Below are 57,671 nucleotides of genomic sequence, written 5' to 3' on the forward strand. Positions count from 1 at the left end.
TAGCCCTGCAGGTAATCCACCCCACCCAGCGTCCACAGGGTCTGCATCTGCGCGGCGGATTCCACGAAACCGACCAGGGTGCGCCGCCCGCTGCCCTGCACTTGCTGAATCAGTTCCGCGAAACGCTCGCGGCTTTCCGCCTTGCCCAACTCCTGGGTGAACGAGCCTTCGAACTTCACCATGGTGGCGGGGATGTGCTCGAACAGTTTGAACGGGTCGAGGCCACCGCCGAAGCGGCTGATGGACAGCCCGCAGCCCTGTTTGCGCATGGTCTCGGCGAAGGCGCCGGCCTGCTTGAGGTAGTTGACCGCGTCGCCCTCGGAAAACTGAAAGATCACCTGCTCACCGGACAGACGCGCCGCGCGCATGGCCTTGGTGAGCCATTCCGCCAGCCCCGCCTCGCCCAGGGAGTAACCGCTCAGATTGACCAGCAGGGTAACCTTCTCGTCCAGGGCGGCGGCGGCGCGCATGGCGTTGAGTACCACCCAGCGATCCACCTTGCCAGCCATGCCGAGCTCCGCCGCCACCGGCATGAAGTCCGCGGCGGCCAGGTCGTCGCCCTGTTTCTGGGGCATGTGCACGAACACCTCGAAAATCTGCTCGCCTTCGTCGCGCAGGCTCATCAGCGGCTGATACCTGAGACGGAAGCTGCTTTTTTCCAGGGCCTGGCGGATGCTCAGGGCAACCGCCTCGTTGGAACCGGCGGCCACATCGTCCATGGGATCGTGGATCTTGATGGCATTGCCCTGTTCGTCGTTCTGCCGCTGGGCCTGGTTGCAGCACTTGAGCGCCTTGGTGAGGATGTCCTGGCTGCTGCGCGCGTCCTCGCGGGCGAAAGCCACGCCCAGGCTGGCGGTGATGTGCACGGTGCGCGCCGCCACCTCGGGCATCAGCGTCTCGATGCCGGCGCGCAGCTCCTCGGCCAGGGCAGCCGCTTCGTCGATGTCGGCCACCGGCTTGAGCACCGCGAAATCCTCGCCGTCCACCCGCGCCAGCTTGGCGCCGACGCAGTGGCCGCGCAGCCAGTCCGCCACCACGCGCAGGGCGTCGTCGGCGCCTTCCATGCCGAGGCGCGATTGATGATGCTCGAAATCGTCCAGGCGCAGATACAGCACCGCCGCCAGTTCGCCCTGCCGGGCCGCGTCGCTGACCGCCTGATCCAGTTGTTCCATGAACCAGGTGCGGCTGTAGAGGCCGGTGACCTGGTCGGTCTGACTGATCTCGTGAAGCCGCTCCTGCAGGGCGTTTTCATCCAGGCCGGTGGCGCGAATCACGATCTGGGTGCAGGCCTCGCCATCGAAGGTGCTCGGCGAGAAAATGAAGTTGGCGCCGAACTCGTTACCGTCGGTGTGCACGCCCCGGCATTCCAGTTCGTTGGTCTGGCTCTGATCCTGGGCGCGGCTGCGCAGCAACTGCTTGAGGCGATCGTGGTCATCGGCGGACACCATGTCCATGATCGGCACGCCGGCCAGCTCATCGGCGTCGTCATAGCCGAACATACGGGCATAGTTTTCGTTGGCGTGGATATGCATGCCGTCCAGCACATAGGCGATGGCGTCACGGCTCTGGTCCATCAGTAATCGAAGACGCTTCTCCGCCTCGTGGCGGGTGATCTCCGAGTGCTGCAGCTCCTTGCGCAGGCGCAGAAACTCCATGAGCCGGTCGACACACTGCATCAGCAGCTCACGGTCGTCCTTGGGGGCCACCGCGCGGGCACCGGCATTGTAGGCGTCACGGACGATTTCCGCGTTGTAGTCGTCGCTGAGCAAAACCACCGGCAGCGCCTTGCCGAGCCGGTTGATGTGGGCCATGGCACTCTCGAAGGTACCGTTGCCGAAGCTCGGCCGGCACAGCATCAGTTCCCAGGCCCCGCCCTTGAGCGCCCGCACCAGGTCGTCCTCATTCAACGCCAGTTGCGCCCGGGTCGCCCGGCCAGCATTGCGCAGAGCGTTCATCAGTTGCTCGGCTTCATCCTGGGAGTCATGGGCGATCAGCAAGCGGAGGGTATCGAGAGCGTATGTCATCGGCGCCAGTGCTCATCCGTTATTCGTAGGGCATACATTGTGCCTGACGCCGCTCCGTTCGCCAAAGACCTGGATCAACGCAATCGCCTCGGCGGAGGTCAATCCGGGCGCAAGATGAAGCGAGTGACATCCGGGGAGGCGGCCACCCGGGTGGCCAGGCGGGCCAGTCGGGGCGGCCCCTCCCAAAGGGTGATCCGCGCCCCTGGGCGAAATTCGGCGGTGGGAACCAGCAGGGATTCCTCCGCCCGATCGACACCACCGGGGATCAACAGGGCCGGGGACGGCAGGGTGTCGCCGTAACCATGACTGAGCCGTACCGGACGGGTACCGGCGGGCAACAGGGCCACGCCCAGCTGTGCGCCGTCGCCTTGGCGGGCTACCCAGCGTACCTCCCCAACCCGCCAAACACCGGCCTCCGGGTCACGCACCGCCACCGGCGCGCCGGTGCGCAGGCCCCGAGGCGTGGCGCCTTCCCAGGCCAGCCGGCAGCCGCCTTCGGCACGGTCCAGCCAATGCACCGGATGCGGGTCCAGCTCACCACCGCCCGGTTCCAGGCTGTCGTGGGCGGCTTTCAGGCCAAGCAGCAGGCCGGCCTCGCCGGTGACCGCATGCCGTGGCCGGGCACGATCCGGCACACTCAGCCAGACCGCTCGCAACTGACTCAACAGAATGTCGCCCTGCGGGCTGACACCGGGGCCTCCGTCCCCATCCACCAGGGCCTGGGCCAGGGGCCGGGGGTCAAAATAGAGGTGCCCGGGCGGGGCCGTCCGGCCCACCGGCCATGGCCCCTGGTCGCTTTCCGGGTCCACCCGGAAACGGGCCTGACGGCGATCCCCGTGCAGCGACAGCCAATGCGCCCAGTGGCCCGCCCCCCGGTACAGGGCGAGCAAGGCGGCGGGGCGCAACCGGTTGGGCTGGGCACTGGCCACCAGCAGCAAGCGGGCGTAGGCGCTGTGCACCGAGCCCTCGCGTCCGGGCAGCAGCGAATCGGCCACCGTGACGGTTTGCAGAGCATGGTGTTCAGCGGTGGCATAAAGACGGTGCAGGCGCCTCCACAAACCTTCCGGCACCGGGGTATACAGCAACCAGGCCAGGCACAATCGCTGGGCCAGTGCCTCGGCGGCCCGCTGCAAGGCAGTGGCGGCGGCCTGGCGGGCGGACGGGCCCAAACGCCCCTTGAGCAGCGCCACGGCCACCGCCTGGTAGCCCCGCGCCAGTTGCTCGAACAGAGCCTGGGCGTGGTCGGCGGCGGCCCGGCTGCGCGCCGGTGGCACCAGGGGCTGGTTCAGGAAATCCGCCTCCAGGACCTGGGCAAGCTGGTGCACACAGGAACGCACCTCCTCAAGAAGCGCCAGACGGCGGCGCGCATCCACCCGCAGGCGAGCGAGCTCCTCGACAAGCCGCAGCAGAGGCAGCACGCCACGCCGTGGGTCCCTCATCGGTTCATCGATGGGCAGTGTCGCCAGCCAGGCGCGCAGGCGTCGCGGCCAGTCGCTGCCCAGGGACAGTGTTTCGATGGGTTGATCGGCATCGGGCGGCAGCGCCCATGCCAAATCCGTTGGCCAAGCCTCGTGCATCGGTGTCTCCCTCACCGACGGGCCCCGTCGCCCGCTATTTTGTGAACTGAATCACAAAACCGTACGGGAAAAACACCTGCTTGTAAATTAACCAGCCAGCACTGTCTTGGCCGCCTCGCCGGGCTCTTCCCGGGCCAGCCGGGGCACCAGAAAACCGGGCAGGCGGGCGCGTAAAGCGGCGTGCAGGGCCCGGGCGCGGTGATCGGGCACGGCGAAATGAGCGGCGCCGGCCACCGCGTCCAACTGATGCAGGTAGTAAGGCAGCACGCCGGCGTCGTGGAGCGCATCGGACAGCGCCGCCAGGGTGTCGGCGTCGTCGTTGACCCCGGCCAGCAGCACCGCCTGGTTGAGCAGGGTCACGCCGGCCCGCGTCAGGGTCCGGCAGCGGTCCACCAGCCCGGCGTCGATCTCCCGGGGATGGTTGGCGTGCAACACCAGGGTGGTGCGCCAGCGCGGCGTGTCCAGCAGGCTCAACAGGCCATCGTCGAGACGTTCGGGGATCACTACCGGGGTGCGGCTGTGCAGGCGCAGCCGGTCGAGATGGGGAATCGCCGCCAGTTCCTCGAGCAGGGAGGCCAGCCGTTCATTGCCCAGGGTCAGGGGGTCGCCGCCGCTGAGGATCACCTCGCGAATGTCATCACGGCCGCGCAGCCACTCCAGGGCCCGCTTCCAGCGCCCCCCGGACAGATGGGTCTGGTACGGGAAGTGGCGGCGGAAACAGTAGCGGCAATGCACCGCGCAGGCCCCGGTAACCACCAGCAGGGCGCGGCCATGGTACTTGTGCAGCAGGCCGGGCACCGGGGTGTGGGTGGCCTCGTCAAGGGGGTCGGCGCCATAACCGGGCACGCTTTCCCGCTCCCGGCCGCTGGCCAGCACCTGGCGCAGCAGGGGGTCGTCCGGGTTGCCGGGCTCAATGCGCTCCAGGTAACGGCGCGGCACGCGCAGCGGGAAATCGCTGGTGGTGTCGACGCCGCCGGGCAGCCGCGCCGGGTCCAGTCCCAGGCTCTCACACAGGACCGCCACGTCGGTGACCAGGTCCGCCTGCAGGCGGCGCCAATCGGGCACCTGCCAACCGTCGGCCTCCTGAGTTATCATGGCCAACCTTTTCAAAGCCATCCGGAAATTCCCGCAACAGTGGATCAGAGTCTATGGCCAGCTATTCTACCAGCGAATTCAAATCCGGCTTGAAGCTCATGCTCGACGGCGACCCGTGTTCGATCATCGAAAACGAGTTCGTCAAACCGGGCAAGGGCCAGGCCTTCAATCGCGTGAAACTGCGTAACCTGAAGACCGGCAAGGTGATCGAGCGCACCTTCAAGTCCGGCGACAGCCTGGAAGGCGCCGACGTTCTCGACGTCACCATGCAGTACATCTACAGCGATGGCGAATTCTGGCACTTCATGGACCCCAACACCTTCGACCAGAAGCCGGCCGGCGCCGACGCCGTGGGCGACGCCAAGCAGTGGCTGAAGGAAGAGGACATGTGCGAGGTCACCCTGTACAACGGTGAGCCGCTGAGCGTGTCGCCGCCCAACTTCGTGGAGCTGGAGATCGTGCAGACCGACCCGGGCCTGAAGGGCGACACCGCCGGCACCGGCGGCAAGCCGGCCACCCTGAGCACCGGCGCGGTGGTTCGCGTGCCGCTGTTCGTGCAGGAAGGCGAGGTGATCAAGGTGGACACCCGCACCGGCGAATACGTGGGCCGCATCAAGAACTGAGCACGCTGATGAGCGATGCATCCTGGCGCCCCACCACCGCCCACGATGCCCTGAAGGCGCGCGCCGACCTGCTACGGTCGGTGCGCGCCTTTTTTGATGCGCGCGGCGTGCTCGAGGTGAGCACACCGCTGCTGGCCGCCCACGCCGTCAGTGACGAGCACATCGACGCCATCGAAGTCCCCGGCCACGGCTGGCTGCAAACCTCGCCTGAATACCATATGAAACGGCTGCTGGCCGCCGGTAGCGGGCCGATCTACCAGATCGCCCGGGCGTTCCGTGATGGCGAGGCCGGCGCCCGCCATAACCCGGAATTCACCCTGCTGGAATGGTACCGGCCCGGTTTCGACCTGGATGCCCTGGTGGACGAATGTCTGGCGCTGCTGGGCCCGCTGTGCGGCGCCGGCGCCGAGCGCCGCCGCTTCCGCGAGCTGTTCGCTTCGGTGACCGGGCTGGACCCGCTCACCAGCGCGGCGGCGGAGCTGGCCGCCCGGGCGGAACAGGCCGGCGCCCCGGCGGGTCTGAGCGGCCCCCAGGCGGTGGACTACCTGATGGCCCTGGAGGTGGAGCCGGCCCTGGACCCGGCGCTGCTCACCGTGGTCACGGATTTCCCCGGCTGGGCGGCGGCCCTGGCGCAAACCTCCGAGGACAGGGACGGCGCCCGGGTGGCGCGCCGCTTCGAGATCTACCACCGGGGCCTGGAGCTGGCCAACGGTTACCAGGAGCTGCTGGACGCCGACGAACAGGCGCGCCGCTTCGAACGGGACAATGAAAAACGCCGCGCCGCCGGTAAACGGCCGATGACCGCCGACCTCTATCTGCTGGCCGCGATGCGGGCGGGCCTGCCGCCGTGCAGCGGCGTGGCCCTGGGCCTGGAGCGGCTACAGATGGTGCTCAGCGGCGCCGGGCGTATTGAGCGGGTGTGGCCGTTTCCCTTCGGGCGAGCATGAGCTTTAGGTGCCTGACGCTGGACGCTGGACGCTAAAACCCTGCGCTGGAAGGAATGGTGTGTTTCCTGCCCGGCCTCACCTTCCTGGCCGTAGCGCACCATGGGTTTCAGGCCCGGGTTGAGCGTCTGGCGTCTGGCGTCTGGCGTCTGGCGTCTGGCGTCTGGCGTCCAGCGTCCGGCGTCCAGCCCCTCCCTCAAACCCCCACCGCCACCGCTTTCTCTTCCGCCACCCGCTGACAGTTGGCGTCGATCAGTTCGACGATGCGCGGCTGCGCCGAGGGCGGCAGGTCGTGGCCCATGCCGTCGATGATGGTCAGCCGAGCGCCGGGGATGGCCCGCGCCGAGGCCTTGCCACCGGCAGGGCGGATCAGCGGGTCGGCGCCGCCGTGGATCACCTGCACCGGGCAGCGCACCCGCTTGAGCCTTTTAGTGAGGTTGCCGGTGGCCAGAATGGCCAGGAACTGGTTGCGGATGCCACGCGGGTTGAGGCCGCGCTCCCAACTGCGCCGGAACATGTTCTCCAGCTCGTCGCGGCCAGGGTCCAGGGTGCCGCCCAGCTTCGCCATCATGTCCAGGCCGAACGCCACGTATTGATCCACGTTTTCGATTTCCACCCGGGGCGCCACCAGGGTTTTCAGCGCCGCCGGCTTGGGCGGTGGCAACAGCGGGCTGTTGGTGCTGGACATGATGGAGGTGGCGCTGAGCACCCGGTCCGACCGGGTGGCCGCCGCCAGCTGCACCACCATGCCCCCCATGGAAGCGCCCACCAGGTGGGCCTTCTGGATATCCAGGGCATCCAACAAGCCCATGGTGTCGTCGACCAGATCGCTCAGGGTGTAGGGGGCGTGCACCTTGAGGCCCACCATGTGGCGCAGCATCGCCTGCACAGGGCCGTATTTGAAAGGCTTGCGGATGCGCGTGGACTTGCCGGCATCCCGGTTGTCGAAGGCGATCACCCGGTAACCGCGATTGGCCAGGGCGTCGAGCAACCCCTCGGGCCAGAACACCAGCTGCGCCGACAGGCCCATTATGAACACCAGCGGAACGCCATCCTGCGGACCGCGGGTTTCGTAGAACAGTTCGATACCGTTGCTGTGCACCGTGCCGGTGGCCATGGGCGCCTCTCTCTCGATGGGGACAGGCGCACAACATAAAAAAGCCCGGCCGCGCCCACAAGCGCCGCCGGGCATTCTGGCCCGTCGGGCCGGCGAACGGCCCCGGATGATCGGGGCCGCCCGGGTCGGTTACTCGCTGATCTCGGTAATGGAGATGCGCGCGTTCTCGATCTGCTCGCGGGTGAAGGGCACCCGGTGCCATTGCTTGCGCGAGTAGGCCTCGGTGTAATCCGCGTAGTGCGGACTGGTGGGATCGGTGGACACGCCGTGGGACAGCAGCGTGTAGGCACGCACCGGCTCACCCTCCGGGAAATCCACCACGTGCAGGTAGGTGTTACGCAGCACGGTGAAGTAGCCCTCGCTGCCCTCGCCGCCATATTGCGGGATGTCGGTGTCGGCCTTGGCGTAGGTCTGCACCTCGCTCAGCGGAGCATCCAGCGCGTCGCCATTGTCCACCACCTCCGCCACGCCGTCGCTGAAAGCCTGCCGCACGGCGGTGAGCACGTCGCTGTTGCCGGTGTTCAGGCCGCGCGGCGTGTGCACCGGGTCCTGGGCGTCGAAAGGCACCGCCCACAGATCCTCAATAGCGGCAAGACGTTCATGGATGGCGGTCCAGACATGGGCGCCCACGGCATTCAGGTTGCCGGTGTTATCCCAGTTCTGAAGAACCTGGCAGGCTTGTTGCTCATCCGCGCTCAGGGTGCCGCCGCAGACCGCCGTAAGCACCGGCTCCTTGAGCAGCTCGGCGCTGAGCACCCGGCTGTTGAGAACGATGTCGCGCAGTCGCGTGCTGTTGATCTGCGAGCCGGCGAAGCCGTCACGGCTGTTGAAGCGGTCTTCCACCAGGGTGTGGCCCATGCGGCTGCGCAGGCTCTGCTGATAGTCTTGCTGGCCGATAATGCCGGCATAGCCGGTGAGCGGCGCATTGGCGTTGGTGAGCCAGTAGCTGTCGTTCATGTTGGCCACGTAATCACGGCGGAACAGGTGAGGCAGGTTGGCCGGGCCAAAGGCGCCGGGCAATACCGCGTCCGGGTCCTGACGCCAGTCACAGTCGGACGTGGTGCCGTTAAGCAGTGGCAGGCCGCTGGCCAGCATGCCCATGGCGCAGTTAGCCACCAGGCTGTCCGGCACGTTGGGCACGGCGGTGATGTCGGAGTACAGGGCGCGCTCATCACCCCGACCGATGGCGGTGGTGTTCACCCAGGGGATGCCCACGTGCTCCTCGATGGCGGCATAGAAATCGTCCAGGGAGTCCGCCTGATCGAAGGCCAGGAAGTTCTGGAAGGACTGGGTGTTCTCCAGGTTGATATCACGCAGGGTAAGCGCGGTGGTGTTGGTCCAGCCCGGCAGTTGCGGGTTGTGGTAATCCACCATGGGACCGTATTCGGAACGGTACAGGGTACGGGTTTCCGGCACCAGGGAGCCGTCCGGTTGTTTCTTTTGGATGGTGATTTCCACTGCTTCCAGCGCCCTTTCCTGGCCGTCCTTCATGTAGTGCGTGGCATCGGACATCTGCAGAAAGTACGGGGTGAAGCGGCGCGCCGTGGACACCGTGTGGGCCCAGGCGATGTTGTTGTTGAAACCCAGCAGCACCATGGGCGCGCCCATGATGGAGACCCCGGAAACATTCAATTCGCCGGGAATGGTCATCTGCAACTGATAGAAGCGATCCACGCCTTCCAGGTACCAGTGCGGGTTGGCGAACAACAGCCCGCCGCCGGATTCGGTGGCGTCGGCGCCGAACGCCAGGGTGTTGCTGCCGATGCCTTCCTCGCCGCCCACCCAGAAGCGGTGTTCGTCCAGGGGCACCTCGGCGGCGGCGCGCACCAGGCCGGTGGGGCTGGGCGATGAGGGCGGCTGGGCGTTGACGATGGCCGCCAGTTGGTTGGAACTGCTGGCGGCCAGGTTCAAGGCCACCAGACGCCGGAACACGTCCTGCTCGGTGATGGTCGCCAGCCAGGGCTCGTCCCGGCAGGTGAGATGACGGCCGCCGTGCTCGCCACCTTTTACCTCACGCACGTAGCGGCTGAACCCGGCGGCGAAGCCCTGGGCCAGCTCGCGCACATCCGCCGGCTGCGCGTCGCGGAACATGGCCACCTGGTCATCGTTGACCACGAAACGGAAGAAGAAATCGGCGTCCTTGTTGGTCGGGCTGCCGAAGGTGCCCATGGGCGCCGCCGGGGCGTCCGGACCAAAGTAGCGGGAGCCCTCGCCTCGGAAAGTGACATAGGCGGAGGCAAGCACGCACAGATTGTCCTCGGCGATGGCGTAACCGTGGCCGTAACCGGCGCCGCCGTAGGTTTCGGCGGTGATGTGCGGAATACCGTAGGTGGTGCGTTCGATGGTGGCCTGGTAGCCGTCACTGTCGGTCGACGGCGAAGAGGAGGAGCTGTCACCGCCACAGGCGGCCAGGATCACGGCGGCGCCGATCACGGCGCCCCGCGACCACATGGAGGGTCGGAACAGGGTTTTCATTGAAGTCTCCCGATTCTTGTTATTTCGGACACCGGGCGGTATCCAGTCGGGAAAGCCTAGGGCAAAGCGGGCGCCGGCACTTGAACGCAGCGGCTATTACAGCATGCGCACGTCCATGCCCCGGGCCACGAAGGAAGGGGTCAGCCCGAAAAACTGCTTGAGGGTACGGGTCAGGTGGGCGGCGTCGGAGAATCCTACATCGTGGGCCACCACGGACAGCGCTTCTCCGTGGGCGATCAGCTCCACCGCCCGGCGCATGCGCGCCCACAGGGTATAGCTCTTGATCGAGATACCCAGCTTGTCGGAGAACAAATGACGCAGACGGTGGGCGGACACCCCCACTTCGGCGGCCAGTTCCTCCAGGGTACTGGTGAGCGGCAGCTCTTTTTTGATCTTCTGGGCGATATGGATCACCCGCATGTCCATCGGCATGCGGATCGGGCGATAACCGCTCAAGGCCCGCGGCAAGGCGGTGCTCAGCCGGAACAGGCCGGCGGCATCCAGGGTTCCCTCCCGGGCGGTGCGCAGAACGGCCGGGTCGATCCACCCGGGGGTGACGATCACCGGGCGTACCGGGTGACGGCCGAGCATGGCGGCCAGGCAATGGTATTCGTAGCTTTGCGGGTCGAAGTTCATGGACAGCAACGGCGCGCGGCTGGCGTCCAGGGAGCGGGCGGTCTGATTGCCCACCAGCGCCGCCGGATACTCACCGACCCGCCCCTGCTCATCGCCGAGGCGGAAGCCTTCGTCGCCCAGCGACACCAGCAGCGTCAGCGTATGCCGCTGGGTCAGGCCGGACACGATGGCGTCGGTCAGATACAGAAACCGGTCGTCCCATACGTACAAACGGTTTGGATGCGCCATGGTTCGCTTCCCGAGAAGTTGTTATTGGTTTTTTCGGTGACGAACAGGCCCTAGCGCAGACGAATGCCGGCCGGCTCGATGATGATCGAACCCTCCTTGTAGAGCTTGCCGATGGCCTGTTTGAACGCGTTCTTGCTACAGCCAAAGGTGGCACGGATGTCGTCCGGCGGGCTCTTGTCGCCCAGCGGCAGAAAACCGTTCGCCTGTTGCAACCGCCGCAGGACCTGCTCCGCCACCCCTTCGCGCTTGGCGGCGCCGGGCGGGTTCAGAGACAGGCTCAGGCGCCGGTCCGCGCGCAGCCGCTGCACATAGCCGGTGAGCCGCTGGCCCGGTTTCAGGTCACGTTGGCCTTCCTCCGCCAGCAGGCCCCAGTAGCGACCCTCCACCGCCACCTTGTAGCCCAGCTCGGTACGCTGTACCACCACCAGGGACACCGCATCCCCCTGGGCGAAGTCGTCACAGGTATCCGCCAGCCACCGGTCGAGGCGCGCGCTGGCGAACAGGCGCCCCTCGTGATCGCGCACCACACGCACGGTCTGCCAGCGGCCCGGCTCCGGCCGGTTACCCTGCTCGGCGAACGGCAGCAACAGATCCTTGGGCAGCCCCCAGTCCAGGAAGGCACCCACCCGGCTCACCGACACCACCTTCAAGCGGCCCACCTGGCCGGGCAGCAGCCGGGGCAAGCGGGCGCTGGCCCGGGCCTGCCCGTCGCCATCCTGGTAGATAAACACACGCAGCGCCGCCGGCGGCTCGCCGTCGCCCAGCTCCCGGGCCGGCAGCAACAGCTCGCCGAGGGCTCCGCCATCCAGCAGCAGCCCGGCGCGTACTCGGCGTGCCACCGGCAAGACCGCGACGGCACCGATGGAGGGGCAATCGCCCGTATGGTCGGTGCTCACCACATCAAGTCGTCGGGAATCGGGTAATCGGCATAGGGGTCGTCCCCTTCGTCGGCGGCGCCTTTTTCATTGAGCAGCACCACCACCCGCTGATCGCGCTGGCGGATTTTCTCGGCGATCGGCGCCGGCACCAGTTCATGGCCTTCGCCGAGCATGACGATGGCGATCAGCCCCCGGGCAAGCTGATCCTGTTGCTTGCCGGTGACATTGAGCTTCTTGATCTTCTTGTCCTGCACGAACTGGTAGCTGTGCTCGCCGTTACCGCGATCAATCCGGTGGGTCTCGATCAATTGACGGATCTGGGCGGCGATTTCCCGCTCGCGCTGACGTTCGTGGCGCTCCTTTTCGAGCGCGCGGTCGCGCTCCGCCTGTTCGGCGCGCTGGCGCCGGGCGCGCTCCGCCGGGTCCTCGAACTCGATCTCGCCTCGCTTGGCGCGATTGGCATCCTCGCGCTTCGCCTGTTTGGCGCGGCGCGCCTTCTTTTTGTCCGCCAGCCCCGCTTTCATGAGCTGGTCTTGCAATGAATTGGCCATGGTGAATCCGTGCACAGGTTTGCTGACGGCATGAGCATAAAGGAAAGCGCCGCCTTGACGCCATCCTGCGACCGACAAAGGTAAAACACTGATTAACCGCCTTTGTGGCTGTTTATGGCAATGCAATACTGCCCCCGATACCTATCAAAAGAAGGACCAGGAACCATGAAGCGTCTGACTCTGCTCGCCGCGCTGGCGGCCACCGCCCCCGTCACCCAGGCCGCGCCCCTGGTGGATGTCTACGCCGGCGGCTACAGCTGGGACACGGAAACCTCCGGCACCATCGCCTCCGGCGGTAACGACATCGACATGGAAGATGACCTGGGCTTCGACGACAGCGACCAGACCGTGCTGTTCGTGGGCGTTGAACACGCCGTGCCCATCCTGCCCAATGTGCGCCTGCGGCACATGGACCTGTCCGACGACGGACGCAACACCCTGATCGACCCGGTGACCTTCGACGACCAGACCTTCACCGGCGAGGTGTCCTCCGAATACGATCTGGAGATGCTCGACGGCACCTTCTACTGGACCCCGCTGGACAACGTGGTGAAGCTGGATCTGGGGATTACCGTGCGGCGCCTGGAGGCGGACATCACCATCCGCTCCGACACCCTCGGCAACGCCGCCAACGAGAAGGCCGATGAGACGTTCCCGATGGGCCATCTGGCGGTGCATGCCAACCTGCCGCTGACCGGCGTGTACGTGGGCGGCGAGGTCAACGCGGTGGAGTACGACGGCAGCGGCATGCGGGATTACACCGCCCGTGTCGGCTGGCGCTCGGACTTCCTGCTGGGCGTGGAAGCAGGCTATTCGCGCATGGAAATCGACCTGGATGACGTGGGCGACCTGGATTCCGATCTGGAAATCGGCGGGCCCTATCTCGCCGCCACCCTGGCGTTCTGACGCCATCGCGACTGAAGCGGTACGCCGCCCGGTCGCTCCTACAACGGAGGCACGTAGGTAGGAGCGACCGGGCGGCACACGACCCGGCTATTCCTTCATCAGTGCTTCGATGCGGGCGTCCTTCTCGGCCCACAGGCCACTCACCCACTTCTGTACCCGCGCGCGAAACGCCCGATCCTCCTGGTAGTCACCCTGCCACAACCAGGGCTCCAGCTTGAGCGTGCGCACGTCCACGATCACCCGTGGCACCCGACCACTGAGCAGCGCCCAGAAGCCCGGCGGCTTGCCGCCCGGGTACACCACGGTCACATCCAGCAAGGCATCCAGGTTCTCGCCCAGGGCCGCCAGCACGAAGGCCACGCCACCGGCCTTGGGCCGCAGCAGATGGGTGTACGGCGAATTCTGCCGGGCCTGTTTTTCCGGCGTGCAGCGGGTGCCTTCCAGAAAATTCACCACCGTCACCGGCATGTCCACGAACTTTTCGCAGGCTGCCCGGGTGATTTCCAGATCCTTGCCCTTCAGGTGCGGCCGCTTTTCCAACTGGCTCTTGGTGTGGCGCTTCATGAAGGGGTAATCCAGGGCCCAGAACGCCAGCCCCAGGAACGGCACCCAGATCAGTTCCTTCTTGAGAAAAAATTTGAAGTACGGCGTCTTGCGGTTGAAGGTCTGCACCAGGGCGGCGATGTCCACCCAGGACTGGTGGTTGCTCACCACCAGGTAGGAGGTATCGCCGCGCAGGTCTTCATCGCCACGAATATCCCAGCGGGTGGGTGTCATTAACGCGAAGATCGCCTTGCAGATTTCCGCCCAGGTCTCGGCGATCCACATTACCCAGGCGGACAGGCGGGCCTTGTTGGCCCGCCCCGGCACCACCAGTTTGAGCAACGCCACCAGCATCATCGGCCCGATCAAAACCAGGGTGTTCAACAACAACAGCAAAAACGTAACGATACCGGTCAACTGGGCCCGCATCCGCCCGCTCCTCTTCCTCGGATCAAAGCGGATGATACCGAAAAAGCTTAATCACCGCGCCGCTCCACCTCGAGCACATCCACGTTCTGGAAGCCGCGGGGCAGCTTGGCGCCGCGCCGGCCACGTTCGCCCATGTAGTGCTCCAGATCGCCGGGTTTGAGACTCAGGTGGCGCTTGCCGGCGCGGATCACCAGCAGGTCCTCCGGCCCCAGCACCTGGACGTCCTGGACGAACTCGGAGCGGTCCGCCACCCGCGCCGACGGGATCGACATCATCTTGTTGCCCTTGCCCCGGGCCATCTCCGGCAGATCCCGCACCGGGAACACCAGCAACCGGCCTTCGTTGGAAACCAACGCGATCACATCCTGGCGCGGGTCACCCACCGGGCGCGGCGCCAGTACCCTGGCGCCCTTGGGCACATTGAGCACGTTCTTGCCGGCCTTCTTGTTGGCCAGCAGGTCGCCGTAGCGGACGATAAAACCGTAACCGGCGTCCGTGCTCATCAGGTAGGCGTCCTGTTCCTTGCCGATCACCGCCGCCACGAAGCTGGCGCCGGACGGCGGACTGACGCGGCCGGACAGGGGCTCGCCCTGCCCCCGCGCGCTGGGCAGGGTATGGGTGGGCAGCGAATAACTGCGCCCGGTGGAATCCAGGAAGCACACCGGCTGGTTGGATTTGCCCTGGGCGGCGGCCAGGAATTTATCCCCGGCTTTGTAGCTGAGGCCGGCGGCGTCCACGTCGTGGCCCTTGGCGGCACGAATCCAGCCCTTCTCGGACAACACCACGGTGACCGGATCGGCGCTGACCAGATCGGTCTCGTCCAGGGCCCGGGCCTCGGCGCGCTCGACCAGCGGAGAACGGCGCTCGTCGCCGTATTTCTCCATGTCCTCTTCCAGCTCGGAGGCGATCAGCTTCTTCATTTTGGCCGGCGAATCCAGGGTCGCCTGCAGATGCGCGCGCTCCTCGGCGAGCTCGTCCTGCTCACCGCGAATCTTCATTTCCTCCAGCTTCGCCAGGTGGCGCAGTTTCAGTTCCAGGATCGCTTCCGCCTGACGGTCACTGAGCCCGAAGCGCTCCATCAGCACCGGCTTGGGCGCGTCCTCCCGACGGATGATCTCGATCACCTCGTCGATGTTCAGGTACGCCGCCAGCAAGCCTTCCAGGATGTGCAGACGGTCCAGTACCTTGTCCAGACGATGCTGCAGGCGCCGGCGCACGGTGACCAGCCGGAACTGCAGCCACTCGTTGAGAATGGTGTCCAGGCTTTTCACCTGGGGCCGCTCGTCGATGCCGATCATGTTCAGATTGACCCGGTAGTTTTTCTCCAGGTCGGTGCTGGCGAACAAATGGCTCATCAGCTGTTCCACGTCCACGCGATTGGAACGCGGCGTGATCACCAGGCGAGTGGGATTCTCGTGGTCGGATTCGTCACGCAGGTCGCTGACCATCGGCAGCTTTTTCTTCTGCATCAGGTCGGCGATCTGCTCCAGCACCTTGGCGCCGGACACCTGGTACGGCAGCGCCGTGACCACGATGTCGTTTTCCTCGCGCTCGTACACGGCGCGCTGCTTGAGGCTGCCCTTGCCCTCCGCGTACATGCGAATGAGGTCATTGCGGGGCGTGACGATCTCCGCCTCGGTGGGAAAGTCCGGGCCCTGAATATGCTCAAGCAGATCATCCAGCGAGGCACCCGGGTCCTTGAGCAAATGGATACAGGCCCGCGCCACTTCCTTCAGGTTGTGCGGCGGAATGTCGGTGCTCATGCCCACGGCGATGCCGGTGGTGCCGTTGAGCAGCACATTGGGCAGACGCGCCGGCAGCAGCTTGGGCTCGTCCATGGTGCCGTCGAAGTTGGGCACCCATTCCACCGTGCCCTGGCCCAGCTCGGAGAGCAGCACTTCCGCGTAGGGGGCCAGCTTGGATTCGGTGTAACGCATTGCCGCGAACGACTTGGGATCATCCGGGCTGCCCCAGTTGCCCTGGCCGTCCACCAGCGGGTAGCGGTAGCTGAACGGTTGCGCCATCAGCACCATGGCCTCGTAGCAGGCCGAGTCGCCATGGGGGTGGAACTTACCCAGCACGTCGCCCACGGTGCGGGCGGACTTCTTGTATTTGGCGGTGTTCTTCAGGCCCAGCTCGCTCATCGCGTAGATGATGCGCCGCTGCACCGGCTTCAGGCCGTCGCCGATCTTCGGCAGGGCCCGGTCCATGATCACGTACATGGAATAGTCCAGGTACGCCTTCTCCGTGTAATCGCGGAGGGAAAGATCTTCGAAATCGTCAGCCATGATTACTCGCTATGCTCGTTGGCTTGCACGCAACACGCTGACACGCTACACGCGAAAAAGCGCGCCAGCGTGTAAGCGTGTCGCGTGCAAGCGCCTTTATACTTCGGCCAGGTTGCCTTTCTGTTCCAGCCAGACCTTGCGGTCGGAGGCGCGCTTCTTGCTCAGCAGCATGTCCATCAGCTGATGGGTATCGTCAGCGCCATCCACGCTCAGGCGTACCAGGCGGCGGGTGTCCCGGGCCATGGTGGTCTCGCGTAGCTGCAGGGGGCTCATCTCACCGAGCCCCTTGAAGCGGGTGACGCTGACCTTGCCGCGTTTTTTCTCCGCCTTGATGCGGTCGAGCACGCCGGCGCGCTCCTCCTGGTCGAGGGCGTAATAGACGTCCTTGCCCACGTCGATGCGGTACAGCGGCGGCATCGCCACGAACACATGGCCGCCACGCACCAGCGACGGGAAATGACGCAGGAACAGGGCGCACAGCAGGGTGGCGATGTGCAGCCCGTCGGAGTCCGCGTCGGCGAGGATGCACACCTTGCCGTAGCGCAGGCCGGTGAGATCGTCGCTGCCCGGCTCGATGCCCAGGGCCACGGCGATGTCGTGGATTTCCTGGCTGCCCAGCACTTCCCCCGGGTCCACTTCCCAGGTGTTCAGGATCTTGCCGCGCAGCGGCATGATCGCCTGGTAGACCCGGTCGCGGGCCTGCTTGGCGGAGCCGCCGGCGGAGTCCCCTTCGACCAGGAAAATTTCGGTCTGGGCCGGATCGTCGCTGGTGCAGTCCGCCAGTTTGCCGGGCAGCGCCGGGCCGCTGACCACTTTCTTGCGGGTCACTTTCTTGGCGGCCCGCAGGCGCTTCTGAGCGTTGTTGATGCACAGCTCGGCGAGGCGCTCGGCCTCGTCGGTGTGCTGGTTGAGCCACAGGGAGAAGGCGTCCTTGACCACTCCGGACACGAACGGCGCGGTCTGCCGGGAGCTGAGCCGCTCCTTGGTCTGGCCGGCGAACATCGGGTCCTGCATTTTCACGCTGAGCACGTAACAGGCCCGGTCCCAGATGTCCTCGGGGGTCAGCTTGACGCCGCGCGGCAGCAGGTTGCGGAATTCGCAGAACTCGCGCATCGCCTCCAGCAGGCCGGAGCGCAGGCCGTTCACGTGGGTGCCGCCCTGGGCGGTGGGAATCAGGTTCACATAGGACTCGGTGACCAGCTCGCCGCCTTCCGGCAGCCACAGCACCGCCCAGTCCACCGCCTCGGTGTCGCCACTCATGGCGCCATCGAACGGCTCCGACGGTACCCGCTCCCAGCCCCGGGTGCTGTCCACCAGGTATTCCACCAGGCCATCGGCGAATTCCCAGGTTTCGCTTTCGCCAGTCTGCTTGTTGTCCAGGGTCACGTTCAGCCCCGGGCACAGCACCGCCTTGGCGCGCAGCAGGTGGCGCAGACGCGATACCGAAATCTTCGGTGAATCGAAATATTTCTCGTCCGGCCAGAAGCGCATGATGGTGCCGGTGTTGCGCTTGCCCACCGTGTCGACCACTTCCAGGTCGCTGACCTTCTCACCGCCGCCGAATTCCATGCGGTGCAACTGACCGTCGCGCTTGACCAGCACTTCCAGCTTTTTCGAAAGGGCGTTGACCACCGACACGCCGACCCCGTGCAGGCCGCCGGAGAACTGGTAGTTCTTGTTGGAGAACTTGCCGCCGGCGTGCAGGGTGGCGAGGATCACTTCCACGCCGGGCTTCTTCTGCACCGGGTGCGGGTCCACGGGCATGCCGCGGCCATCGTCTTCCACTTCAATGCCACCGTCCGCCAGCAGCGTGACGCGGATGCTCTTGGCGTGGCCGGCCAGGGCCTCGTCCACGGAGTTGTCGACCACTTCCTGGATCAGGTGGTTGGGGCGGCTGGTGTCGGTGTACATGCCCGGGCGTTTGCGCACCGGTTCCAGGCCCGAGAGGACCTCGATGTTCTCGGAGGTGTAGGCGTTGCTCATAGATTTCCTAAATGCGCTTGACGCTTGATGCCGGACGCCAGGCGCCGGGCAATTCAAGCGTCCGGCGTCTGGCGTCCAGCGTCAGGCGGTTTAAAGCTCTATTCCGCAAAAGCGCAACACTAGCGGAATAAAGGCGTCGAAGTCATCAAAGCCGTGGCTGCCACCCAGTCCCCGGTAGAGGTGACAGTCGGCGTAGTATTCCCACCCCTCGCGCCAGTCCAGGGACTCGTCGCCGGTCTGGGTGAGCAGCAGCAACTGCTCGGGTTTGCCCGGCTCCGGCACCGCGTAGTGGCGTAGTTGTTCCACCCAGGCCGGGTCCAGCTCATAGGCTTCGCCGGTGTGATAGTTATGATTGATACCTGTGTATTTGTCCAGTAGTCGCCAGGGCCGCACCGCCGGATTGACCAGCACCGCGCGCAGATCATGGTGCTCCGCCAGCCAGGTGGCATAGAAGCCCCCCAGGGACGACCCCAGCAGCGCGCAGGGCCCCGCGGCGGCCAGGGTCGCCTCCAGGGTTGCCATGGCGCGGCGCGGCTCCGGCGGCAGCGCCGGGATATACAGGCGCTCGCCGGCACCGGCGCGCTCGAACACGTCGCGCAATACGCCGGCCTTGAATGACGCCGGCGAGCTGTTGAAGCCATGGATGTAAACGAGGGAAAGAGCGGTCTGACTCATCGGGGGTCCATCCTGGGCGTCGGGATCGGTCACGGGCACCAAGGGTACCCGCCGCGTCGGCGGCGGCCAATGCCGGCGACGTGTTATAACGGTGCGATGACCATCCGAAGGAGCGGGAGGCCGGCACCACCATGATGACCCTGCTGCACCTGGTTTCCGCGGTGGCCCTGCTGGTATGGGGCACCCACATCGTCCGCACAGGCGTGCTGCGGGTGTATGGCGCGCGCCTGCGGCGCCTGCTGGGCGGCCGCCTGAACCGACCGCTGGCGTTCGCCGCCGGCACCGGCGTCACCGCGCTGGTGCAAAGCAGCAACGCCACCGCCCTGCTGGCCAGCGGTTTCGTGGCCGACCGGCTGATGCCCCTGGCCACCGCCCTGGCGATTCTGCTGGGCGCCGACCTGGGCACCGCAGTGATGGCCCGGGTGCTGACCCTGGACCTGTCATGGCTGTGGCCGCTGCTGGTGATCGTCGGCGTGCCCCTGTTTCTGTCTCGCAAGCAGAGCCGTGCCGGCCAGCTGGGGCGGGTGGCCATCGGCCTGGGGCTGATCCTGCTGGCCCTGGAGTTGATCATCGACGCCATGGCCCCGATCACCGAGGCCCGGGGCGTGCAGGTGCTGTTCCAGTCCCTCACCGGCGACTTGATGCTGGACGCCGTGGTTGGCGCCCTGTTCGCCATGCTCACCTGGTCGAGCCTGGCGGCGGTGCTGCTCACCGCCACCCTGGCCGCCGCCGGGGTATTGCCGCTGCCGGTGGCCCTGGCGTTGGTAGTGGGCGCCAACGTGGGCAGCGGCCTGCTGGCACTGATGAATACCAGCCTGCACAATGCCGCCGGCCGGCGCGTGACCCTGGGCAACCTGCTGTTCAAGCTGCTCGGGCTGGCCCTGGTGCTGCCAGCGGTACCCTGGCTGGCGGACTGGCTGACCACCCTGCCGTTCGACGATCAGGACCGGGTGATCGGCTTTCATGTCGTCTACAACGGCGCCCGCTGCCTGCTGTTGCTGCCGTTCACCGGTGTCATGGCGCGCTTCACCACCCGTTTGATGCCGGACTCAGGTAGTGACGGCGACGCTCCCCGGCCCCGCCATCTGGACCCGGCGGCCCTGGACCGGCCACGGCTGGCCCTGGCCAACGCCACCCGGGAGGTGCTGCGCATGGGCGACACCGTGGAAGCGATGCTTGATGCCATCCTCGAGGCGCTGCGCGACGAACGCCCCGGCCCGGCCCGGGACCTGGGCCGTCAGGACGACGAACTGGACGCGCTCTACACCGGCATCAAGCTGTATCTGGCCCGGGTGTCCCGGGAGCAACTGCACGACACCGACCAGCATCGCTGGTCCCAGGTAATGGAGATGAGCATCAACCTGGAGCAGGCCGGCGACCAGATCGAGCACATGATGGAGAAGGTCCGCGACCGCAAGACCGCCCGGCGCCGGGCATTCTCCGACAGCGGCCTGCGGGAACTGATCGATCTGCATGGGCAGCTGCATGACAACCTGCGCCTGGGCCTGTCCGTGTTTCTCGACGGCGACCCGGAAAGCGCCCGCCAGCTGCTGATCGAGAAGGACCGCTTCCGGGACCGCCAGCGCCAGCTCTCCCACGCCCATCTGGAACGTCTGCACCGCCGGGTGGTGCAGAGCATCGAGACCAGTTCCCTGCACCTGGAACTGATTGGCGACATGAAAAGACTGAACTCGTTGTTCTGCGCGGTGGCGTTTTCAACGCTGGAATTCGAGGAACCGGACGGGCCGGCGTTCAGTAGCCCTTCACGGAGAAATCGACCTTGAAGTCGATGCCCTCCACCCGGCTGACGGCGGTTTCGATGCCGCCGTCGGGGTACAGGTCCAGCCAGCGGTAACCGGGGTTGGCGTCGTCCACGGCGAAGTCATCGCTGCCGGGTTTGAACTGCACGCAGGTGCTCGGCACCGACAGCAAGCGCACCCCATTACGGTGGCCGTCATATTCCTGGTGCACATGCCCCCAGAGAATGCCGCGCACCCGGGGGTGGGCATCGATGACCTTGAAGAAGCGCTCGGCGCTGCCGACCAGCTGGGTATCCAGCCAGCGGCTGTTCATCGGCACAGGGTGATGGTGCAGGCACACCAGCAGGTGCTCGCCGCGGGCTTCGGACAGGGCCCGGTCGAGGAAGGCCAGGTCCTCCTCGAACAGGTCACCGGGCACCTCGCCGGGGATGGTGGAATCGAGCAGCACCAGGGTCCAGCTGCCCAGCTCGGCGACACAGGGGCTGATGCGCGCTTCATGGTCCTTGAGGGCACGCATCATGGGGGCCGGCTTGTCATGGTTGCCTTCCAGCCAGTAGATGGGCGCCGGCAATTCCGCCAGGGTCCGCTCCAGGCGCTGATAGGATTCGAAGGAACCGTCCTGGGACAGGTCGCCGGTGGCCACCACCAGGTCCGGCGCGGCCTGCTCCTGTCGCACCCGCTCCAGCACCTTATCCAGACTGAACTGGGTGTTCAGCCCCAGCAGACAGCCCTGCGGATCGGCGAAGAGGTGAAAGTCGGATAGCTGCACCACGCGCAGCGGTCTCACCGGTTGCGTCAAAGCCCCGCTCCCGTCGTTCATGATCCCCCGCGTTCTCGTTATTTCAGGTCGTCGTCGTTGATGCCGGCGTTCCCAGGCGGCGATACCGGTCTCCTCCCCTTGGAGGCCGGCGGACATACGGTTATATCTAAGATAGTGGCGGTTTGCCAGAAGGGGGTTCCCGTTTCAGGAACCATTACGCACTCCGAAAAGCAGCCGCCGTCAATCCCCGGTGCCGGAACGGCGCCAGGGCTCGGCGGTGTCGTGCCCGTGATCGCGCACATGGCTGAGCCATTCTCCCAGGAAGCGGTTCCACTGGGCCTTCTCGTCACGCTGATGCATGTGCGAATTGGGATAGGGATAGCGGGCCTGCACACGCCGGAACGGGCTTGCCTCGGTGACTTCCGCCAGGCGGGCATCGTGGTAGAGGCGCACGGTGAGCCGGGGCGCCGGCATGGCATCGTGCACCGCCTGGTCCTGCAGGCGCAGGGTGGTGGTGTAGGGGGAACGCTCCAGCACCTGGATCGACACCGTGCGAACGCGCTCGCGGCCCAAGGTCAGGTCCAGGCTGTCGCGCTCGCCCAGGGCCCGCAGCAGCGGCTGCAGGCGCGCGTAGTTGGACTCGCATTGAGCCATCAGGTCGCGAAAGTCCAGCCGGTAGCGGCGCGCGCCACTCACGGGCGCCACTCCCGGTCCAGAGCGTCACGGTGCAACAGCAGCCATTGCAGGGCGATCAGCGAGGCGGCATTGTCCACCCGGCCACTCTGGAGCAACGACTCGATGGCGGACACCGGCTGCACCACCACGCGAATGTCCTCCCCTTCGTCGGCGACACCGTGGATGCCGCCGGCCTCGCTCAAATCCGCCTGGCCGACAAACACCCGGAGCCGCTCGTTGGAACCGCCGGGGCTGGGCATGTAATGGGCTACCGGGCGCAGATCGCCGATTTCCACGCCGGCTTCCTCGAACGCTTCGCGGCGCACCAGATCGGCCACCGGCTCGCCTTCCTTATCGGCGAGGCCGGCCACCAGCTCCAGGCACCAGGGGGTGTCGCGCCACTCCAGCGCGCCGACGCGAAATTGCTCGACCAGCAGAATTTCGCCACGCACCGGATCATAGGGCAGCACCGCCGCCGCCGGCGGACGCACGAACAGTTCACGCGTGACCGGCGCGCCCCAGCCGCCCTCGTAATGGCGGTGACGCAGAGTCAGCCGCTCGACCCGGAAAAAGCCCTGGAACGGGGTTTCCCGTTCCAGGATTTCCACGTCCTTGACGGTGAAGACCGGTTTCGGATCATTCATGGGCTTTGTGATAAATCTCCGCTCCCTTGTCACGAAACTCCCGGGACTTCTCTTCCATGCCGGCTTCCGCCTCCGCCACCTGGGCACGACCATCACCATAGGTATCGCGTACCTCCTGGCTGATCTTCATGGAACAGAACTTGGGCCCGCACATGGAGCAGAAATGCGCCACCTTGTGCGCCTGCTTGGGCAGGGTCTCGTCGTGGAAGGCCCGCGCCCGGTCCGGGTCCAGCCCCAGGTTGAACTGATCTTCCCAGCGGAATTCGAAGCGCGCCTTGGACAACGCGTTGTCACGAAGCTGGGCACCCGGGTGGCCCTTGGCCAGATCGGCGGCGTGGGCGGCGATCTTGTAGGTAATGATGCCTTCCTTCACGTCTTCCCGGTTGGGCAGCCCGAGGTGCTCCTTGGGCGTCACGTAGCAGAGCATGGCGGTGCCGTACCAGCCGATCATGGCGGCGCCGATGGCGCTGCTGATGTGGTCGTAGCCCGGGGAAATATCAAGAGTCAACGGCCCAAGCGTATAGAACGGCGCCTCGTCGCAGTGCTTGAGCTGCTCGTCCATGTTCTGCTTGATCATGTGCATCGGCACATGGCCGGGGCCCTCGATCATCACCTGCACGTCATGCTTCCAGGCAATCTTGGTGAGTTCGCCGAGGGTGCGCAGCTCGGAGAACTGGGCCTCGTCGTTGGCGTCCGCCAGGGACCCGGGGCGCAGACCGTCGCCCAGGCTGAAGGTGACGTCATAGGCCTTCATGATCTCGCAAATTTCCTCGAAGTGGGTATAGAGGAAACTCTCCGTATGATGCGCCAGGCACCACTTGGCCATGATCGAGCCACCGCGCGACACGATGCCGGTGGTGCGATTGGCGGTCATCGGCACGTAGCGCAGCAGCACGCCGGCGTGGATGGTGAAGTAATCGACGCCTTGCTCCGCCTGTTCGATCAGCGTGTCGCGATAGATCTCCCAGGTCAGGTCCTCGGCGATGCCGTTGACCTTTTCCAGGGCCTGGTAGATCGGCACGGTACCGATCGGCACCGGCGAGTTGCGCAGAATCCACTCGCGGGTTTCGTGGATGTTCTGGCCGGTGGACAGATCCATCACCGTATCGCCACCCCAGCGGGTGGCCCAGGTCATCTTGGACACCTCTTCCTCGATGGACGAAGTGACCGCGGAGTTGCCGATATTGGCGTTGATCTTGGTGAGGAAATTGCGGCCGATGATCATCGGCTCGATTTCCGGGTGGTTGATGTTGGCCGGGATCACCGCCCGACCGCGCGCCACCTCGTCGCGCACGAATTCCGGCGTGATCTCATCGGGAATCGCGGCGCCAAAGCTCTGCCCCGGATGCTGGCCGGTGGGCAGCCCCGCCTCGCGGTGCTCGCGCAGCCGCTGGTTTTCACGGATGGCGATGAACTCCATCTCCGGCGTGATGATGCCCTGCCGGGCATAGTGCATCTGAGATACATTGGCGCCGGCACGGGCGCGGCGCGGCGCGCGCACATGCGGAAACCGCAATCCCTCGGTGGCGATGTCGCGGGCGCGGCGACGGCCGAACTCACTGGTCAGGCCATCCAGTTGCTCACTGTCGCCCCGTTCCTCGATCCAGGCACCACGCAGGGCGGGCAGGCCCTGGCGCACATCGATGCTGGCGTCCGGGTCGGTGTAGGGACCGGAGGTATCATAAACCGCCAGCGGCGGGTTATCCTCGAACTTCCCGTCCGCCAGAGGCGTGGGCTGTTGGCGGATTTCCCGCATCGGCACCCGGATATCGGCCCGGCTGCCGGTCACATAAATTTTTCGCGAACCCGCGATAGGCTGGCAGGCTTCGTCGATGGCATTGGGTACGGCGTGACGTTGCTCGTCGGGCACGTTCGGCCTCCAGGCTGCGTATGAATAGGGAGGAAGACGCCCCGCTCCCGGAACCCGTCCGGCGGACGGCCCACGGGGGGAGGTCGGCGGCAGGCCCCACTATAGCCACGGCGTCAAAGCCGAACAACCGCGACACGGCGGCATTCCGGTCGGGCGGGAGTGTCAATCCGGTGGACTTACTATTACCATACTGCCCAGTTCAGCTTTCCAAGAACCCTAAACACGGTGGATGAACCCATGAAGCGCAGTTCCCTAACGCCCCTCGGCATGCTGATGGCCCTGCTGGCCACCGGCGCCGTCCAGGCCGCCGATCTCACCGACGTGGCCAATGCGGCCTGGGATTACGATGGCACCTGGCGCGCCGATCGCAAGACCTGGGAAGCGGAGCAGGAAACCCTGGTACAGGGCCGCGCCGCCTTGCTGCCGACCCTCGACGCCTCCTACGGCAGCTACCGGAACGATCGCACCATCGAGGACGGCGACGTTGATCTCGAGTATGACAGCGAGGCCACCACCGTGACCCTGGCCCAGCCGCTGTTCCGCCTGGACGCCTTCTACGGCTACAAGGAAGCCAAGGCATTCACCTCCGTGGCCCAGGCCAATTTCTACCAGGCCCGCCAGGACTTCGTGCTGCGCACCGCCCAGGGCTACTTCGGCGTGCTGCGCGCCTGGGACACCCTGGTCTCCGCCCAGGCCGAGGAGAAGGCCATCGGCCGCCAGCTGGAACAGACCCAGGAACGCTTCGACGTGGGCCTGGTGCCCAGCACCGACGTGGAAGAAGCCCAGGCCGCCTATGACCTGACCCGGGTGAACCTGATCGTCGCCCGCCAGGAATTCGAGATCGCCCGGGACCAGCTCGAGACCCTCACCGGCCGTCAGTGGGAAACCCTGGCGGAACTGCGCGAGGAGCTGCCCATGGCCGGGCCGGAGCCGGCGGTCATGACCGATTGGATCGACAAGGCCGCTTACCAGAACCCGCAGATCCTGGCCGCCCAGTACAACGCCAAGGCCGCCGGCTTCACCGCCGACCGCCAGTTCGGCGCCATGATGCCCCAGGTGCAACTGGTGGGCAGCTACACCCACAACCACACCGACCCGGACGACGATTCCGGCGCCGCCGTGGGCAGTGGCAGCACCGGTATCACGCCGGACAACCACGGCACCCAGGTGGGTATCGAAGTGAGCATGCCGCTGTTCCGCGGCGGCGGCCTGAACAGCCAGCGCAAGCAGGCCGCGTTGCAAGCGGACGCCGCCCAGCAGCAATACGAGCAGGCGATCCGCGACATCAGCCAGCAGGCGCGCACCTCCTACCGCACCGTGGAAGCGGACGCCCTGCGCGTGCAGGCCCGCAAGCAGGCGATCCGTTCCGCCCGCTCCGCCCTGGAAGCCACCCAGTCCGGCTATGAGGTGGGCACCCGCAACGTGGTCGACGTGCTCAACGCCCAACAGGCCCTGTACGCCGCCCAGCGCGACTACGCCAATGCCCGCTACGACTACATCCTGGATACCCTGACGCTGAAGTCCGCCGCCGGCGAACTGGACGTGGAGGATCTGGTGGCGGTGAACGAGTGGCTGTCCGGCCAGGAGACCCTGGATCTTTACAACCCGGACCTGGAAGGCCAGAGCGAAGCGCAAATGTTCAGCCCGCGCTGAAGCGCGCCCCGATTGGCGGCCACCACCCCGGCCGCCGCTTCCCCCCGACGCCGGCGCTCGCCGGCGTCGTCGTGAAGGGCGGCCAGCGTCGCCGCCAGTTGCTCCTCTCCCGACACCACCGAGAGCGCTCCGGCTTCGTCCAGCAGGGCGGCGATGGCGGTGAAATTGTGCAGATGGGGCCCGGTCAGCACCGGCTTGCCCCAGGCCGCCGGCTCCAGCAGGTTGTGACCACCCACCGGCACCAGGGAGCCGCCCACGAAAGCCAGATCGGCGGCGCCGAACAGCATCAGCAGCTCACCCATGGTGTCCGCCAGGTAAACCGCGACGCCGTCGTCCACCGCCTCCTGCCGGCTGCGGCGGGCGAGCCCCAGGCCGGCTCGCCGTACCAGGGCGGCGACGTCGTCGAAGCGCTCCGGATGGCGCGGCACCAGAATCAGCAGGGCGTCCGGATGCGTGGCCCGCAAGCGCCGGTGGGAAGCCAGCACGATCTCGTCCTCGCCCGGGTGGGTGCTGGCGGCGATCCACACCGGCCGCTCGCCCCAGGGCACGCGCAACGCGGCGGCCCGTTCACGCACCGCGTCATCCAGGCCCAGGTCGAATTTGACGCTGCCGTTGACCACCAGCCGCGACCGGCTCGCGCCCAATGCCTCGAAGCGGCGGGCCTCCGCTTCGGTCTGCACCGCCAGGGTGTCGAAACGCGCCAGCATCGGCCGCACCAGGCGCGGCAGCCTGGCGTAGCCCCGGTAGCTTTTCTCCGAAAGCCGGCCGTTCATCAGCAGCAGTTTCGCCCCCCGGGCCTTGGCGGCGGCGCACAGATTCGGCCACAGCTCGGTTTCCAGGATCACCACCAGGCGGGGATCGAAAGCATCCAGGAAACGCCGGTAGGCACCGGGCAATTCCCAGGGGCAGTAAACATGGGTGACGCGCTCGCCGAACAAAGCACGCACCCGCTCCGAGCCGGTGGGGGTGGTGGTGGTCACCACCAGAGGCGTGTCCGGATGGGCCGCCAGTAACCCCTCGATAAGCGGTGCCGCCGCCAGGGTCTCGCCCACGGACACCGCGTGCACCCAGACGCTGCCATTCAGGGTGCCGCGCCGGTAGCCCAGCGCCAGGCGCTCGCGCCAGCGTTGCCGGTAGGCGGGCGCGCGCCGGCCGCGCCACCACAGGCGCAGGAATAACAGGGGCAGGGAGAAGTACCAGAGCAGGGTGTACAGCGAGCGCATGAAAAATCCTTGGGAGAGCACCTGCACGCAAACACGCAACACGCTTGCACGCGCCGCGGGCGGACGTGCAAGCGTGTTGCGTGCAAGCGTCTTTCCCCTCCTATGCTAGCATAGCCGCGCATTGAACCGAGGTAGAGCCATGACCGACAACGCCCGGGCGCCCAGCCTGACACCGGACATTCTGATCTTCGGCGGCGGCATCGCCGGCCTGTGGCTGATGCACAGCCTGCGGGCCCGCGGCTTCCAGTGCCTGCTGCTGGAAACCGGCACCCTGGGCGGCGCCCAGACCCTGGCCAGCCAGGGCATTATCCACGGCGGCCTGAAATACGCTCTGGGCGGCGGCCTGTCCAGCGAGTCCGAGGCGATCGCCGGCATGCCGGACCGCTGGCGTGCCGCCATCGACGGCCGCGACAACGTCGACCTGAGCGGCCTGCGGGTGCTCTCCGATACCCAGAACCTGTGGTCCACCGGCTCCGTGGCCAGCCGCATGACCAGTTTCTTCGCCAGCAAGATGCTGCGCGGGCGGATCGAAAAACTGAGCCGTGACCAGTTCCCCTCGGCCCTGGCCAACCCACGCTTCAAGGGCCGGGTTTACCGGCTCGACGATCTGGTGGTGGACACGGAAAGCCTGCTGCGGGTGCTGGTGGCGCCGGTGCGCGACCGGCTGCTGTGCTTCGAACCGGGCCGGGACCAGCTGGAATGGAGCGATGACGGCCTGCGCGCGGTATCCATCAACGGCGTGCGCATCGAGCCGCGCCTCACCGTGCTGGCCGCCGGCGAGGGCAACGCCGCCCTGCTCGCCGACGCCCAGAAAAGCCGGCTGTTTCCCCGCGAAGCGGCTCAGAGCCGGCCCTTGAAAATGGTACTGGTCAAGCACCGGCTGGGGCACCGGCTCTATGCGCACTGCGTGGGCGCCAGCAACAAGCCGCGCCTCACCGTCACCACCCACGAGCTGCCGGACGGTGACCTGGTCTGGTACCTGGGCGGCGAACTGGCGGAAAAAGGCGTGGAACGCAGCGACCAACAGCAGATCGCCGCCGCCCGCGCCGAGCTGGACGCCCTGTTCCCATGGCTGGATTTCAGCGACGCCCGTTTCGCCACTCTCGATGTGGCCCGCGCCGAGCCGCGCCAGCATGGCCTGGCCAAGCCGGACAACGCCTACGCCCGCCGGGACCGCGATCTGATCATCACCTGGCCCACCAAGCTGACCCTGGCCCCGGACCTGGGCGACCGGGTCGACGCCCTGGTGGCCGAGCACGGCCTGACCCCCGGCGCGCCCCTGGGCGAGTTGCCCGAGGCTCTGCCCCGGGCCCCGGTGGGCCAGCCCCAGTGGTACCGCTGCTTCGGAGAGCACGGATGAGTTTCCTGCGCGCGCTCGGCGACACCGGCCTGACGGTGAGCGCCCTGGGCCTGGGCACGGTGAAGATCGGCCGCGACCAGGGCGTCAAATACCCCACCGCCTTCTCCATCCCGGACGACGACGCGGTGCGCCACCTGCTGGCCCGTGCCCGGGACCTGGGCATCAATCTGATCGATACCGCCCCGGCCTACGGCCGCAGCGAGGAGCGGCTCGGCGAGCTGCTTACCGACCGCCACCACTGGGTGATCGTCTCCAAGGTGGGGGAGGAATTCGACAATGGCCAAAGCCACTTCGACTTCAGCCCGGAGCATACCCGCGCCTCGGTGGAACGCAGCCTGCGCCGGCTGGCCACCGATTATCTGGATTGCGTGCTGGTGCACTCCGACGGCAACGATCTGGAGGTGCTGCGCCAGGGCACCCTGGAAGTGCTCGACGATCTGAAACGGGAAGGGAAAATCCGCGCCACCGGCGTTTCCACCAAGACCGTGGAAGGCGGCCTGGAAACCCTGCGCCGCGCCGATCTGGCCATGGTCACCTACAACCTGGCCGAGCGCGACGAAAAGCCGGTGATCGACTACGCCGCTGAACACGGCAAGGGCATTCTGATCAAGAAGGCCTTCGCCAGCGGCCACCTGGCCGCCGACCACCCGGACCCGGTACAGGCCAGCCTGGACCTGGTGCTGGGCACGCCGGGCGTGGGCGCGGTGATCGCCGGCACCGTGAATCCGGCGCACCTGGAAGAGAACGTCGCCAAGGCCCGACGCGCCTGCGGGGAGGCATAGCCGCGCTTTGGCAGGAAATTTCGCTCCAGCCGGGGCGCGGCTCAGGGATGGCTTGAGCGATCCCGGAAGGCACCCACACAGATCCGCGTCCCGGATAGAGACCTCCCGCATCGATTTCCCGCCAAAGCTCGATCAACAAAAAAAGCCCCGCCGAAGCGGGGCCGAGACTCGTCAAACATCACCGTTGCCGGCGTCCCGAGCCTGACGAGGACACAAGGATCGAGCTCTCCCGATCAAGCGCCTGGGCGCTATCTCACAAACCCTCCGGCCGGCCCTGGTCGGGCTGGCTGTAGTCGCACACGCCGTCGGGGAAGATGGCGTTGAGGCGGTTCACCTGGTCGGAAGTGGGCTGCCAGGTGCCGTAGGTGCCGTCCTCCAGGGCCACCGACACGGGCTTCAGCGCGCACTTGAACACATCGCCCTGAATCGGCGCGCCGGCGACGATCCGCGAGGTGGAATGGACCGGGAAGTGCGCGGTGCAGGCTCCGTCGTCCTGCTCATCCAGAATGCCGTTCCAGACATCGTCGCCCCGGGCGATCAGGTTGCCGTCGGTGTCGAAGCAGGTATCCACCGCCAGCTCCGGTTTGTTGCCGGCCACGCCGGCTTCCGGGTTGGCGCGCAGATTGGCCATCCAGTCGTCGATCACCTCCAGAGCCAGGGGAACCGCGCTGTAGTTTTCCTCGGGCCGCGCGTCGGTGAACCAGATCACCTGATTGTCCGCATCACCGTCATGGTCCCGCATGCGCTGGCGCACCACGAAGGACTGATGCACGTTGTGCATGTCCAGCTCGTGTTCCAGGTAGGGACGGTAATCGATGATCGGAATGCCTTCCGCCTCGCCGTGGAACACCATCCCGGACTGGTAGGCGCCGTTCATGGCTTCCAGGTCACCCTCGGTGCGCGGCGCCGGCGACGACGGGTCGCTGCCCAGGGTCATGTTGCGGCTGCTCCAGGGGTCAAAGATGGACGGATCGTTCATCACATCCTGCTCGCTGCCCAGGAACGGGAAGCCTTCCTGCACCATGTCCTTCTGGTCCTTCCAACCCCCCACCCGGGCATTCAGGTCGAGGAATTCCTCCGGGGTAATGCGGTGCGCGTTCAATGATTCCAGGCCGTACTGCACGCCCACGTTGTCGAACAGGGTGTGCGGATAGCCGTCGCCATCGACGCCGTAGATGTTGCGCAGGTCGTCGTAGTGGCTCCAGTTCACCGTGGCCATCAGACCCGGCGGCTGCATCTGATCCTGGTTGTCGGCCTGGCCGTAGTAGGGATTCATGGTCAGGGGCGTGAGGCCGCGCCAGGATTCCACGCACTCGGTGGAACCCGGCGCGCCGCCATAACCGAGCTGCTGCTTGGCGGCGTAGAGCGGATCTTCCACGTCGTCCTCCGCGTTGAGGCCCACCAGCCAGGTACGGTTCTTGGTGGTCGCCCACTTGGGGTTGTCCTTGTCGGTGGCGTCCATGTAGTACTCAAGCAACTCGCAGTCACCGATGTGGATGGTCTGGGTGACCATGTCCGGGTAGCTTTGCACCGGAATCGCCGCGTCGATCAAACCCGGGTGATTCTGCGCGTACACGTATTGCTGAATGGCACCGCCGGAGGCGCCCAGCCCCACCGTGTACAGTGGCTCGCCGTATTCCTCCAGGAACCGCTCCTTGACCATCAGCGCGGTCTCGCCCCCCACTTGCATATTGTAGTGCTCGCTCATGCGGGTGCCGGTGGAGTAAATGATGGCGTAGCCCTGGCCGAGCACATCCGGCTGCAGCGCACGGCGTTTGTAATCCATGCTGCCCTGCGTGTGACCGATGCCCACGCCACCCTGGAAGCGGAACATCAGGCGCCCGTTCCACAGGCCGGTGTCCAGGGAACCGGCTTCCTCGCCGGCCTCGGCGAGCATGGCGATGGAATAGATAAAGCGGTTGATGGTGCCGCGTTCCCAGCGCACCACGAAATCCACCTCGCGGCCGTCCGACAGGATGGTGGTGGCCATGTCCGCCGGGCGGGAACCGCCATCCGGCAGCCGTTGATACTGGCCGCCGGTGGTGCGGTACCAGTATTCGGTGTAGGGCTCGATGCCGCAGTCGCGGCTCAGCCCGATCTGCTGATTCTGGTCGTCATAGACCGGAAAGCCCTCGTTGCCATCGGTGTCCACCAGCGGCTGCTTGCCCAGCTCGGATACCGTGGTGCACACAAAGGGGTACTGATGCGGGCCGGAAAACATCGGTCCCTCCACCGGATAGTTGGTGAGGGTGAGGCGGGCCAGGGTACCGTGGTCCGGGTGCCAGACCGTGAGTTCGTTGTCGCCCTGTTCAAGGCCACGGACCATCCCCTCGACGCCCTCGCCGCTGGCCTGGAATCCTTCGGTGTCCAGGTCCTCGCCGTTGAGGCGCAGGCGCGCCCCGGCCAGCAGGTCGGCATCACCGCGCACCGCCACCCGGGCATCACCGCCACTGACCCATTGTGGCTCGCTGGACACCACCCGCAGGCTGGCGGACGGCGCCGCCTCGGAAGAACTGGAACTGGAATCGCCGCCGCAGGCGGCAAGCAGACTGGCGACCGCCAACGCGAGCGCGCCGCCCGTTACGCGTACTGACATGATGCTCTCCTCGATATTGTTGTTATCCAGGCCATGACCCGGTGGCTTCAAGGTAGGAGCGACGGCGGCGGCATAACAGATACAGTTTTCCGTAAATGGCTGACACAGTGGCGGGACTGTTGCAGTGGAATCCTGGCAACTGTATCTGGTTCACCCAGCGGTTGAGTGGCCCAATAATCAGCACACAACAACAAATAAATTTCGGGAGACCCAACCATGCCCTTGCTCCGATTCCCCGGCGCGGCCCTGGCCACCGGCGCCGCCTGCGTATTCATCCTGCTGTCCGGCTGCGGCGGCTCAAGCTCCTCCGGCGGGGCGGAACCCGCCCCCGGGGTGGACCTCTCCGGCCTGGATCTGAACACCGCCGAATACTGCGATCTGACCGTTACCGACCGTTGCCTGTACCCTTTCCCCAACGACTTCTTTACCCGCGCCGACAGCACCACGCCCACCGGCCGACGGGTGAATTTCCAGCCCCAGGCAATGCCGGTGGCCCAGCCCGTGTCCATTGCCGCCAACCCCTATGCGCCCACCGGCGTGGAGACCACCGAGGCCACGCCCATCGATCCCACCGAGTGGAACCGTAACGACGGCTTTTCACCGGGGGCCATGATTCAGACGCGGGTGGCGGATGTGGACCTGGCCGCCAGCGGCGCGGTGGGCATCGGGGATCTGTCCGAGGCCAGGAATCCGGACGCGCCGATCCTGGTGCTGGACGCTGAAACCGGCGAGCGGCAACTGATCTGGGCGGAACTGGACGCCAACGCCAGCAGCGACGAGGGTCGGGCGCTGATCATCCGCCCGGCGAAAAACCTGATCGAAGGACGCACCTATCTGGTGGTACTGCGCAATCTGGTGGACAGCCAGGGCCAGGCCATCGCGGCGACGCCCCTGTTCAGGGCTTACCGGGACGGGTTGGATACCGGCCAGCCGGTGCTGGAGGCCCGGCGGGACGCCATGAACACCCTGTTCACCACCCTGGAAAGCCATGGCATCGAGCGGGACGGGCTGGTGCAGGCCTGGTCGTTCACCGTGGCCAGCCAGAAGAGCCTCACCGAACGGCTGCTGCATATCCGCGACCAGGCCTTCGCCAGCCTGGGCGGCGGCGCGCCGTCGTTCACCGTGGACGAGGTGGGCGAGAGCATCCAGGGCAGCCCGCGCTCCGGTTTGAGCAGGGGCATCAGCGGAACCTTCCAGGTGCCCAACTTCCTGAATCAGGCCGGCGGCGTGCCCGGCTCCCGTTTCCACTATGACGACAACACCGACCCGGATGCCCTGCCCACCCGGTTCAACGGCGACGATACCGTCACCGCGCGCTTCCGCTGCCAGGTACCGGACACCGCGGTGGCCGACTTCGACGATCCCAACAGCCCGGTGACGCCGGCGCGGGCGGCGCTCTATGGCCATGGTCTGTTCGGCGAAGGGCCCGGCGGTGAGTTCCGCTCCGGCAACGTGCGCGCCATGCAGACCGAGCACAACATTCTGTTCTGCGCCACCGACTGGATCGGCATGGCCCAGGAGGATTTCCTGGCCGGGGTGATCCACCGCCTTCTGGCGGACCTGTCGCAGCTGCCCAACCAGCTTGACCGCAGTCAGCAGGGCCTGCTCAACGCCATGTTCCTGGCCGAACTGCTGCGGCACCCGGACGGCTTTGCCTCTCATCCGGCCTTCCACCATGGACCAGACGATACCCTGATCTACGACCCCACCGAGGTGTTCTACGATGGCAATAGCCAGGGCGGCATCCTGGGTGGCGCCCTGGTGGCCACCGCGCCCAATATCCAGCGCGGCGTACTGGGCGTGCCGGGCAGCAATTACAGTCTGTTGCTACGCCGCTATGGCCCCTTCGCGGAACGTTTCGGGGTGATTCTCTATCAGGCCTATCCCAATGAACTGGACCGCAGCCTTACGTTGGGCCTGATGCAAATGCTCTGGGACCGGGCCGAGAACAACGGCTATCTGAGCCACCTGGCCGGTCGCTACCTGCCCGGCACCCCCACCGGCAAGCGGGTGCTGCTGCATCCGGCCCTGGGCGATCACCTGGTCACGGAATGGAGCGCGGAAATCATGGCCCGCACCATCGGCGCCGCCATGCACGAGCCCACCGCCCGCCTCGGCGAGCATCCGGACGCCAACCCCTATGTGGACATCGACCGCATCGAGCAATACCCCTACCACGGCCATGCCCTGATGGTCTGGGACAGCGGCGACCATGACCCGCTCAGCGGCCACGGCACGCCCTTCGCGCCGCTCACCAACACCGGTCCGGTAGCCGGCGAGGACCCCCACGAATCGCCGCGCAACACGGTCAGCGCCCGGCTGCAAAAGTCGGAATTCCTGAAATCGTTCGGCGCGGTGGTGGATGTGTGCGGGAACACGCCCTGCTACAGCGACGACTACACCGGCCTCAGCCGCGACTAGCGCCGCTTGTTCTCCGCCGCCAGCTCGGCGGCGGTTTCCCCCAGCCAGCACAAGGCCCGGCGCACCTGAGCGGTGACCGGGCTGCCGGCGTTGAGGCGCAGATAATCAGCGTGCTTGCCATCCAGGGAAAAGACGCCGCCGGGGAACACATGGATGCCACGGGCGGCGGCGCGCTGGAACAGGGCCCGGGTGTCCACCCGGCCGGGCAGGCGCACCCACAGCACGCAGCCACCGGTGGGTCGGGTCAGCCGGGTGCCGGGCGGGAAACAGCGGCGCACCTCCCGGGCCATGGCGTCCACCTGTTGTTGCAGATGGCCGCGCAGTTCGCGCAGATGCTGAGCGTAGAAGCCGCTTTCCAGTAGCCGCCCCATGACGATCTGCGAGATCGAGGTGGACGTAATGGTGCTCAGTTGCTTGAGTTCCCGGAAGCGCTTCTGGAACCGGCCCGCCGCCGCCCAGCCGATGCGCAGGCCCGGCATCAGACTCTTGGAAAAGCTGCTGCAATAGAGCACCAGCCCACTGCGATCGAACGCCTTGGCCGGCGGCGCCTGCTCCCGGTAAACGGTATCGCCCCAAACGTCGTTCTCGATCAGCGGCACCTGGTAGCGTTCGGAGAGCGCCACCAGGGCCGCCTTGCGTTCCAGGCTCATGGTGAAGCCGAGTGGATTCTGGGCATTGGTGGACACCAGGCAGGCGGCCACGCCACCGCGCCGGAACACCTGTTCCAGGGCACTGAGGCTGATGCCCTGGCGTGGATGAGTGGGCACCTCCACCACCTTGCGCTGGTGGGTTTCCAGCAGCAGCAGGGCGCCGTAGTAGGTGGGCGATTCCACCACCACGGTATCACCCGGCCGGCTGACGCTGCGCAACGCCAGGGACAGCGCCTCCATGGCGCCGCTGGTGACGATGATGTCCTCGGCGGTGACCGGCACCTCGTAGGACAGGCTGCGGCGCGCCAGATGGTGGGTAAACAGGGGACAGCCGTTGGGGTGCATGTAGTCCCAGGCGTCCAGAGCATGGTGGCGGGTGACATCACGGATGGTGGCCATCACCCGGTCCACCGGCAGCACCTCAGGGCCCGGCAGGGCGATGCCCAGCCGTACCATGGCCGGGTCCGCGTGCAGCTCCATGTAATGCAGCACCTGCTCGCTGAGCGACACTTCCACCGGCAGCAGCGGGTAGCGGGAACCGTCCGGTTCCGGGATGTCGAGGACATCGGAGCTGCGCACATAAACGCCGGATTGGGGGCGGATATCCAGGTAGCCCTCCGCCTCGAGCTGGCGGTAGCTCTGCATCACGGTATTGACGCTGACCTTGAACAGGGCGCTCATGCGCCGCACCGAAGGCAGTTTCTGCCCCACGGCGAAGGACCCGGCACCAATCTGCTCAAGCAGACGGCGGCTGATACGTTCGTAGAGGAACCGGTCGTCGATCACCGGCGACACCTGTTGTTGTTATCGGAATGACATCATTCTGCCCTACCCGGCCCGGTTTGTAACCGCGCCCGGGGCCTTTGTATTTCGGCGACCGCCCCTATATTGCATACTGTGCGCCCTCGGTGGATCGCGGCTGAAGCCGCGATCCACCGCCCCTGACGCAGGCGAGGCAATGATCGACTGGACCGACATCGACACCGTGCTGCTGGACATGGACGGCACCCTGCTGGACCTGGCCTTCGACAACTGGTTCTGGCAGTGCCACGTGCCCGAGCAGTACGCACTCAGCCGCGGCCTGGACTACCCGGAGGCGGAGCGCATCCTGCACGACTGGATCGCCAGCCATCTGGGCACCCTTAACTGGTACTGTCTGGATTTCTGGACCCGCGAGCTGAACCTGAACATCGCCGACCTGAAACGCGCGGCGGCCCATCGCATCAGCGTGCGCCCCGGCGCCGAAGCGTTCCTGGCGGCCCTGGCGGACAGCCCGCGACGCGTGATCATGGTCACCAACGCCCACCGCCAGGCCCTGGAGCTGAAGCTGGCGCGCACCGGTATCGACCGCTATTTCGATGCGCTGGTGTCCAGCCACGATTACGGGCACCCCAAGGAAGCCCAGGATTTCTGGCACCGGCTGCGCGACGCCCACCCGTTCGACCCGGAACGGGCCCTGCTGGTGGACGATTCCCTGCCGGTGCTGCACTCCGGGCGACGGTACGGCCTGGGCCATCTGGCCAGCATCCGGCAGCCGGACTCCAGCCTGCCGGCGCGGGCCGACACCGACCCGTTCCCGGCCATCGACGACTTCCTGCGGGTGCTGCCATGAGCGACGGCACCCGCGTCGATTCCTGGCTGTGGGCGGCCCGCTTCTTCAAGACCCGGGGGCAGGCCAAGCAGGCCATCGAGGGCGGCAAGGTGCAAGTGGATGGCGCCAAGGCCAAGCCCAGCAAGGCAGTGCAGCCGGGCAGCGTGCTTACCATCCGCAAGGGCGACATCCAATGGACGGTGGTGGTGGAGGGCCTGAGCAACAAGCGCGGCCCGGCCAGCGCCGCCCAGCAATTGTACCGGGAGACCGAGGACAGCATCGCCCTGCGCGAGCAGGGCGCCGAGCGCCGCCGCCTGGCGCGCCTGGCCGCCCCGATCCCCGACCACAAACCAAGCAAGAAGGAGCGCCGCGACCTGGCGCGCTTCCGACGTGACCATGAAGGTGAACTGTGACCGACAACCCGGCAGCCGACCAAAAGCAACGCTTCCTGTTTCCCGATTCCGATATCCGTGGCGAGCTGGTGCGCCTGGAGCGCAGCCTGGCCGAGGTGCTCGGCGCCCATGACTATCCCATGGTCGTACAGGGGCTGGTGGGCGAGGCGGTGGCCGCCGTGGCGCTGCTCACCGGCACCCTCAAGTTCGAGGGCCGGCTGAGCCTGCAGGCCCAGGGCCGTGGCCCGGTGTCCCTGCTGCTCGCCGAGTGCACCCATGACGGCCAGCTACGCGCCCTGGCCCGCCACGACGAGCGGGCCGCCGACTGCCCGGCCACGGTCACCGATCTGATCGGCGACGGCACCATGGTGATCACCATCACCCCGGCCCGGGGCCGCCAGTACCAGGGCATCGTGCCCCTGGAGGGCGACACCCTGGCACGCTGCCTGGAAGGCTACTTCCAGCAGTCCGAACAATTGCCCACGCGACTGTGGCTGGCCGCCGGCAACGGCCGGGCGGCGGGCATGCTTCTGCAGCGCCTGCCGGACCGCGCCGCCGGCAATGAGCACAACGCCGAACACTGGCGGCACCTGGAGACCCTGGCGGATACCCTGACCATGGAGGAGCTGCTGGACCTGGATACCGAGACGGTATTGCGCCGGCTGTTCCATGAAACCCCACCCCGGCTGCCCACCCCACAGGGGCTGCGTTTCGGCTGCACCTGCTCCCGGGAACGCACCCGCGACGCCCTGCTGTCGCTGGGCGCCGCCGAGCTTCGCCAGCTTCTCAAGGAAGATGGCGAAGCCACCCTGACCTGCGATTTCTGCCTTTCCCGGGAGCACTTCGACGCCGTGGATCTGGCCGAACTGGTCCGCGAAGCGGAAACCCGATAACCCCGGCGGCACGGGCCCGGGGCGGCGTCGCCAGCGGGCCGCTTTTCTGTCATAATCGCGCGCCTGTCAGCGTAGCCAGGCGGAAAGCCCAGGAAGAACCATGACCAATCCTATGACCTATAACGATCTCAGCCCGGCACAGCTCGTTGAGCTGGCCATTCAGCGCAACGAGGGTCGCCTCTCCGATAGCGGCGCCCTGGTGGTGGAAACCGGCCACCGTACCGGCCGTTCCCCCATGGACCGCTTCATCGTCGATGAGCCCAGCACCAGTGAGCACATTCACTGGGGCCCCATCAACCGCCCGTTCGAGGCGGACAAGTTCGACGCGCTGTGGGATCGGGTCGCGGCCTTCGCCGCCGAGGACGACACCTTCGTCTCCCACCTGCATGTGGGCGCCGACGCCGACCATTACCTGCCGGTCAAGGTCACCGCCCAGACCGCCTGGCACAATCTGTTCGCCAACACCCTGTTCATCCGCCCGGACAAGTACAACCCGCGCGCCAAGGAAGAATGGCAGATCCTGCACGCGGTGAACTTTCAGTGCGACCCGGAGCGCGACGGCACCAACTCCGACGGCTGCGTGATCTTCAACTTCGCCCAGCGCAAGATCCTGATCGCCGGCATGCGCTACGCCGGGGAGATGAAGAAGGCCATGTTCTCGGCGCAGAATTTCCTGCTGCCGGAAAAAGACGTGCTGCCAATGCACTGCTCCGCCAACGTCGGCGAGAACGGCGACGTGGCCCTGTTCTTCGGCCTGTCCGGTACCGGCAAGACCACCCTGTCCGCCGACCCGGCCCGTTACCTGATCGGTGACGACGAGCACGGCTGGGGCAAGGACGTGGTGTTCAACATCGAAGGCGGCTGCTACGCCAAGTGCATCGACCTGAGCCAGAAGAACGAGCCGATCATCTGGGACGCGATCCGCTTCGGCGCGGTGCTGGAAAACGTGATCCTCAACGAGGAAACCCGGGTGCCGGACTACAACGATGTGTCGTTGACCGAGAACACCCGCGCCGCCTATCCGCTGGAAAACGTGGAAAAGCGCGTGATCGAGAACCACGCCGGCGAACCCAAGCACGTGATCTTCCTGACCTGTGACCTGACCGGGGTGCTGCCGCCGGTATCACGGCTCACCCACGAAGGCGCCGCCTACCACTTCCTGAGCGGCTACACCGCCCTGGTGGGTTCCACCGAGGTGGGCGCCGGCAAGGGCATCAAGAGCACCTTCTCCACCTGCTTCGGCGCCCCCTTCTTCCCGCGCCGCGCCGGCGAATACGCCGAGCTGCTGATCAAGCGGGTCAAGGAATTCGGCTCCAAGGTCTACCTGGTCAACACCGGCTGGACCGGCGGCCCCTACGGTGAAGGCGAGCGTTTCAGCATCCCCACCACCCGCGGCGTGATCGATGCCATCCTCAGCGGTGAGCTGGACGAGGCGGAAACCGAGCACCTGGACATCATCAACCTGGACGTGCCCAAAAGCGTGCCCGGCGTGGACGACAAACTGCTCCAGCCCAAGGCCACCTGGGCCAACCCGGAGAACTACGAGGCCAGTGCCCGCGATCTGGCCCGCCAGTTCGAGGCCAACTTCGCCGAGAAGTACGCGGACGTCTCCGACGAGATCCATAACGCCGGGCCGAAGGCCTGAGCCGCCGGCTCCGCCGCTGAAAAAGCCCGCCAACCGGCGGGCTTTTTCGTTCATGGCCCTTTGACCCATGGGTCAAAAGTCGAAAAACAGTCCCAACGGACAATTTCACGCCTTTCCCCCACGGCGTTAGACTGGCCGCCGTGACGCAAGGAGTCCATTGATGAGCAAACCCAAGATTGTCGTGGTCGGCGGCGGCGCCGGCGGCCTGCCACTGGTCACTCAGCTGGGCCGCAAGCTCGGCAAGTACGGCCGTGCCGACATCACCCTCGTGGACACCAGCAGCATCCATGTCTGGAAGCCGCGTTTCCACGAGGTGGCCACCGGCGCCATCGACGCGGACCTGGACGCGGTGGACTACCGCGCCCACGCACGCCTCAATCACTACCGCTTCGAGCCGGGTACCCTGACCCGGGTGGACAAGGAACGGCGCACCCTGGTGCTGGCGCCGATCACCGACGCCGACGGCGAGCAGGTGCTGCCCGAGCGGGAACTGGATTACGACTACCTGGTGATCGCCGTGGGTAGCCAGAGCAACGATTTCGGCACCCCCGGCGTGCGCGAACACTGCCTGTTCATGGACACCCGCGCCCAGGCGGAACGCTTCCGCGAACGCTTCATGAACACCTGCCTGCAGGCCAACTACCGCAACGACCCGGTGTCCGTGGCGATCGTCGGTGGCGGCGCCACCGGCGTCGAACTGGCGGCGGAAATTCACCACGCGGTGGCGATGCTCAAGCTCTACGGCCACGAGCACCTGGATCGCAAGCAGCTCAACGTGACCCTGGTGGAAGCCATGCCACGCATTCTTCCGGCGCTGTCCGAGCGAGTCTCCGCCGCCGCGCAAACCCGCCTGGAAGCCCTGGGCGTGACCGTGCGCACCAGCGTCATGGTGGCCGAAGCCAACGAGCACGCCCTGATCACCAAGGATGGCGAAACCCTGGCGGCGGACCTGATGGTCTGGGCGGCCGGCGTCAAGGCACCGGAATTTCTTGGCAAGCTGGACGGTTTCCAGGTCAACAAGATCAATCAGATCGAAGTGGAACCCACACTGCAGGCCAAGGGCAACGAGCGGGTGTTCGTGATCGGCGACTGCGCCTTCCTGAAACCGGAAGGCGCCGAGAAGCCGATTCCACCCCGGGCCCAGTCCGCCCAGCAAATGGCTCATCACACCGCCAAGAACCTGCAGCGCGTGCTGATGAACCGGGACGCCAAGCCGTTCGAATACCGCGACCACGGCTCCCTGGTGTCACTGTCCAATTACAGCTCCGTGGGCATGCTGATGGGCAACCTGAAAGGAGGCAACTTCTTCGTCGAGGGCTGGCTGGCGCGCATCATGTACGTGGGCCTGTACCGCATGCACCAGGCGGCGCTGTACGGCTGGCCGCGCACCCTGCTGCTGCTGGCCGCCGGCCGCTTCAGCAAACTGGTGCGCCCACGCCTGAAACTGCACTGACCGCCCCCGCGACGGACCGGCCAACGGAGAGCGGCGATGAAAGCAGCGGTGCGTGACTGGGTTGATGTATTTCGCCAGGCGTTGCGCTTCTGGATGGACGCCAACGCCATCAGCCACGCCGGCGCGCTGGCGTTCTTCACCCTGTTTTCCATCGCCCCGGTGGTGATCCTGGCGGTACAGGTGATCAGCCTGGTGATGAGCACCGACGCCGCCATGGCCCAGATCATGACGCAACTGAACGACACCGTTGGCCCGGAAGCGGCCCAGACCGTACGCGAGGCGGTGGAACGCAGCCGCCTGGACAGCAGCGGCATCGTGCCAACCCTGGTCGGTCTTGGCGCCATGCTGGTGGGCGCCACCACGGTGTTCGGCCAGATGCAGCGCTCGCTCAACACCATCTGGGACCTGGCGCCGCGACCATCGCGCAACACCATCCTGGCGCTGCTCAAGAGCCGGTTGATGTCACTCACGGTGGTGCTGTCCATCGGCTTCGTGTTGCTGGTATCGCTGTTTCTCAGCGTGCTGGTGCAAAGCGTGATGGTGTTCGCCCGGGACTGGCTGCCGATCCCCGCCGGCCTGGCGGTGGGCCTGGAAAGCCTGGTCTCCGTGGCGGTGATCACCCTGTTGTTCGCCACCATCTTCAAGGTGCTGCCGGACGCGGTGCTGCGCTGGCGGGACGTGCGCCTGGGCGCCTTGATCACCGCCTTGCTGTTCATCCTGGGGCGCTTCCTGATCGCCTTTTATCTGTCACACACCGCCACCGCTTCCACCTACGGCGCCGCCGGTTCCCTGGTGCTGCTGTTGCTGTGGGTCTACTACTCGTCGCTGATCCTGTTGTTCGGCGCCGCCATCACCCGCGCCCACACCGAGGCCCGGGGCGTATCGGTACGCCCCAGCGCCAGCGCGGTACGCGTTTACCGCCACTTCACCGAGACCCCGTCCGACGACGGGCCGGCGGAACCGCCGGCCTGAGGCGCGAGGCGCCTGTCACTACTTTCTTGGCGCTTTTGACAATGCCGGACCGTGTCGCCAATCCGCTACAGTAGGTATTCGATAACGACTATTCGATAACAACGGAGAAAAGCGCCATGGGCGATCAAGGACTGGCCGGCAAGGCCATCGTGATTACCGGAGCGGGCTCGGGCATCGGCCGGGTCACCGCCGAACGGTTGGCCGCCGAGGGTGCCCGCCTGATGCTCGGCGACATCGACGCCGACGCCGCCGAAGCCGCCGCCCGGGCGATCCGCGCCGGTGGCGGCGAAGCCCGCGCCCAGCGGGTGGACGTGACCCGGGACAATCAGGTGGCGGCTCTCGTGAACGCCACCGTGGACGCCTACGGCGGCCTGGACGGCGCCTTCAACAACGCCGGCATCGAGGAAGAAAACCACAAGGTGGCGGAGGTGGACGAGGCCCTGTTCGATCGGATCATGGCCATTAACGTCAAGGGCGTGTGGCTGTGCATGAAGCACCAGACCGCCGCCATGGCCGCCGACGGCGGCGGCAGTATCGTCAACACCGCCTCCGTGGCCGGGCTGGTGGGCGCGCCACGCAAGGCCGCCTACGCCGGCAGCAAACACGCCGTGGTGGGCATGACCAAGAGCGTGGCCGCCGAGTACGCCCGCCAGGGTATCCGCGTGAACACCGTCTGCCCGGGCATCATTCGCACCGCCATGATGGAGCGCGCCATCGAGCAGGCGGCCCGGGCCGGCTACGCCAGCGAGGAAAAACAGCGCCAGTTCCACGCCGCCATGCATCCCCTCGGGCGGGTCGGCGAAGCCGGCGAAGTGGCCGAGGCGGTGCGCTGGCTGCTGTCCGGCGCTTCGTCCTTCGTCACCGGCCATCAACTGGCGGTGGACGGCGGCCTGACCGCGCTTTGATCCAACCTACCTTTATTTTTTCGGGAGAAACCGGATGCTGAAACTGCACGGCTTCGACGCCAGCAACTATGTGAACATGGTGAAATTCGTCCTGCTGGAAAAGGGCGTGCCCTTCGAGCAGGTCACCCTCTACCCCACCCAGGACGATGCCGTGCTGGCGGTCAGCCCGATGGGCAAGGTGCCAGTGCTGGAAACCGACCAGGGTCACCTGTGCGAAACCAGTGTGATCCTGGAATACCTGGACGATACCACCGACGGCCCGGCCTTCTATCCGGCGGACCCGTTCCAGCGCGCCCGGGTCAAGGAGCTGGCCAAGCTGGTGGAACTGTACATCGAGTTACCCGCCCGCCGCTGCTATCCGGAAGTGTTCTTCGGCGGCCAGGTCAGCGACGAAACCAAGGAACAGACCCGCGAGGCCCTGCTCAAGGGCATTCGCGCCCTGAACCGGGTGGCGGACTTCTCACCCTACCTGGCCGGTGACCTGCTCAGCGCCGCCGACGCTCTGTTCCTGTACAGCGCCGACCTGGCCCAGGCGGTGGCCGGCAAGCTGTTCGGCCTGGACCTGCTTGCCGAAGCGCCAGGCAGCGCCGACCTGCTCCAGCGCCTCAACCAGCGCGACAGCGCCAAGCAGGTGGCCGCCGAACGCGACGCCGCCATGGCGAAGTTCCTCAAATACGCTCGCGGCGGCAAATAAACCACCGCCTTCACGGCGCCTCGGCGACATGGCATGCTCAATGGCCGTCTCCCCCAGCACCGGAGCCCGCCATGCCGCCCCGTCTTTCTCACTCCGCCCTGGTCCTGTTTGCCGCCCTGATGGCCGGCTGCGCCGGAGCCGACGCCCCGTTGACGCCCCAGGAACGCACCGACCTCACCGCGACGCCGGTGGTGGAAGGGCTGGCCCATCCCTGGTCGCTGGCGTTTCTGTCCGACAGCGAATGGCTGATCAGCGAACGCGGCGGTACCCTGCGCCGGGTGGTCCAGGGTGAATTGCGGGACAAGCCCGTCACCGGTGTGCCGGCGGTGGTGGCCAAGGGCCAGGGCGGCCTGTTCGACGTGCTGCCCCATCCGGATTTCCAGAACAATCGGCTGGTTTACCTGAGCTACGCCAAGGCCTGCGGCGACGGCGGCGCCACCACCGCGGTGGGCCGGGGCGTGTACCACGACGGTGAACTGGTCGACTTCGAGAATCTGTTCGTGGCGGAAAGCGCCTGCACCGACACCGCCAAGCACTTTGGCGGGCGCATGGTCATCGACGACGACGGCTACCTGTTTCTCACCATCGGCGACCGGGGCCAGCGCGAGCGCGCCCAGGACAACAGCGAGCATGGCGGCAGCGTGCTGCGGTTGCACGACGACGGCCGGGTACCCGGGGACAATCCGCTGGTCGGCGACGCCAACGCCCGGCCGGAAATCTGGAGCTGGGGCCACCGCAACCCCCAGGGCCTGGCGCTGCACCCGGACACCGGCGAGCCCTGGCTCAATGAGCATGGCCCCCGTGGCGGCGACGAGATCAACCGGGTGGAAGCCGGCGTCAACTACGGCTGGCCGGTGATTACCTACGGCAAGGAATACTATGGCCCCACTATCGGTGAGGAAAAGAAGGAAGGCTACGCCCAGCCTCTGCACTACTGGGTGCCCTCCATCGCTCCCTCGGGCCTGGCCTTCGTCACCAGCGAGCGCTACCCGGACTGGCGCGGCGACGTGCTGTCCGGCGCGCTCAAACTCACCCACCTGAACCGGGTGCGCTTCAATGGCACCGAGGCGGTGGCGGAACTGCGCTACCTGAACAAACGGGGCGAACGCATCCGCGATGTCCGCCAGGGCCCGGACGGGCACCTCTACCTGCTAACCGACAGTCCGGACGGCGCCCTGCTGCGCCTGAATCCGCCGCTGGACGGCTAGCCCAAATAGCCCGGGCCATGTGACCGGTGTCATCAATATGAGCAACCGTTTCAGAGTGGTCTTCCGTCGCGAGTCACAATGATCGAAGCTGTGGGGATGAACAATCCCCGTGCTTTTCTCGAATCCCTGTTCCACGCCGCCGTGACGGCGTCTCTTCCCGAACACTGCCTGCCGCCGCGCCTGCCCGGGCCCGCGCCAGGGCGTACCCTGGTGCTGGGCGCCGGCAAGGCCGCGGCGCACATGGCCGCGGTGCTGGAGCAACACTGGCCCGGCGACCCGGCGTGTCTCGAGGGCCTGGTGGTGACCCGCCACGGCCAGGCGGTGCCGACCCGCCACATCGAAGTGGTGGAAGCCGCCCACCCGGTGCCGGATGCCGCCGGCGAACAGGCCGCCCGGCGCATGCTGGCGCTGGCCGAAGGCCTCACCGCCGAGGACCGTGTGATCGCCCTGATCTCCGGCGGCGGCTCTTCCCTGCTGCCGTTGCCCGCCCCCGGCCTGACCCTGGCCGACAAACAGGCTCTCAGCCGGGCACTGTTGCGCAGCGGCGCCACCATCTCCGAGATGAACACCGTTCGACGGCATCTGTCGGCGATCAAGGGCGGTCGCCTGGCCGCCGCCTGCCACCCGGCCCCGGTGCACAGCCTGCTGATCTCCGACGTGCCCGGCGATGCCCCCTGGGACATTGCCTCCGGGCCCACCGTGGCCGATCCCACCCGGCGCCAGGACGCGCTGGCCATTCTGCGTCGTTACCACATCGACACGCCGCCGTCGGTGCGCGCCCACCTGGAGCAGCCGGACAGCGAAACCGTGAAACCGGACGATGAACGCCTGGCCGGCAACACGGTAACCCTGGCGGCCAGCGCCCAGACCGCCCTGGAGGCCGCCGCCCAGGCCGCCCGGGCCGCCGGCGTCACGCCTTTGATTCTCGGCGACGGCCTGGAAGGCGAAGCCCGGGAACTGGGCCGGGTGCTGGCTGGCATCGCCGGCCAGGCACGCCGCCACGGCCAGCCGGTGGCGGCGCCCTGCGTATTGCTGAGTGGCGGCGAGACCACGGTGACGGTGCGCGGCCAGGGCGTGGGCGGGCGCAATGTGGAAGGGCTTCTGGGCTTTGGCCTGGCGCTCGGTCCCGCTCCCAACGTGCACGCCCTGTTCGCCGACACCGACGGCGTCGACGGCGGCGCCGAACTGGCCGGCGCCTGGTGGACGCCGGACACCCTGGACCGCGCCGCCGAACGCGGCCTGGATGCCCGCGCCGCCCTGGATGACAACGACGGCCACGGGTTTTTCCAGGCCCTCGGCGACAGCCTGGACAGCGGCCCCACCGGCACCAACGTGAACGACTTCCGCGCCATCCTGATCACCTGAGCAGGCGCCCGGGTCAGTGACCGGCCCGGCGCCGGTCGGCTATGCTCGCCGGAGACTCAGCCACCGATATAAGGAAGCCGGTCATGGCCATAATGATTCTGGGACTCGTCGTGTTCCTCGGCGTGCACTCGATTCGCATCGTCGCCGAGCCCTGGCGCCAGGCACGCATCCAGCGAATGGGTCCGATGGCCTGGAAAGGCCTGTACTCCGTGGTGGCCCTGATCGGGCTGGTGCTGGTGATCTGGGGCTACGGCCAGACCCGGCTGGACCCGGTGTGGGTATGGCAGCCACCCACCGCCCTTCGCCACCTCACCCTGTTACTGATGATTCCGGCGATGATCCTGCTGGTGGCCGCCTATGTGCCCGGCAATGCCCTCAAGGCCCGTCTCGGCCACCCCATGCTGCTGGCGGTGAAGGTGTGGGCCCTGGCCCACCTGCTGGCCAATGGCCGGCTCGGCGACATCATCCTGTTCGCGGCCTTCCTGGGCTGGGCGATCCTGGCGTTCCGCGCCGCCCGGCGCCGGGAGCCGGCCGCCGGTGGCGGCGGTCGGGGCGCCGCCACCCTGATCACCGTGGTGCTGGGCCTGGTGTTGTACGGCCTGTTCGCCGGCGTGCTGCACGCCTGGCTGATCGGCGTGCCGGTGATGCCCGGCGCCTGACGCTCAGAAGGCGTGGCGCAGGCTCAGTGTCACGCTGCGCGGCGCGCCGAAATAGGTCTGCCGGGTGCCACCCAGGCGCGAGTAATAGTACTCGTCGAAGACGTTGTCCACGGTAAGAGTGACCTCGGAGCCCGGCGCGTAACGGTAGCCCGCCTGAAGGGTGGTCACGGTGAAGTGCTCCTGGGTAGCGCGGATGCCCTGGGTCTCATACCAGATCTGGCTCTGCGAGCGCACCCCGCCACCCACGGACAGGCCATCCAGGGACCCCGGCGCGAAACGGTAACGGGTCCACAGGCTGAAAGCGTGGCGTGGCACCTGACTGTTGAACACGCCCTCGCCCCCTTCCTGGTACTCGGTGTCGGTGTAGGTGTAGCCGGCCTTCAGATTCCAGCGCGGCAGCAGCTCACCGCTAATCTCCAGTTCGCCGCCCTCGCTGACCACCTCGCCGGCGGCGATGGCGTAGCCGGTTCCCGGAGGCGCCGCCGGATCGGTCATTGAGCGGTTGCGGTCCTCGATACGGAACAGCGCCGCCTGGGCGGTAATGCGCCGCGTCAGCCCTTCGGCCTTGAGGCCGATCTCGTACTGGCGGCCCTCGCGAGGTTCCAGGATGTCGTCGTTGCTATCACGGGTGGTCTGCGGCGCGAAGATGGTGCTATAGCTGGCGTAGGCCGAGAGCCGCCGGGTCAGATCCTGGACGATGCCGGCGTAAGGCACGAACTCCCGGGGCCGGCTTTGCTCCGCCTGGTCGTTGAGCCGGTCCTCGGTGTTCCACCAGGCCAGCTGCCCGCCCAACAGTACGGTGGTGTTGTCCAGGGGCCGCAGGCGCACCTGACCATAGAGCGCCGACTGCTCGGTGGTGGCTTCGGTGCTGTTTTCCACCGCCAGATCCGGCTCCGGGACATGCACGTCCGGGTTGAAGATGTCCTGGTAGATGATGCCCTGGCCGTAACTGGACAGGTTGTAGCCCACGTCCCGGCGGTTGCGACGCCAGTTGGCGCCCACCAGCAGTTCGTGCTGGCCACCGAAAGCGGCGAACGGCAGGTTCAGGTGGGCGTCCACGGCGGTGTCCACCTCTTCGGTTTCGATGGCGATCGGCAGCATGCCCACCAGGCCGGTGTTGGGGTCGATGGGCGTGGCCCCCCAGCCCAGGTGTTTGCTGTCGGCGCGACGCCGCAGCCGGCGGGCGCTCACCGTGGCGCGGCCGCCGTTGTCCAGAGCGTGGGCCAGCTCGGCGAAGACGCTGGTGATGCTGTCGTCCTTGTAGCCCCAGTCCGCGCCCACGAAGGTGGAGCGGGACAGATGCGCGAGCTCCCCGTCCGGATAGATCGAGACCCCGTAAAAGGGCCGGAAATCACCGCTCTGGTGGGCGGCGCCGGCGGTCAGCGTGGTGCGGTCCGTGAGGTCGTAGGCCAGGGTGCCGTAGATCACCTTCTTTTTCGAATAAACGTAATCGGTGAACGATTGGCGGTCGTCGTACACCGCCACCGCCCGGCCGCGCAGACGACCGCCCTCGCTAAGCGGGCCGGTAACGTCCAGCTCGCCCCGGTAGGCATCCCAGGAACCGGCGGACAACGCGCCGCTGGCCTGGAACTGGCGGCGGGCGCGCTTGCGCACGAAGTTCAGGGTGCCGCCGGGGTCGCCGGCGCCGTCCAGCAAGCCGGTGGGGCCGCGCCAGATTTCCACGCGGTCGTAGAGCGCCATGTCGAAGAAACTGGTGCTCCAGGTGCCCTGCCCGGCGCCCACCGGCATGCCATCGATCTGGTAGCTGTTGAAGTCATAGCCCCGGGACGAGACGTTGTCGGTACCGGTGCCGTAGCCGGACACCGTGATGCCGGTGGCGTAGCGCATGGCTTCGGCCAGTGTATGGGCATTCTGCTCGTCGAGCTGCTGGCGGGTGACCACCGATACCGACTGCGGCGTTTCGCGCAGGGAGCGGGCGCTCTTGCCGATGGTCACCACCTCGGCGGCATAGGCCCCGCTGTCCTCGGTGCGGCCCGGGTCCGCGGCCAACCCGCTGCCGCGCACGGATACCGGCGCCAGCCGACGCGTCCGGGAGGCATGCACGGCGACCGTGCGCGGCCCCTGGAAGTCGGCGTACAAGCCGGTGCCGGCAAGCAGTTCAGCGAGCCCTTCCCGGGCGCTGTAGCGACCGCGCAAGCCGGGACTGGCCTTACCGGCGGTGAGCCCGGCGTCGATGGACAGTTCCAGGCCGGCGGCCACGGCGAAGCGGTTGAGCACCCGGTCCAGGTCGCCGGCGGCAATGTCGAAACGCTGGCGGGTGTCTTGCGCGGGTGCCGCCGCCGGCGCCTGGGCGCGAGCCGGGGCGGGCACCAGCAGGGCCGGCACGACGACCAGCGTGGCGGCGCCCAGCAGGCCAGCCACGGCGGAGCCGGCGGCGCGGCGCGAAAATACGGTCATGGGGTCCCCTCTCGATCACATCGGAATTTCAGTGTCTTCTACTGGTCTTCCGAACGAACGCGGCGATCCCTCAATCTTTTTTCTCGATGCGGATCCACAACGGCGTGTAGTGGCGCACCCGCACCGGCAGAGCCCGGGCCAGCGCGTCCAGCGCGCGGTCCGTGTCGGTGAGCGAAAACACACCGGTGACCCGCAGGCCGGCCACCTCGGGCTGGTACTGCACCAGCCCGTGGCGGTAACGGGCCAGCTCGCCGGCGAATTCCGCCACGGTCATGCGCTCCGCCACCAGTTGCCCGCGCCGCCAGGCCGGCGCCTCCTCGGTAAGCGGGCGCGGCGTGCCCACCCGGCCGGCGCGGAAGGCCGCGCCATGACCCGCGTCGAGACGCACCGGCCGGGCCTCGCCGCTGGCGCGCAGCGACACGGCCCCCTGGTACACCGCCACGCGGGTGTCCCGGTCGGTGCGGCGTACCGTGAAACGGGTGCCCAGGGGCCGCACCGCGCCGTCCCGGGTGCGCACCCGGAAAGGCCGGGCATCGCCATGGCCGGTGGTCACCAGCACTTCCCCCCGGTGCAGGCGAATTTCCCGCCCCCGGTCGTTGAAGTCCACGTCCAGGGCGGTATCGGTGTTGAGCACCAGAACGGTGCCATCGGCCAGGGTATGGGTGGCGGCCTCGCCAACGCCGGTGGCCAGATCCGCCCATTGTCGCTGCCACAGGCCCTGGCGGGCACCGCCATAGCCCAGGGCGCCAAGGGTGAGCGCCGCCGCGCCCAGGCCCAGCACCTGGCGCCGGGTCAGGGGCGCGCGCCGGGCCAGCAGATCGCTACGGGCAGCGTGGGCCGGTACCGAACGCAGGGCGCCGTCCAGCTCCAGCAGGTGCCGCCAGACCCGCTCGTGGCGGGGGTCCGCCCGGCGCCAGGCGTCGCAGGCGGCGTGATCGCCGTGGTCGGCGTCGTCCCGGCCCAGGCGCGCCAGCCAGCGGCTTGCCTCGCGCACCAGGGCCGGGTCCAGGAGGTCGTCGCTCACGGGCGGCGCTCCAGGGCGGCACGCAGGCACACTTCCAGGCCCCGGGCGATGTACTTCTCCACCGAGGACACGGACACCCCCAGGCGCTCGGCGATGACGGCATAGGACAAACCTTCCAGACGGGACATCAGGAAGGCGCGGCGGGGTTTGTCCGGCAAGCGGTGCAGCAGGGCGTCGATTTCCACCAGGGTTTCGATTACCTGGGCCCGGGTCTCTTCGGAAGGCACCTCCGGCTCGGGAAGCTCGCGCAGGGCCTCCAGGTAGGCAGCCTCGATGCGCCGGCGGCGGAACAGGTCGATCATCAACCCCTTGGCGATGCGGGTCAGATGCCGGCGCGACTGGTGCGGCTCCGGCAACCGGCCCCGCACCAACACCCGCAAGTAGGTGTCCTGGGCAAGATCGGCGGCGGTGTGGGAACAGCCCACCCGAGACCGCAACCAGCCGGACAGCCAGCCGTGGTGGTCGGCGTACAGCACGCCCAGTTCCCGCCGCAGGCTCGCTTGCGCTTGGTTGCGTTCCGCTCTGTCGGTCATAGGAATGCCGCGCGGCCCCTCGCCCTTTGCCATTGGAAAGAGCGGGCAATATAAATAATAACCATTCTCACGGCAAACCAGCGGACGGCCTCGTGCCGGGTTCCGACCTTTTTTCACGGCCGGGGCACTGATACGCCGCGCCAGAGCGGCTATACTGCCGGGTTCACGGACCCCGACCTTATCGCTCAACCCGGAGTTTTTCGATGCGCGCATTCGGTGTAGTGATGATCACCGCGCTGCTGGCCGGTTGTGGCCAGAAAGGCCCGCTGTACTTCGCGCCCCAGGAGCCGGCCCGGGCGGCGCCACCGGCCCAGGACACGCCCGCGGCCACGTCCGACGATGAGGACGCCGACGGCAAACAGGACGACGACTCGGAACAAGACTGATGGACCCTTTCTCCTATCGCGACGGCACGCTGTTCGCCGAGGAAATGCCAGTGGCACAACTGGCGGAACGCTTTGACACGCCCCTTTATCTGTATTCCCGGGCGGCGCTGGAGGAGCGTTACAACGCCTTCGATGAGGCCTTCGGCGACCATCCGCACCGCATCTGCTACGCGGTAAAGGCGAACAGCAACCTGGCGGTGCTCAACGTGCTGGCACGCTGCGGCGCCGGCTTCGACATCGTCTCCGGCGGCGAGCTGGAGCGGGTGCTGCGCGCCGGCGGCGACCCGGACAAGATCGTGTTTTCCGGGGTCGGCAAGACCGCCGAGGAAATGGCCGCTGCCCTGAAGGCCGGCATCCATTGCTTTAACGTGGAATCCGCCGCCGAGCTGGAACTGCTCAATCTGGTGGCCGGCGAGCTGGACACCCGCGCGCCGATCTCGATTCGCGTCAATCCGGACGTGGACGCCCAGACCCATCCGTACATCTCCACCGGGCTCAAGGAAAACAAGTTCGGCGTCGACATCCAGAAGGCACCGGCGCTGTACCAGCGCGCCACCGAACTGCCGCACATCACGGTGCGCGGCATCGACTGCCACATCGGCAGCCAGTTGACCCGGCTGGACCCGTTCGAGGATGCCCTGGAGCGCGTGCTCAAGCTGCTCGGCGAACTGCAGGCCCTGGGCATCGAGATCCACCACCTGGATCTGGGCGGCGGCCTGGGCGTGACCTACCGGGACGAGACCCCGCCGGCGGCGGCGGACTATGTGGCGGCGCTGCTCAAGCACATCCCCGGCGAACTGCCGGTGCACATCGAGCCGGGCCGCTCGATCGCCGCCAACGCCGGGCTGTTCATCACCCAGGTGCTGTTCCTCAAGCCCACCGAGCACCGTAACTTCGCCATCGTCGACGGCGCCATGAACGATCTGATCCGGCCAAGCCTGTACTCCGCCTGGCAGGACATCGTGCCGGTAACGCCCCACGAGGCGGATTGCCGCGACTGGGACATCGTGGGCCCGGTGTGCGAAACCGGCGACTTCCTGGGCAAGGATCGGGCCCTGGCCCTGGAGCCCGGCGATTTGCTGGCGGTGCGTTCCGCCGGCGCCTACGGCTTCGCCATGGCCAGCAACTACAACAGCCGCAACCGTCCCGCCGAAGTCATGGTGGACGGCGATCAGGCCTTCCTGGTGCGCGCTCGGGAGACCCTCGAGGATCAGTTGCGCCTGGAAACCCTGCTCCCTTGAGGCCGGGGACGCCGCCATGATCCTCGACCGCCGACTACTGGTGTTCACGGATCTGGACGGCTCCCTGCTGGATCACCACGACTACGACTGGTCGCCGGCGGCGCCCTGGCTGGAACGGCTGGCCGCCGCCGGCGCGGCGGTAATCCCGGTGACCAGCAAGACCCGCGCCGAACTGACCGCCCTGCGCCGGGAGTTGGGTCTCGCCGGCACCCCCTTCGTGGCCGAGAACGGCGCCGTGATCGGCCTGCCCACCACCTGGCGACGCCCGGACGATCCGCCCGCCGACGTCGATGACCTTACCCTGCTTACCCCCGGCGACGATGCCGCCTCCCTGGCCGGGCGTCTGCACCGGCTGGCCGCCGAACAGGATGCGCCGGTGCGCCTGCTGTCGGAGCTGAATGACGCGGAGGTGGCCGAGCTGACCGGCCTGTCGCCCTCGGAAGCGGCCCTGGCGCGCCGCCGGGAAGGCAGCCAGCCGCTGATCTGGGATGGCGATGAGCCGGGTTGGCGGCGCTTTTGCATGGCCTTGCAACGGGACGGCCTGACCGTGACCCGGGGAGGGCGCTTCCATCACGTCATGGGCCATGTGGACAAGGGCCGGGCGGTGCGCTGGCTGGCCGAGCGTTTCCGGGCCCTGCACCGGGTGCGGCCCGCCACCCTGGGCCTGGGCGACGGCCCCAACGATGTGCCCCTGCTCACCGCCTCGGACCGGGCGGTGCTGATTCGAGGCGCCCACGGGCTGCCGGTAACCGTGCCCCACGAGCATCTGTACCGCACCCGGCACAGCGGCCCCCGGGGCTGGGCGGAGGGGCTGGACCACTGGTTGAGCAATTCCTTGGAGGACGGCGGATGAGCGATTTCTACCAGAACGGCGTGATCACCAATTTCCACAATCTGAACCAGCGTTCCCTGGAGGATCTGGAACAGGAGCTGGTGCGCTGCGCCCGGCGCCGGCCCATGGGGCTGATCCTGCCGTCGCTGTATTCGGAGCTGGAGGGGCCGGCACTGAACCATATCGTCGATGAGCTGGCGCGGGTGCCCTACCTCAACGAGATCATCATCGGCCTGGACCGGGCCGACCGGGACCAGTTCCTGCGCGCCCGCGAGTTCTTTTCCCGCCTGCCCCAGCACCACCGCATCCTGTGGAACGACGGCCCGCGCCTGCGCGCCCTGGACGCGGAGCTTCAGACCGAGGACCTGGCGCCCTCGGAGCCGGGCAAGGGCCGCAATGTCTGGTATTGCGGCGGCTACGCGCAGATTTCCCGGCGCACCGAGGCGGTGGCGCTGCACGACTGCGACATCGTCACCTACGACCGTGGCCTGCTGGCGCGGCTGATCTACCCGGTGGCCAACCCCCAGTTCAACTACGAGTTCTGCAAGGGCTATTACCCGCGCATCGCCGACGGCAAGCTCAATGGCCGGGTGGCGCGGCTGATGGTGACGCCGATGCTGCGCGCTCTGAAGAAGATCTACGGCAACCTGCCCTACCTGGAGTATCTGGACAGCTACCGCTATCCGCTGTCCGGGGAGTTCTCCATGCGCACCGACCTGCTGGAGAGCATCCGTATTCCCAGCGACTGGGGGCTGGAGATCGGCGTGCTTTCCGAGGTACACCGCAATTACTCCACCAAGCGGCTGTGCCAGGTGGACATCGCTGACGCCTATGACCACAAGCACCAGCCGATGTCCGAGGACGACCAGGCCGGTGGCCTGAACCGCATGAGCCTGGACATCGCCAAGGCGCTGTACCGCAAACTGGCGACCCTGGGGGTGCAGATTAACGCGGAGGATTTCCGCACCATCAAGGCAACCTATTACCGCATCGCTCTGGACCTGATCGAGGCTTACTACAACGACGCCCTGATGAACGGCCTTAAACTCGACCGGCACAGCGAGGAGCAGGCGGTGGAGCTGTTCGCCGACAACCTGATGGTGGCCGGCCACGCCTTCCTCGAGCATCCCCGGGACAAGCCCTTCATTCCCAGCTGGAACCGGGTGCAGGCGGCCTTCCCGGATCTGCTGGATCGCCTGCACGAAGCCGTGGAGCTCGACAACGCCGGGGACGTTTGAAGGGTTGGTCTCTCCATCTGGGCCGCGTCTCGGGCCGCTCCTACTGAGACAGGACCAACTGCTGGCCGCCGCCGCCCTGGCTGAGGGTGCGGTGCAGGACCGGCAGAGCCGCCCGCAATTGCTCGCCCAGGGTCCAGGGCGGGTTGAGTACCACCATGCCGGAGCCGGTCATGCCCCGGGCGCCGCCGTCGCGGAGCACGCACAACTCCGCGCGCAGGTGCTGGGGCGCCAGGGCCATGAGCCGCGCCGCGAACCGGTCCGCCCGGCGCCGCTCCAGCAGCGGGTACCAGATCGCGAAACAACCGGTATTGAAGCGCCGCAGCCCCTCCTCCACGGCCGCCAGGGTGGCGGCCTCGTCGCCGCCCAGTTCATAGGACGGGTCGATCAGCACCAGCCCCCGTTTGTGGGCCGGCGGCAGCAATGCCTTGATGCCGGCCAGGGCGTCCTGTTTGACCACGCGGACGCGCCGGTCGTCCTGGAAACGGGCTTCCAGCAGTTCGAAATCGGTGCCGTGCAGTTCGGTGACCTGCAGGCGGTCCTGCTCGCGCAGCAGGGCGGCGCTGATCGCCGGCGAGCCGGGGTAATGGCTAAGCGCTCCCGGGCGGCTGAAACCGGCCACCACATTCAGGTAGCGGTTGATCAGCGGCGCCTCGAAGCGCTGCTCCCAAAGGCGACCGATACCTTCCCGGTATTCCCCGGTTTTCTGCATATGGGCGTCGTCCACGGCGTACAGCCCGGCGCCGCCGTGGGTATCGTGCACCACGAACGGCTTGTCCTTGAGGCGCAGGTGATCGAGCACCGCCACCTGGACCATATGCTTGAGCACGTCCGCGAAGTTGCCGGCGTGGTAGGAGTGGCGATAGGAGAGCATGGGTGCATCCGCGGCGTTGGGAGCCGCCCATTGTAGGTAGGAGCGGCTTCAGCCGCGATAGACTTTTGCTGTTGCCGCGGCCGGACCGGCCTCTCCGTTGCCCCGGTCCTCTCCCCGCCCTGTTCCCGCGCCCGAGCGGCCCGTACAATAGTGCGTCCAGACAAACAGCCCGACGGGTTCCCCCATGCGCCTTCGCTTTACCAAAATGCACGGCCTCGGCAACGACTTCATGGTCGTCGACGGCCTGTCGCAGCCCCTCCCCGAGGATGGCCCTCCGCTGTCGGAGACGGATTTGCGACGCCTGGGTGACCGTCACTTCGGCGTCGGTTTCGATCAGTTGCTGGTGGTACAGCCGCCCCGCCACGAGGGCGTGGACTTCCGCTACCGGATCTTCAACAGCGATGGCTCCGAGGTGAGCCAGTGCGGCAACGGGGCGCGCTGTTTCGCACGCTTCGTGCGCGACCAGGGCCTGACCCGCAAGCACGAAATCCGGGTGGAAACCGCCGAGGGCCTGATGACCCTGAAAGTCACCGACGACGGCCTGGTGACCGTGGACATGGGGGCGCCGCGCTGGGCGCCGGCGGCGATCCCGTTCCAGGCCGACGCCGAGGCGGACACCTATATCCTGGTGGCCGGCCAGAACGCCTATGAAGTGTCCGCCGTGGGCCTGGGCAACCCCCATGTGGTGCTGCTGGTGGAAAACGTGGATACCGCGCCGGTGGCCACCCTGGGCCCGGAGCTGGAGCGCCACGAGCGCTTCCCGGAGCGGGTCAACGCCGGCTTCATGCAGATTCTCAACCGCCACGAGATCCGCCTGCGGGTGTTCGAGCGCGGCGCCGGCGAAACCCTGGCCTGCGGCTCCGGTGCCTGCGCCGCGGTGGTGTGTGGCCAGCGCCGTGGCCTGCTGGACGATGACGTCACCGTGCATCTGGCCGGCGGCACCCTGCAGGTGCATTACGACGGCCAGGGTGGCATCCGGATGACAGGCCCGGCCAGCCGTGTCTATGATGGCGAAATCGACGTGGAGGCTCCCGCATGACCGACGATACCCTGCCCGGCGCCGATCAGGTGGCCGCCTTTCTGCGCCGCCATCCGGAATTCTTCCAGGATCGGCCCGACCTGCTCGAACTGATGCGTTTGCCGGACCCGCGCGGGCCGGCGGTTTCGCTGCTGGAACGCCAGGCCTCGATCCTGCGCGACCGCAATCAGGAACTGCGCGAACGGCTCAACGGGCTGATCGACGTGGCCCGGGAAAACGACCTGCTGTTCGAACACACCCGCCGCCTGACCCTGGCGCTGCTGGAAGCGCGCAGCACCGACAAGCTGCTGCGCCAGTTGCTGCGCGGCCTGGAGGATGAATTCCGCTGCGACACCGTGTCCCTGTTGCTCCACGACCGGGAAGCCAAGCTGCTTGGCGAGGTGCGCAAACAGGTGCGATTCATGGACCCGGACGACCTGCCCAGCGCCCTGGGCCCGCTGCTGCGCACCGGCAAGGCGGTGTGCGGCATCCTGCGCCAGGCGGAGCTGGAAGCGCTGTTCCAGGACCGGGCGGAGCAGGTCAAATCCGCCGCCGTGGTGCCCCTGGAGCATAATGGCCGCCTGGGCGTGCTGGCCATTGGCAGCGCCGATGCCATGCACTTCCGCAGTTCCCTGGGCACCCTGTTCATCACCCACATCGGCCAGGTGCTCAGCCGCCGGCTGGTGGAAGTGAGCGGCCCCGCCGCCGCCCGCCACGCGCAACGCGCCTGACCGCCGTGGACTCCCGGCAGGCGGCCATCGACGCCTTCGTCCGCCACCTGGCCAGTGAGCGGCGGCTGTCGCCGCACACCGTCAAACACTACCGCCGCGACCTGAACACCGCCGCCGAAGCCCTGGATCTGGACTGGGCGGCGGTCACCGCCCACGACGTGCGCGCCCTGGTGGCGCGCCTGCACCGGCGCGGCCTGGGCGGGCGCAGCCTGCAGCGGTTGCTGTCCTCGCTGCGC

The 57,671-nt window shown here is 67.0% G+C and carries 49 protein-coding genes (2 of these 49 cut by a window edge); 26 read left to right on the top strand and 23 right to left on the bottom strand.

Annotated features, from left to right (window positions below):
• The 3 genes from JF515_RS08875 to epmB all read right to left on the bottom strand — a co-directional run.
• On the bottom strand, positions 1-2,024 hold the 5' portion of the coding sequence (locus JF515_RS08875) for an EAL domain-containing response regulator (RefSeq protein ID WP_203103330.1). 55 nt of this gene lie to the left of the window's left edge; the window shows 2,024 of its 2,079 coding nt (coding positions 1-2,024); the start codon lies at positions 2,022-2,024; the stop codon falls past the left edge of the window.
• 98 nt (positions 2,025-2,122) lie between these two features.
• Positions 2,123-3,601 (bottom strand): hypothetical protein, encoded by a 1,479-nt coding sequence (locus tag JF515_RS08880; protein WP_203103332.1) that lies wholly within the window; start codon positions 3,599-3,601, stop codon positions 2,123-2,125.
• Positions 3,602-3,688: 87 nt separating this feature from the next.
• Complete coding sequence (gene epmB / locus JF515_RS08885) at positions 3,689-4,696, bottom strand: EF-P beta-lysylation protein EpmB (protein ID WP_203103334.1); 1,008 nt, start codon at positions 4,694-4,696, stop codon at positions 3,689-3,691.
• A 53-nt stretch (positions 4,697-4,749) separates the two neighbouring features.
• On the opposite strand from epmB, the gene efp reads away from it, so the two are divergent.
• On the top strand, positions 4,750-5,319 hold the full coding sequence (gene efp, locus JF515_RS08890) for an elongation factor P (RefSeq protein ID WP_203103336.1): 570 nt from the start codon (positions 4,750-4,752) through the stop codon (positions 5,317-5,319).
• Positions 5,320-5,327: 8 nt separating this feature from the next.
• Positions 5,328-6,266 carry an EF-P lysine aminoacylase EpmA gene (gene epmA / locus JF515_RS08895; protein ID WP_203103338.1) on the top strand — a complete coding sequence of 313 codons (939 nt, stop codon included), beginning with the start codon at positions 5,328-5,330 and terminating at the stop codon, positions 6,264-6,266.
• Between the two features lie 193 nt (positions 6,267-6,459).
• On the opposite strand, the gene JF515_RS08900 is transcribed toward epmA, so the two are convergent.
• The 5 genes from JF515_RS08900 to JF515_RS08920 all read right to left on the bottom strand — a co-directional run bounded on the left by JF515_RS08900 (position 6,460) and on the right by JF515_RS08920 (position 12,148).
• On the bottom strand, positions 6,460-7,380 hold the full coding sequence (locus JF515_RS08900) for an alpha/beta fold hydrolase (protein WP_203103340.1): 921 nt from the start codon (positions 7,378-7,380) through the stop codon (positions 6,460-6,462).
• A 129-nt stretch (positions 7,381-7,509) separates the two neighbouring features.
• Positions 7,510-9,855: a penicillin acylase family protein gene (locus JF515_RS08905; protein WP_203103342.1), complete on the bottom strand. Its 2,346-nt coding sequence runs from the start codon at positions 9,853-9,855 to the stop codon at positions 7,510-7,512.
• Between the two features lie 96 nt (positions 9,856-9,951).
• Positions 9,952-10,719, bottom strand: coding sequence for a helix-turn-helix transcriptional regulator (locus JF515_RS08910; RefSeq protein WP_203103344.1), 768 nt, complete (start codon positions 10,717-10,719; stop codon positions 9,952-9,954).
• 50 nt (positions 10,720-10,769) lie between these two features.
• On the bottom strand, positions 10,770-11,615 hold the full coding sequence (locus JF515_RS19675) for a CvfB family protein (RefSeq protein WP_338015190.1): 846 nt from the start codon (positions 11,613-11,615) through the stop codon (positions 10,770-10,772).
• Positions 11,612-12,148 carry a DUF2058 domain-containing protein gene (locus JF515_RS08920; RefSeq protein ID WP_203103346.1) on the bottom strand — a complete coding sequence of 179 codons (537 nt, stop codon included), beginning with the start codon at positions 12,146-12,148 and terminating at the stop codon, positions 11,612-11,614. The genes JF515_RS19675 and JF515_RS08920 overlap by 4 nt, the downstream gene beginning before the upstream one ends.
• Before the next feature lie 165 nt (positions 12,149-12,313).
• Between JF515_RS08920 and JF515_RS08925 the strand changes: the two genes are divergently transcribed.
• A complete protein-coding gene (locus tag JF515_RS08925; protein ID WP_203103348.1) occupies positions 12,314-13,054 on the top strand; it encodes a TIGR04219 family outer membrane beta-barrel protein in 741 nt (246 codons plus the stop codon).
• Positions 13,055-13,141: 87 nt separating this feature from the next.
• Here JF515_RS08925 and JF515_RS08930 read toward each other — a convergent pair whose 3' ends face one another.
• The 4 genes from JF515_RS08930 to JF515_RS08945 all read right to left on the bottom strand — a co-directional run bounded on the left by JF515_RS08930 (position 13,142) and on the right by JF515_RS08945 (position 18,972).
• Positions 13,142-14,026, bottom strand: a complete 885-nt coding sequence (locus tag JF515_RS08930; protein ID WP_203103350.1) for an acyltransferase — start codon at positions 14,024-14,026, stop codon at positions 13,142-13,144.
• 47 nt (positions 14,027-14,073) lie between these two features.
• Positions 14,074-16,314: a DNA topoisomerase IV subunit A gene (parC, locus tag JF515_RS08935; RefSeq protein WP_203103352.1), complete on the bottom strand. Its 2,241-nt coding sequence runs from the start codon at positions 16,312-16,314 to the stop codon at positions 14,074-14,076.
• Positions 16,315-16,410: 96 nt separating this feature from the next.
• Positions 16,411-18,297, bottom strand: coding sequence for a DNA topoisomerase IV subunit B (gene parE / locus JF515_RS08940; protein ID WP_203103354.1), 1,887 nt, complete (start codon positions 18,295-18,297; stop codon positions 16,411-16,413).
• 90 nt (positions 18,298-18,387) lie between these two features.
• Positions 18,388-18,972, bottom strand: coding sequence for a YqiA/YcfP family alpha/beta fold hydrolase (locus tag JF515_RS08945; protein ID WP_203103356.1), 585 nt, complete (start codon positions 18,970-18,972; stop codon positions 18,388-18,390).
• 131 nt (positions 18,973-19,103) lie between these two features.
• On the opposite strand from JF515_RS08945, the gene JF515_RS08950 reads away from it, so the two are divergent.
• Positions 19,104-20,756: a Na/Pi cotransporter family protein gene (locus JF515_RS08950; protein WP_203103358.1), complete on the top strand. Its 1,653-nt coding sequence runs from the start codon at positions 19,104-19,106 to the stop codon at positions 20,754-20,756.
• On the opposite strand, the gene cpdA is transcribed toward JF515_RS08950, so the two are convergent.
• The 4 genes from cpdA to thiC all read right to left on the bottom strand — a co-directional run bounded on the left by cpdA (position 20,725) and on the right by thiC (position 24,681).
• Positions 20,725-21,552, bottom strand: coding sequence for a 3',5'-cyclic-AMP phosphodiesterase (gene cpdA, locus JF515_RS08955; protein WP_203103360.1), 828 nt, complete (start codon positions 21,550-21,552; stop codon positions 20,725-20,727). The two genes, JF515_RS08950 and cpdA, sit on opposite strands and share 32 nt — an antisense overlap.
• Before the next feature lie 180 nt (positions 21,553-21,732).
• Positions 21,733-22,188 (bottom strand): DUF1249 domain-containing protein, encoded by a 456-nt coding sequence (locus JF515_RS08960; protein ID WP_203103362.1) that lies wholly within the window; start codon positions 22,186-22,188, stop codon positions 21,733-21,735.
• Positions 22,185-22,811: an NUDIX domain-containing protein gene (locus JF515_RS08965; protein WP_203103364.1), complete on the bottom strand. Its 627-nt coding sequence runs from the start codon at positions 22,809-22,811 to the stop codon at positions 22,185-22,187. The genes JF515_RS08960 and JF515_RS08965 overlap by 4 nt, the downstream gene beginning before the upstream one ends.
• Entirely contained in the window at positions 22,804-24,681 is a 1,878-nt protein-coding gene (gene thiC, locus JF515_RS08970) for a phosphomethylpyrimidine synthase ThiC (protein ID WP_338015191.1), read from the bottom strand. The genes JF515_RS08965 and thiC overlap by 8 nt, the downstream gene beginning before the upstream one ends.
• Positions 24,682-24,918: 237 nt before the next feature.
• Here thiC and JF515_RS08975 point away from each other — a divergent pair, with 237 nt between their 5' ends.
• Complete coding sequence (locus JF515_RS08975) at positions 24,919-26,334, top strand: TolC family outer membrane protein (RefSeq protein WP_203103366.1); 1,416 nt, start codon at positions 24,919-24,921, stop codon at positions 26,332-26,334.
• On the opposite strand, the gene waaA is transcribed toward JF515_RS08975, so the two are convergent.
• Positions 26,280-27,557 (bottom strand): lipid IV(A) 3-deoxy-D-manno-octulosonic acid transferase, encoded by a 1,278-nt coding sequence (gene waaA, locus JF515_RS08980; RefSeq protein WP_203103368.1) that lies wholly within the window; start codon positions 27,555-27,557, stop codon positions 26,280-26,282. The genes JF515_RS08975 and waaA overlap by 55 nt on opposite strands.
• Before the next feature lie 139 nt (positions 27,558-27,696).
• Between waaA and JF515_RS08985 the strand changes: the two genes are divergently transcribed.
• On the top strand, positions 27,697-28,917 hold the full coding sequence (locus JF515_RS08985; protein ID WP_203103370.1) for an FAD-dependent oxidoreductase: 1,221 nt from the start codon (positions 27,697-27,699) through the stop codon (positions 28,915-28,917).
• Positions 28,914-29,699: an aldo/keto reductase gene (locus JF515_RS08990; RefSeq protein ID WP_203103372.1), complete on the top strand. Its 786-nt coding sequence runs from the start codon at positions 28,914-28,916 to the stop codon at positions 29,697-29,699. Before JF515_RS08985 ends, JF515_RS08990 begins: the two co-directional genes overlap by 4 nt.
• Before the next feature lie 253 nt (positions 29,700-29,952).
• Here JF515_RS08990 and JF515_RS08995 read toward each other — a convergent pair whose 3' ends face one another.
• Positions 29,953-32,295 carry a DUF6351 family protein gene (locus JF515_RS08995; RefSeq protein ID WP_203103374.1) on the bottom strand — a complete coding sequence of 781 codons (2,343 nt, stop codon included), beginning with the start codon at positions 32,293-32,295 and terminating at the stop codon, positions 29,953-29,955.
• Between the two features lie 216 nt (positions 32,296-32,511).
• Between JF515_RS08995 and JF515_RS09000 the strand changes: the two genes are divergently transcribed.
• Entirely contained in the window at positions 32,512-34,716 is a 2,205-nt protein-coding gene (locus tag JF515_RS09000) for a hypothetical protein (RefSeq protein ID WP_203103376.1), read from the top strand.
• On the opposite strand, the gene JF515_RS09005 is transcribed toward JF515_RS09000, so the two are convergent.
• The gene (locus tag JF515_RS09005; RefSeq protein WP_203103378.1) at positions 34,713-36,152 is read right to left on the bottom strand and encodes an aminotransferase class I/II-fold pyridoxal phosphate-dependent enzyme; all 1,440 of its coding nucleotides are present in this window, start codon (positions 36,150-36,152) and stop codon (positions 34,713-34,715) included. The genes JF515_RS09000 and JF515_RS09005 overlap by 4 nt on opposite strands.
• A gap of 172 nt (positions 36,153-36,324) precedes the next feature.
• On the opposite strand from JF515_RS09005, the gene yrfG reads away from it, so the two are divergent.
• The 11 genes from yrfG (at position 36,325) to JF515_RS09060 (ending at position 47,143) form a co-directional block, all read left to right on the top strand.
• A complete protein-coding gene (yrfG, locus tag JF515_RS09010; RefSeq protein ID WP_203103380.1) occupies positions 36,325-36,978 on the top strand; it encodes a GMP/IMP nucleotidase in 654 nt (217 codons plus the stop codon).
• Positions 36,975-37,370 carry an RNA-binding S4 domain-containing protein gene (locus tag JF515_RS09015; RefSeq protein WP_203103382.1) on the top strand — a complete coding sequence of 132 codons (396 nt, stop codon included), beginning with the start codon at positions 36,975-36,977 and terminating at the stop codon, positions 37,368-37,370. Before yrfG ends, JF515_RS09015 begins: the two co-directional genes overlap by 4 nt.
• Positions 37,367-38,242, top strand: a complete 876-nt coding sequence (hslO, locus tag JF515_RS09020; RefSeq protein ID WP_203103384.1) for an Hsp33 family molecular chaperone HslO — start codon at positions 37,367-37,369, stop codon at positions 38,240-38,242. The genes JF515_RS09015 and hslO overlap by 4 nt, the downstream gene beginning before the upstream one ends.
• A 100-nt stretch (positions 38,243-38,342) precedes the next feature.
• Complete coding sequence (locus tag JF515_RS09025; protein WP_203103386.1) at positions 38,343-39,887, top strand: phosphoenolpyruvate carboxykinase; 1,545 nt, start codon at positions 38,343-38,345, stop codon at positions 39,885-39,887.
• 160 nt (positions 39,888-40,047) lie between these two features.
• Positions 40,048-41,340, top strand: a complete 1,293-nt coding sequence (locus tag JF515_RS09030; RefSeq protein ID WP_203103388.1) for an NAD(P)/FAD-dependent oxidoreductase — start codon at positions 40,048-40,050, stop codon at positions 41,338-41,340.
• Between the two features lie 36 nt (positions 41,341-41,376).
• Positions 41,377-42,312 (top strand): YihY/virulence factor BrkB family protein, encoded by a 936-nt coding sequence (locus JF515_RS09035; RefSeq protein WP_203103390.1) that lies wholly within the window; start codon positions 41,377-41,379, stop codon positions 42,310-42,312.
• A gap of 116 nt (positions 42,313-42,428) precedes the next feature.
• Entirely contained in the window at positions 42,429-43,217 is a 789-nt protein-coding gene (locus tag JF515_RS09040; RefSeq protein ID WP_203103392.1) for a glucose 1-dehydrogenase, read from the top strand.
• A gap of 34 nt (positions 43,218-43,251) precedes the next feature.
• Positions 43,252-43,911 (top strand): glutathione S-transferase family protein, encoded by a 660-nt coding sequence (locus JF515_RS09045; protein WP_203103394.1) that lies wholly within the window; start codon positions 43,252-43,254, stop codon positions 43,909-43,911.
• Between the two features lie 71 nt (positions 43,912-43,982).
• Complete coding sequence (locus JF515_RS09050) at positions 43,983-45,119, top strand: PQQ-dependent sugar dehydrogenase (RefSeq protein WP_203103396.1); 1,137 nt, start codon at positions 43,983-43,985, stop codon at positions 45,117-45,119.
• Positions 45,120-45,197: 78 nt separating this feature from the next.
• Positions 45,198-46,484: a glycerate kinase type-2 family protein gene (locus tag JF515_RS09055; protein ID WP_238400947.1), complete on the top strand. Its 1,287-nt coding sequence runs from the start codon at positions 45,198-45,200 to the stop codon at positions 46,482-46,484.
• Positions 46,485-46,567: 83 nt separating this feature from the next.
• Complete coding sequence (locus JF515_RS09060; RefSeq protein WP_203103398.1) at positions 46,568-47,143, top strand: NnrU family protein; 576 nt, start codon at positions 46,568-46,570, stop codon at positions 47,141-47,143.
• A 3-nt stretch (positions 47,144-47,146) separates the two neighbouring features.
• Here the strand turns inward: JF515_RS09060 and JF515_RS09065 are convergent, their stop codons facing one another.
• The 3 genes from JF515_RS09065 to JF515_RS09075 form a co-directional block, all read right to left on the bottom strand.
• Positions 47,147-49,561, bottom strand: a complete 2,415-nt coding sequence (locus JF515_RS09065) for a TonB-dependent siderophore receptor (protein WP_203103400.1) — start codon at positions 49,559-49,561, stop codon at positions 47,147-47,149.
• A gap of 70 nt (positions 49,562-49,631) precedes the next feature.
• Positions 49,632-50,585, bottom strand: a complete 954-nt coding sequence (locus JF515_RS09070) for a FecR family protein (protein WP_338015192.1) — start codon at positions 50,583-50,585, stop codon at positions 49,632-49,634.
• On the bottom strand, positions 50,582-51,118 hold the full coding sequence (locus JF515_RS09075; protein ID WP_203103404.1) for a sigma-70 family RNA polymerase sigma factor: 537 nt from the start codon (positions 51,116-51,118) through the stop codon (positions 50,582-50,584). The genes JF515_RS09070 and JF515_RS09075 overlap by 4 nt, the downstream gene beginning before the upstream one ends.
• Before the next feature lie 203 nt (positions 51,119-51,321).
• Between JF515_RS09075 and lptM the strand changes: the two genes are divergently transcribed.
• Genes lptM through JF515_RS09095 form a run of 4 tightly spaced genes read left to right on the top strand, consistent with a single transcriptional unit; the run spans position 51,322 to position 54,815 of the window.
• Positions 51,322-51,504 (top strand): LPS translocon maturation chaperone LptM, encoded by a 183-nt coding sequence (gene lptM / locus JF515_RS09080; RefSeq protein ID WP_194297525.1) that lies wholly within the window; start codon positions 51,322-51,324, stop codon positions 51,502-51,504.
• Positions 51,504-52,745 carry a diaminopimelate decarboxylase gene (gene lysA, locus JF515_RS09085; RefSeq protein ID WP_203103406.1) on the top strand — a complete coding sequence of 414 codons (1,242 nt, stop codon included), beginning with the start codon at positions 51,504-51,506 and terminating at the stop codon, positions 52,743-52,745. The genes lptM and lysA overlap by 1 nt, the downstream gene beginning before the upstream one ends.
• A gap of 16 nt (positions 52,746-52,761) precedes the next feature.
• Positions 52,762-53,598, top strand: a complete 837-nt coding sequence (locus JF515_RS09090; protein WP_203103409.1) for an HAD-IIB family hydrolase — start codon at positions 52,762-52,764, stop codon at positions 53,596-53,598.
• Positions 53,595-54,815, top strand: coding sequence for a glycosyl transferase (locus JF515_RS09095; protein WP_203103411.1), 1,221 nt, complete (start codon positions 53,595-53,597; stop codon positions 54,813-54,815). The genes JF515_RS09090 and JF515_RS09095 overlap by 4 nt, the downstream gene beginning before the upstream one ends.
• Before the next feature lie 40 nt (positions 54,816-54,855).
• Here the strand turns inward: JF515_RS09095 and JF515_RS09100 are convergent, their stop codons facing one another.
• The gene (locus JF515_RS09100) at positions 54,856-55,686 is read right to left on the bottom strand and encodes a 23S rRNA (adenine(2030)-N(6))-methyltransferase RlmJ (protein WP_203103413.1); all 831 of its coding nucleotides are present in this window, start codon (positions 55,684-55,686) and stop codon (positions 54,856-54,858) included.
• Positions 55,687-55,870: 184 nt separating this feature from the next.
• Here JF515_RS09100 and dapF point away from each other — a divergent pair, with 184 nt between their 5' ends.
• The 3 genes in view from dapF to xerC are tightly spaced (at most 5 nt apart) and all read left to right on the top strand, a layout consistent with a single transcriptional unit that may run on beyond the window.
• Positions 55,871-56,725 (top strand): diaminopimelate epimerase, encoded by an 855-nt coding sequence (gene dapF / locus JF515_RS09105; protein ID WP_203103415.1) that lies wholly within the window; start codon positions 55,871-55,873, stop codon positions 56,723-56,725.
• Complete coding sequence (locus JF515_RS09110) at positions 56,722-57,435, top strand: DUF484 family protein (protein WP_203103417.1); 714 nt, start codon at positions 56,722-56,724, stop codon at positions 57,433-57,435. The genes dapF and JF515_RS09110 overlap by 4 nt, the downstream gene beginning before the upstream one ends.
• A gap of 5 nt (positions 57,436-57,440) precedes the next feature.
• Positions 57,441-57,671 carry the 5' portion of a tyrosine recombinase XerC gene (xerC, locus tag JF515_RS09115; RefSeq protein ID WP_203103419.1) on the top strand. It continues 678 nt past the right edge of the window, so 231 of the gene's 909 nt are visible here — the first part of the coding sequence; the start codon lies at positions 57,441-57,443; its stop codon lies off the right edge, out of view.

It is taken from the genome of Alloalcanivorax marinus (assembly GCF_016785095.1).
In the GTDB taxonomy this organism is placed as follows: domain Bacteria; phylum Pseudomonadota; class Gammaproteobacteria; order Pseudomonadales; family Alcanivoracaceae; genus Alloalcanivorax; species Alloalcanivorax marinus_A.

Coding starts and splice junctions, on each gene's coding strand:
- JF515_RS08880 (WP_203103332.1), bottom strand. CDS start 3,601: ATGCACGAGGCTTGGCCAACGGATTTGGCATGGGCGCTGCCGCCCGAT.
- epmB (WP_203103334.1), bottom strand. CDS start 4,696: ATGATAACTCAGGAGGCCGACGGTTGGCAGGTGCCCGATTGGCGCCGC.
- efp (WP_203103336.1), top strand. CDS start 4,750: ATGGCCAGCTATTCTACCAGCGAATTCAAATCCGGCTTGAAGCTCATG.
- epmA (WP_203103338.1), top strand. CDS start 5,328: ATGAGCGATGCATCCTGGCGCCCCACCACCGCCCACGATGCCCTGAAG.
- JF515_RS08900 (WP_203103340.1), bottom strand. CDS start 7,380: ATGGCCACCGGCACGGTGCACAGCAACGGTATCGAACTGTTCTACGAA.
- JF515_RS08905 (WP_203103342.1), bottom strand. CDS start 9,855: ATGAAAACCCTGTTCCGACCCTCCATGTGGTCGCGGGGCGCCGTGATC.
- JF515_RS08910 (WP_203103344.1), bottom strand. CDS start 10,719: ATGGCGCATCCAAACCGTTTGTACGTATGGGACGACCGGTTTCTGTAT.
- JF515_RS08920 (WP_203103346.1), bottom strand. CDS start 12,148: ATGGCCAATTCATTGCAAGACCAGCTCATGAAAGCGGGGCTGGCGGAC.
- JF515_RS08925 (WP_203103348.1), top strand. CDS start 12,314: ATGAAGCGTCTGACTCTGCTCGCCGCGCTGGCGGCCACCGCCCCCGTC.
- JF515_RS08930 (WP_203103350.1), bottom strand. CDS start 14,026: ATGCGGGCCCAGTTGACCGGTATCGTTACGTTTTTGCTGTTGTTGTTG.
- parC (WP_203103352.1), bottom strand. CDS start 16,314: ATGGCTGACGATTTCGAAGATCTTTCCCTCCGCGATTACACGGAGAAG.
- parE (WP_203103354.1), bottom strand. CDS start 18,297: ATGAGCAACGCCTACACCTCCGAGAACATCGAGGTCCTCTCGGGCCTG.
- JF515_RS08945 (WP_203103356.1), bottom strand. CDS start 18,972: ATGAGTCAGACCGCTCTTTCCCTCGTTTACATCCATGGCTTCAACAGC.
- JF515_RS08950 (WP_203103358.1), top strand. CDS start 19,104: ATGATGACCCTGCTGCACCTGGTTTCCGCGGTGGCCCTGCTGGTATGG.
- cpdA (WP_203103360.1), bottom strand. CDS start 21,552: ATGAACGACGGGAGCGGGGCTTTGACGCAACCGGTGAGACCGCTGCGC.
- JF515_RS08965 (WP_203103364.1), bottom strand. CDS start 22,811: ATGAATGATCCGAAACCGGTCTTCACCGTCAAGGACGTGGAAATCCTG.
- JF515_RS08975 (WP_203103366.1), top strand. CDS start 24,919: ATGAAGCGCAGTTCCCTAACGCCCCTCGGCATGCTGATGGCCCTGCTG.
- waaA (WP_203103368.1), bottom strand. CDS start 27,557: ATGCGCTCGCTGTACACCCTGCTCTGGTACTTCTCCCTGCCCCTGTTA.
- JF515_RS08985 (WP_203103370.1), top strand. CDS start 27,697: ATGACCGACAACGCCCGGGCGCCCAGCCTGACACCGGACATTCTGATC.
- JF515_RS08990 (WP_203103372.1), top strand. CDS start 28,914: ATGAGTTTCCTGCGCGCGCTCGGCGACACCGGCCTGACGGTGAGCGCC.
- JF515_RS08995 (WP_203103374.1), bottom strand. CDS start 32,295: ATGTCAGTACGCGTAACGGGCGGCGCGCTCGCGTTGGCGGTCGCCAGT.
- JF515_RS09000 (WP_203103376.1), top strand. CDS start 32,512: ATGCCCTTGCTCCGATTCCCCGGCGCGGCCCTGGCCACCGGCGCCGCC.
- yrfG (WP_203103380.1), top strand. CDS start 36,325: ATGATCGACTGGACCGACATCGACACCGTGCTGCTGGACATGGACGGC.
- JF515_RS09015 (WP_203103382.1), top strand. CDS start 36,975: ATGAGCGACGGCACCCGCGTCGATTCCTGGCTGTGGGCGGCCCGCTTC.
- JF515_RS09025 (WP_203103386.1), top strand. CDS start 38,343: ATGACCAATCCTATGACCTATAACGATCTCAGCCCGGCACAGCTCGTT.
- JF515_RS09030 (WP_203103388.1), top strand. CDS start 40,048: ATGAGCAAACCCAAGATTGTCGTGGTCGGCGGCGGCGCCGGCGGCCTG.
- JF515_RS09035 (WP_203103390.1), top strand. CDS start 41,377: ATGAAAGCAGCGGTGCGTGACTGGGTTGATGTATTTCGCCAGGCGTTG.
- JF515_RS09040 (WP_203103392.1), top strand. CDS start 42,429: ATGGGCGATCAAGGACTGGCCGGCAAGGCCATCGTGATTACCGGAGCG.
- JF515_RS09045 (WP_203103394.1), top strand. CDS start 43,252: ATGCTGAAACTGCACGGCTTCGACGCCAGCAACTATGTGAACATGGTG.
- JF515_RS09050 (WP_203103396.1), top strand. CDS start 43,983: ATGCCGCCCCGTCTTTCTCACTCCGCCCTGGTCCTGTTTGCCGCCCTG.
- JF515_RS09055 (WP_238400947.1), top strand. CDS start 45,198: ATGATCGAAGCTGTGGGGATGAACAATCCCCGTGCTTTTCTCGAATCC.
- JF515_RS09060 (WP_203103398.1), top strand. CDS start 46,568: ATGGCCATAATGATTCTGGGACTCGTCGTGTTCCTCGGCGTGCACTCG.
- JF515_RS09065 (WP_203103400.1), bottom strand. CDS start 49,561: ATGACCGTATTTTCGCGCCGCGCCGCCGGCTCCGCCGTGGCTGGCCTG.
- JF515_RS09075 (WP_203103404.1), bottom strand. CDS start 51,118: ATGACCGACAGAGCGGAACGCAACCAAGCGCAAGCGAGCCTGCGGCGG.
- lptM (WP_194297525.1), top strand. CDS start 51,322: ATGCGCGCATTCGGTGTAGTGATGATCACCGCGCTGCTGGCCGGTTGT.
- lysA (WP_203103406.1), top strand. CDS start 51,504: ATGGACCCTTTCTCCTATCGCGACGGCACGCTGTTCGCCGAGGAAATG.
- JF515_RS09090 (WP_203103409.1), top strand. CDS start 52,762: ATGATCCTCGACCGCCGACTACTGGTGTTCACGGATCTGGACGGCTCC.
- JF515_RS09095 (WP_203103411.1), top strand. CDS start 53,595: ATGAGCGATTTCTACCAGAACGGCGTGATCACCAATTTCCACAATCTG.
- JF515_RS09100 (WP_203103413.1), bottom strand. CDS start 55,686: ATGCTCTCCTATCGCCACTCCTACCACGCCGGCAACTTCGCGGACGTG.
- dapF (WP_203103415.1), top strand. CDS start 55,871: ATGCGCCTTCGCTTTACCAAAATGCACGGCCTCGGCAACGACTTCATG.
- JF515_RS09110 (WP_203103417.1), top strand. CDS start 56,722: ATGACCGACGATACCCTGCCCGGCGCCGATCAGGTGGCCGCCTTTCTG.